The sequence below is a fragment of the Anatilimnocola aggregata genome (genome assembly GCF_007747655.1).
GTDB lineage: Bacteria > Planctomycetota > Planctomycetia > Pirellulales > Pirellulaceae > Anatilimnocola > Anatilimnocola aggregata.
Genome location: NZ_CP036274.1, coordinates 4,842,833 through 4,900,503 on the forward strand (window position 1 = coordinate 4,842,833; position 57,671 = coordinate 4,900,503).

General features: G+C 57.1%; 52 protein-coding genes and 1 tRNA gene (2 of these 53 running past the window's edge). 18 read left to right on the plus strand and 35 right to left on the minus strand.

The genetic code is table 11. The features are described 5' to 3' along the window. On the plus strand, positions 1–868 hold the 3' portion of the coding sequence (locus ETAA8_RS17970; protein WP_145091269.1) for a replication-associated recombination protein A. It extends 446 nt beyond the left edge of the window; only the last 868 of its 1,314 coding nucleotides appear in the window; the start codon falls outside the window, past its left edge; the stop codon is at positions 866–868. Positions 869–967: 99 nt separating this feature from the next. Here the strand turns inward: ETAA8_RS17970 and eno are convergent, their stop codons facing one another. Both eno and ETAA8_RS17980 read right to left on the minus strand, forming a co-directional pair. Continuing rightward, a complete protein-coding gene (gene eno, locus ETAA8_RS17975) occupies positions 968–2,245 on the minus strand; it encodes a phosphopyruvate hydratase (RefSeq protein ID WP_145091272.1) in 1,278 nt (425 codons plus the stop codon). A 195-nt stretch (positions 2,246–2,440) separates the two neighbouring features. After that, on the minus strand, positions 2,441–3,388 hold the full coding sequence (locus ETAA8_RS17980) for a TIGR01212 family radical SAM protein (RefSeq protein WP_238397412.1): 948 nt from the start codon (positions 3,386–3,388) through the stop codon (positions 2,441–2,443). 152 nt (positions 3,389–3,540) lie between these two features. Between ETAA8_RS17980 and ETAA8_RS17985 the strand changes: the two genes are divergently transcribed. The 3 genes from ETAA8_RS17985 to ETAA8_RS17995 all read left to right on the plus strand — a co-directional run bounded on the left by ETAA8_RS17985 (position 3,541) and on the right by ETAA8_RS17995 (position 4,930). Continuing rightward, positions 3,541–3,999: an FHA domain-containing protein gene (locus tag ETAA8_RS17985; RefSeq protein WP_145091278.1), complete on the plus strand. Its 459-nt coding sequence runs from the start codon at positions 3,541–3,543 to the stop codon at positions 3,997–3,999. 120 nt (positions 4,000–4,119) lie between these two features. Further along, complete coding sequence (locus tag ETAA8_RS17990) at positions 4,120–4,428, plus strand: Dabb family protein (protein WP_145091281.1); 309 nt, start codon at positions 4,120–4,122, stop codon at positions 4,426–4,428. A 169-nt stretch (positions 4,429–4,597) separates the two neighbouring features. Next, positions 4,598–4,930, plus strand: a complete 333-nt coding sequence (locus tag ETAA8_RS17995; RefSeq protein WP_145091283.1) for a HesB/IscA family protein — start codon at positions 4,598–4,600, stop codon at positions 4,928–4,930. A gap of 68 nt (positions 4,931–4,998) precedes the next feature. On the opposite strand, the gene ETAA8_RS18000 is transcribed toward ETAA8_RS17995, so the two are convergent. Then, positions 4,999–6,060: a vWA domain-containing protein gene (locus ETAA8_RS18000; RefSeq protein ID WP_145091286.1), complete on the minus strand. Its 1,062-nt coding sequence runs from the start codon at positions 6,058–6,060 to the stop codon at positions 4,999–5,001. A gap of 218 nt (positions 6,061–6,278) precedes the next feature. Between ETAA8_RS18000 and ETAA8_RS18005 the strand changes: the two genes are divergently transcribed. The 3 genes from ETAA8_RS18005 to ETAA8_RS18015 are packed head-to-tail and all read left to right on the plus strand — an operon-like array spanning position 6,279 to position 9,374. Continuing rightward, on the plus strand, positions 6,279–7,424 hold the full coding sequence (locus ETAA8_RS18005) for a serine/threonine-protein kinase (RefSeq protein ID WP_145091288.1): 1,146 nt from the start codon (positions 6,279–6,281) through the stop codon (positions 7,422–7,424). A 21-nt stretch (positions 7,425–7,445) separates the two neighbouring features. Next, the gene (locus ETAA8_RS18010; protein ID WP_145091290.1) at positions 7,446–8,687 is read left to right on the plus strand and encodes a protein-L-isoaspartate(D-aspartate) O-methyltransferase; all 1,242 of its coding nucleotides are present in this window, start codon (positions 7,446–7,448) and stop codon (positions 8,685–8,687) included. A 6-nt stretch (positions 8,688–8,693) separates the two neighbouring features. Continuing rightward, positions 8,694–9,374: an HAD family hydrolase gene (locus ETAA8_RS18015; protein WP_145091292.1), complete on the plus strand. Its 681-nt coding sequence runs from the start codon at positions 8,694–8,696 to the stop codon at positions 9,372–9,374. On the opposite strand, the gene mtnC is transcribed toward ETAA8_RS18015, so the two are convergent. The 6 genes from mtnC to ETAA8_RS18045 all read right to left on the minus strand — a co-directional run bounded on the left by mtnC (position 9,329) and on the right by ETAA8_RS18045 (position 16,255). Continuing rightward, entirely contained in the window at positions 9,329–10,093 is a 765-nt protein-coding gene (gene mtnC / locus ETAA8_RS18020; RefSeq protein WP_145100680.1) for an acireductone synthase, read from the minus strand. The genes ETAA8_RS18015 and mtnC overlap by 46 nt on opposite strands. Further along, positions 10,093–10,671 carry a 1,2-dihydroxy-3-keto-5-methylthiopentene dioxygenase gene (locus ETAA8_RS18025; RefSeq protein ID WP_145091294.1) on the minus strand — a complete coding sequence of 193 codons (579 nt, stop codon included), beginning with the start codon at positions 10,669–10,671 and terminating at the stop codon, positions 10,093–10,095. The genes mtnC and ETAA8_RS18025 overlap by 1 nt, the downstream gene beginning before the upstream one ends. A 50-nt stretch (positions 10,672–10,721) precedes the next feature. Further along, a complete protein-coding gene (mtnB, locus tag ETAA8_RS18030; RefSeq protein WP_145091296.1) occupies positions 10,722–11,405 on the minus strand; it encodes a methylthioribulose 1-phosphate dehydratase in 684 nt (227 codons plus the stop codon). A 124-nt stretch (positions 11,406–11,529) separates the two neighbouring features. Further along, positions 11,530–12,843, minus strand: coding sequence for an SLC13 family permease (locus ETAA8_RS18035; RefSeq protein WP_202921061.1), 1,314 nt, complete (start codon positions 12,841–12,843; stop codon positions 11,530–11,532). A gap of 40 nt (positions 12,844–12,883) precedes the next feature. Beyond that, positions 12,884–14,368 (minus strand): class I adenylate-forming enzyme family protein, encoded by a 1,485-nt coding sequence (locus ETAA8_RS18040; RefSeq protein ID WP_145091303.1) that lies wholly within the window; start codon positions 14,366–14,368, stop codon positions 12,884–12,886. A gap of 42 nt (positions 14,369–14,410) precedes the next feature. Further along, a complete protein-coding gene (locus ETAA8_RS18045) occupies positions 14,411–16,255 on the minus strand; it encodes a prenyltransferase/squalene oxidase repeat-containing protein (RefSeq protein WP_145091306.1) in 1,845 nt (614 codons plus the stop codon). Positions 16,256–16,345: 90 nt separating this feature from the next. On the opposite strand from ETAA8_RS18045, the gene rlmN reads away from it, so the two are divergent. Then, positions 16,346–17,377 (plus strand): 23S rRNA (adenine(2503)-C(2))-methyltransferase RlmN, encoded by a 1,032-nt coding sequence (gene rlmN / locus ETAA8_RS18050; RefSeq protein ID WP_145091309.1) that lies wholly within the window; start codon positions 16,346–16,348, stop codon positions 17,375–17,377. 3 nt (positions 17,378–17,380) lie between these two features. Here rlmN and ETAA8_RS18055 read toward each other — a convergent pair whose 3' ends face one another. The 8 genes from ETAA8_RS18055 to ETAA8_RS18090 form a co-directional block, all read right to left on the minus strand. Then, on the minus strand, positions 17,381–18,181 hold the full coding sequence (locus ETAA8_RS18055; protein WP_145091312.1) for a hypothetical protein: 801 nt from the start codon (positions 18,179–18,181) through the stop codon (positions 17,381–17,383). Positions 18,182–18,375: 194 nt separating this feature from the next. After that, on the minus strand, positions 18,376–19,371 hold the full coding sequence (locus tag ETAA8_RS18060) for a CAP domain-containing protein (protein WP_145091315.1): 996 nt from the start codon (positions 19,369–19,371) through the stop codon (positions 18,376–18,378). Positions 19,372–19,439: 68 nt separating this feature from the next. Beyond that, on the minus strand, positions 19,440–19,652 hold the full coding sequence (locus ETAA8_RS18065; RefSeq protein ID WP_145091318.1) for a hypothetical protein: 213 nt from the start codon (positions 19,650–19,652) through the stop codon (positions 19,440–19,442). A 59-nt stretch (positions 19,653–19,711) separates the two neighbouring features. Next, entirely contained in the window at positions 19,712–20,170 is a 459-nt protein-coding gene (locus tag ETAA8_RS18070; RefSeq protein ID WP_145091320.1) for a hypothetical protein, read from the minus strand. A gap of 238 nt (positions 20,171–20,408) precedes the next feature. Continuing rightward, positions 20,409–21,866 (minus strand): sulfatase, encoded by a 1,458-nt coding sequence (locus tag ETAA8_RS18075; RefSeq protein WP_145091323.1) that lies wholly within the window; start codon positions 21,864–21,866, stop codon positions 20,409–20,411. Between the two features lie 31 nt (positions 21,867–21,897). After that, complete coding sequence (locus ETAA8_RS18080) at positions 21,898–23,127, minus strand: sialidase family protein (RefSeq protein WP_145091326.1); 1,230 nt, start codon at positions 23,125–23,127, stop codon at positions 21,898–21,900. A gap of 50 nt (positions 23,128–23,177) precedes the next feature. Further along, positions 23,178–25,253, minus strand: a complete 2,076-nt coding sequence (locus tag ETAA8_RS18085) for a DUF4838 domain-containing protein (RefSeq protein WP_145091329.1) — start codon at positions 25,251–25,253, stop codon at positions 23,178–23,180. A gap of 25 nt (positions 25,254–25,278) precedes the next feature. Then, positions 25,279–27,747 (minus strand): DUF4838 domain-containing protein, encoded by a 2,469-nt coding sequence (locus ETAA8_RS18090; RefSeq protein WP_202921062.1) that lies wholly within the window; start codon positions 27,745–27,747, stop codon positions 25,279–25,281. Between the two features lie 679 nt (positions 27,748–28,426). Here ETAA8_RS18090 and ETAA8_RS18095 point away from each other — a divergent pair. The 5 genes from ETAA8_RS18095 to ETAA8_RS18115 all read left to right on the plus strand — a co-directional run bounded on the left by ETAA8_RS18095 (position 28,427) and on the right by ETAA8_RS18115 (position 33,884). After that, complete coding sequence (locus tag ETAA8_RS18095) at positions 28,427–29,392, plus strand: EF-hand domain-containing protein (protein ID WP_202921063.1); 966 nt, start codon at positions 28,427–28,429, stop codon at positions 29,390–29,392. A gap of 97 nt (positions 29,393–29,489) precedes the next feature. Next, positions 29,490–30,236: a hypothetical protein gene (locus ETAA8_RS18100; RefSeq protein WP_145091339.1), complete on the plus strand. Its 747-nt coding sequence runs from the start codon at positions 29,490–29,492 to the stop codon at positions 30,234–30,236. 2 nt (positions 30,237–30,238) lie between these two features. Beyond that, the gene (locus tag ETAA8_RS18105; protein WP_145091342.1) at positions 30,239–30,898 is read left to right on the plus strand and encodes a hypothetical protein; all 660 of its coding nucleotides are present in this window, start codon (positions 30,239–30,241) and stop codon (positions 30,896–30,898) included. Between the two features lie 107 nt (positions 30,899–31,005). Then, positions 31,006–32,556: a mechanosensitive ion channel family protein gene (locus tag ETAA8_RS18110; RefSeq protein ID WP_238397413.1), complete on the plus strand. Its 1,551-nt coding sequence runs from the start codon at positions 31,006–31,008 to the stop codon at positions 32,554–32,556. Then, the gene (locus ETAA8_RS18115) at positions 32,553–33,884 is read left to right on the plus strand and encodes a DUF2254 domain-containing protein (protein WP_202921064.1); all 1,332 of its coding nucleotides are present in this window, start codon (positions 32,553–32,555) and stop codon (positions 33,882–33,884) included. Before ETAA8_RS18110 ends, ETAA8_RS18115 begins: the two co-directional genes overlap by 4 nt. A gap of 114 nt (positions 33,885–33,998) precedes the next feature. Here ETAA8_RS18115 and ETAA8_RS18120 read toward each other — a convergent pair whose 3' ends face one another. Then, positions 33,999–36,782 (minus strand): MGH1-like glycoside hydrolase domain-containing protein, encoded by a 2,784-nt coding sequence (locus ETAA8_RS18120; RefSeq protein ID WP_145091345.1) that lies wholly within the window; start codon positions 36,780–36,782, stop codon positions 33,999–34,001. 90 nt (positions 36,783–36,872) lie between these two features. Continuing rightward, positions 36,873–37,109, minus strand: a complete 237-nt coding sequence (locus tag ETAA8_RS18125; RefSeq protein ID WP_145091348.1) for a hypothetical protein — start codon at positions 37,107–37,109, stop codon at positions 36,873–36,875. A 100-nt stretch (positions 37,110–37,209) separates the two neighbouring features. On the opposite strand from ETAA8_RS18125, the gene bshB1 reads away from it, so the two are divergent. Beyond that, entirely contained in the window at positions 37,210–37,902 is a 693-nt protein-coding gene (bshB1, locus tag ETAA8_RS18130; RefSeq protein WP_145091351.1) for a bacillithiol biosynthesis deacetylase BshB1, read from the plus strand. Positions 37,903–38,029: 127 nt separating this feature from the next. Then, the gene (locus ETAA8_RS18135) at positions 38,030–38,893 is read left to right on the plus strand and encodes an SHOCT domain-containing protein (protein ID WP_145091354.1); all 864 of its coding nucleotides are present in this window, start codon (positions 38,030–38,032) and stop codon (positions 38,891–38,893) included. Between the two features lie 410 nt (positions 38,894–39,303). Here ETAA8_RS18135 and ETAA8_RS18140 read toward each other — a convergent pair whose 3' ends face one another. Together ETAA8_RS18140 and ETAA8_RS18145 are read right to left on the minus strand one after the other, a co-directional pair. Continuing rightward, positions 39,304–40,722: a neutral/alkaline non-lysosomal ceramidase N-terminal domain-containing protein gene (locus tag ETAA8_RS18140; RefSeq protein ID WP_202921065.1), complete on the minus strand. Its 1,419-nt coding sequence runs from the start codon at positions 40,720–40,722 to the stop codon at positions 39,304–39,306. Positions 40,723–40,770: 48 nt separating this feature from the next. After that, a complete protein-coding gene (locus ETAA8_RS18145; RefSeq protein ID WP_202921066.1) occupies positions 40,771–41,775 on the minus strand; it encodes a Kelch repeat-containing protein in 1,005 nt (334 codons plus the stop codon). A gap of 313 nt (positions 41,776–42,088) precedes the next feature. Here ETAA8_RS18145 and ETAA8_RS18150 point away from each other — a divergent pair, with 313 nt between their 5' ends. Beyond that, a complete protein-coding gene (locus tag ETAA8_RS18150) occupies positions 42,089–43,339 on the plus strand; it encodes a hypothetical protein (protein WP_145091361.1) in 1,251 nt (416 codons plus the stop codon). Positions 43,340–43,602: 263 nt separating this feature from the next. Here the strand turns inward: ETAA8_RS18150 and ETAA8_RS18155 are convergent, their stop codons facing one another. The 11 genes from ETAA8_RS18155 to ETAA8_RS18205 all read right to left on the minus strand — a co-directional run bounded on the left by ETAA8_RS18155 (position 43,603) and on the right by ETAA8_RS18205 (position 51,276). Beyond that, a complete protein-coding gene (locus tag ETAA8_RS18155; protein WP_145091364.1) occupies positions 43,603–44,025 on the minus strand; it encodes a response regulator in 423 nt (140 codons plus the stop codon). A gap of 10 nt (positions 44,026–44,035) precedes the next feature. Continuing rightward, positions 44,036–44,344, minus strand: coding sequence for a P-loop NTPase family protein (locus tag ETAA8_RS18160; RefSeq protein ID WP_145091367.1), 309 nt, complete (start codon positions 44,342–44,344; stop codon positions 44,036–44,038). 188 nt (positions 44,345–44,532) lie between these two features. Beyond that, entirely contained in the window at positions 44,533–45,354 is an 822-nt protein-coding gene (gene istB / locus ETAA8_RS18165) for an IS21-like element helper ATPase IstB (protein ID WP_145086466.1), read from the minus strand. After that, positions 45,351–46,865 carry an IS21 family transposase gene (gene istA / locus ETAA8_RS18170; RefSeq protein WP_145086469.1) on the minus strand — a complete coding sequence of 505 codons (1,515 nt, stop codon included), beginning with the start codon at positions 46,863–46,865 and terminating at the stop codon, positions 45,351–45,353. Before istA ends, istB begins: the two co-directional genes overlap by 4 nt. Before the next feature lie 193 nt (positions 46,866–47,058). After that, positions 47,059–47,274, minus strand: coding sequence for a hypothetical protein (locus ETAA8_RS18175; protein WP_145091370.1), 216 nt, complete (start codon positions 47,272–47,274; stop codon positions 47,059–47,061). Then, a complete protein-coding gene (locus ETAA8_RS18180; protein ID WP_145091373.1) occupies positions 47,271–47,468 on the minus strand; it encodes a DUF2997 domain-containing protein in 198 nt (65 codons plus the stop codon). The genes ETAA8_RS18175 and ETAA8_RS18180 overlap by 4 nt, the downstream gene beginning before the upstream one ends. Further along, complete coding sequence (locus ETAA8_RS18185; RefSeq protein ID WP_315851572.1) at positions 47,465–47,914, minus strand: DUF1257 domain-containing protein; 450 nt, start codon at positions 47,912–47,914, stop codon at positions 47,465–47,467. The genes ETAA8_RS18180 and ETAA8_RS18185 overlap by 4 nt, the downstream gene beginning before the upstream one ends. 88 nt (positions 47,915–48,002) lie before the next feature. Then, complete coding sequence (locus ETAA8_RS18190; RefSeq protein WP_145091376.1) at positions 48,003–48,380, minus strand: response regulator; 378 nt, start codon at positions 48,378–48,380, stop codon at positions 48,003–48,005. Positions 48,381–48,447: 67 nt separating this feature from the next. After that, a complete protein-coding gene (locus tag ETAA8_RS18195) occupies positions 48,448–48,696 on the minus strand; it encodes a BON domain-containing protein (protein ID WP_145091379.1) in 249 nt (82 codons plus the stop codon). 797 nt (positions 48,697–49,493) lie between these two features. Next, entirely contained in the window at positions 49,494–50,309 is an 816-nt protein-coding gene (locus ETAA8_RS18200) for an alpha/beta hydrolase family protein (RefSeq protein WP_145091382.1), read from the minus strand. A gap of 223 nt (positions 50,310–50,532) precedes the next feature. Continuing rightward, the gene (locus ETAA8_RS18205) at positions 50,533–51,276 is read right to left on the minus strand and encodes a hypothetical protein (RefSeq protein WP_145091385.1); all 744 of its coding nucleotides are present in this window, start codon (positions 51,274–51,276) and stop codon (positions 50,533–50,535) included. Between the two features lie 795 nt (positions 51,277–52,071). On the opposite strand from ETAA8_RS18205, the gene ETAA8_RS18210 reads away from it, so the two are divergent. After that, positions 52,072–52,154, plus strand: a tRNA-Leu gene (locus ETAA8_RS18210). A gap of 357 nt (positions 52,155–52,511) precedes the next feature. Here the strand turns inward: ETAA8_RS18210 and ETAA8_RS18215 are convergent. From ETAA8_RS18215 to ETAA8_RS18225, 3 genes are read right to left on the minus strand one after another with little or no spacing between them, the layout of a single operon-like run. Beyond that, complete coding sequence (locus ETAA8_RS18215; protein WP_145091387.1) at positions 52,512–54,182, minus strand: TolC family protein; 1,671 nt, start codon at positions 54,180–54,182, stop codon at positions 52,512–52,514. Then, complete coding sequence (locus ETAA8_RS18220) at positions 54,179–55,531, minus strand: HlyD family secretion protein (RefSeq protein WP_145091390.1); 1,353 nt, start codon at positions 55,529–55,531, stop codon at positions 54,179–54,181. Before ETAA8_RS18220 ends, ETAA8_RS18215 begins: the two co-directional genes overlap by 4 nt. A gap of 10 nt (positions 55,532–55,541) precedes the next feature. Beyond that, entirely contained in the window at positions 55,542–57,245 is a 1,704-nt protein-coding gene (locus ETAA8_RS18225; RefSeq protein WP_238397414.1) for a peptidase domain-containing ABC transporter, read from the minus strand. 234 nt (positions 57,246–57,479) lie between these two features. Between ETAA8_RS18225 and nhaR the strand changes: the two genes are divergently transcribed. Beyond that, positions 57,480–57,671: the 5' portion of a transcriptional activator NhaR gene (gene nhaR / locus ETAA8_RS18230; RefSeq protein ID WP_145091396.1), read on the plus strand. 744 nt of this gene lie beyond the right edge of the window; only the first 192 of its 936 coding nucleotides appear in the window; the start codon lies at positions 57,480–57,482; the stop codon falls past the right edge of the window.

A 57,671-nucleotide genomic window follows, 5' to 3' on the forward strand; every position in this document is an offset into this window, starting at 1 on the left:
TTTCGCAGTGAATAGTGCGCTCGTCAGCCGGAGCCAGGTTTTCGAGTTTCAGTCCCTCTCGATCGACGACATTACGTCCCTGGTGAAGCGAGCACTGGCCGATAAGAGCCGCGGGCTCGGCAACATTCCCGTCGAGATCGACGACGATGCACTCTTGTTCCTGGCAGAGACCAGCGATGGCGATGCCCGCCGCGCGCTCAATGCGCTCGAAGTGGGTGTGCTCTCCAGCAGCGAGCGGCCGGTGAAGTTCACTCGCGAACTCGCGGCCGAATCGGTGCAGCGTAAGGCCATTCAGTACGACGCGACCGGGGACGAGCATTACGATTCGATCAGCGCGCTCATCAAAAGCATTCGTGGCAGCGATCCCGATGCCGGTCTGTATTGGCTGGCCCGCATGCTCGAAGCGGGAGAGGATATTCGCTTCCTTTGTCGACGGCTGGTGATCCTGGCCAGCGAAGATGTCGGCAATGCCGACCCCGCTGCGCTGCCGCTAGCTGTCGCAGCAATGCAGGCCTGCGAATTCATTGGGCTCCCCGAGTGTCAGTTGCCGCTCGCCCAGTGCGTGGCCTATTTGGCCTGCGCGCCGAAGTCGAATGCCGCGACCATTGCCATTGGCGAAGCTCGCCGCGATGTGCGCGAGCAACGCATCCTGCCGGTGCCCGTACACTTACGAGACAAGCACTACAAAGGTGCCGAACGCCTTGGTCATGGCGAAGGTTATGTTTATTCGCACGATGCCGCCGGGGGCGTGGTATCGCAGGACTATCTAGGAGTCGAGCGCGAGTACTACCGTCCGGTCGACCGCGGCTTCGAAGCCGAACTCGCCCAGCGACTGACTGAGATTCGCGCGCGGTTGCGAGATCGCTAAATTCGCTTGGCAATCCGATAAGAGACTTCGGTCAACAAAAATGGCCCGGTCAGATTGACCGGGCCACCGTTTGTTATCTCGATTCATCAGCTAGATGAACTACAGCTTCGGGAAGAGTGGGCCGCCGTACATAGCGCCGTCGCCGAGTTCTTCTTCGATGCGGAGCAGCTGGTTGTACTTGGCCATGCGATCGGTGCGCGAGGCCGAGCCGGTCTTGATCTGACCGGTGCCGAGGGCGACGGCCAGATCGGCAATAGTCGAGTCCTCGGTTTCGCCGCTGCGATGGCTCGAAATCGACGAGTAGCCGTTGCGATGGGCCAGTTGAATGGCCGAGATTGTTTCGGTCAGTGTGCCGATCTGGTTGACCTTGATCAGAATGCTGTTGGCAATTCCTTCGTTAATGCCCCGCTGCAGTCGGTCGGTGTTGGTGACGAACAGATCGTCCCCCACAAGTTGAACCTTCTTGCCGAGCTTATCGGTCAGCAGTTTCCAGCCGGCCCAGTCGTCTTCGCTGCAACCGTCTTCGATGGAGCAGATCGGGTACTTCGCGCACCAATCGGTGAGGAAGTCGACCATCTTCTCGCTCGACAGTTCCTTACCGTCGACGCTGTAGGTCTTCTTCTTCTCGTCGTAGTATTCGGTGGCAGCACAGTCGAGGGCGATCTTCACTTGCTCGCCCGGCTTGTAGCCAGCTTTCTCGATGGCCGACAGGATCAGCTCCAGGGCTTCTTCGTTGCTCTTCAGAGCAGGAGCGAAACCACCTTCGTCGCCGACGCTGGTGGCCAGCTTCTTATCGTGCAACACCTTCTTCAGAGTGTGGAACACTTCGCAGCCGCAGCGCAGGGCGTCGCTGAACTTGGTGAAGCCGAGCGGGAAGATCATGAATTCTTGCATGTCGACCGCATTGTCGGCATGCGCGCCGCCGTTGATGACGTTCATCATCGGCGCGGGCAGCAGACGCGCCCCCGTGCCACCGAGGTAACGATACAACGGCTGCTGGGTGTAAATGGCAGCGGCCTTGGCGACGGCCAGCGAAGCACCAAGGATGGCGTTGGCACCGAGATTCTTCTTGGTGGACGTGCCATCGAGCGCGATCAAGTGGCTATCGACGGCAATTTGATCGAGGGCATCTTCGCCGATCAAATTGTCGTTGATCGTGGTGTTGACGGCCTCAACAGCCTTGAGCACACCCTTGCCAAAGAACTTGCTCTTATCGCCGTCGCGTAGTTCCCAGGCTTCGTGGGCACCGGTGCTGGCCCCGCTGGGGACAGCAGCCCGGCCGAACGAGCCATCGGTGAGGGTAACTTCGACTTCGACCGTGGGGTTGCCACGGCTGTCCATGATTTGGCGTCCGTGAACGCTGGCAATTAGGCTCATTCCATGTCTCGCAGGCAAAAAGGACGGGCAATTTAAGGGCAAACAGGGCAAAAATGCCGGGAATTTCAGCTTGGCATTGTGACGAATCGGCTCCAGATTGACTAGGGCCGGTCGCTGGCGGCAGAGGTCGCGAAATGCAGATTGAAGTCACTTATTGAGCCAAGTAGCCCGACGCGTCAGCGTTTAGCCAAACCATTAGGTTGGCTGCCAGAGTTTTCCTTGCCAGGTATCGCGGGTTTTGAATTCTTGCTCCAGGGCGTTCAGCAGGCCGGGCTTATCGAGGCACCAATTGGGGCCAATGAGATAATCGGGCGGGGCATCGCCACTGACCCGTTCGACAATCATGGTCGGCGGCAGTAGTTCGAGAAAATCGACGAGGGTGCGAACGTATTCGGCTCGCTCCATCAGTTGCACCTCGCCCCGCGCCACCTGGTCGGCGAGTTCCGTTTTTTTGACGGCATACAGATTGTGGATTTTGACCGAATCGGGCTGTTGCCGGGCAATCTCCCGGGCCGTGGCAAGCATATCGTCGTGCGATTCGCCAGGCAGACCGAGCATGATGTGGGCACAAATTTCGAAGCCGCGGCCTCGGCTGCGGGCCATTGCATCCGGAAAGCAAGCGTAGCCGTGCCCCCGGTTCATCCATTCGAGCGAGCGGTCGTGAATGGTTTGGACGCCATATTCCACGGCCAGATAGGTTTTCCCGGCGACTTCTTCTAGCAAGTCGAGCACCTCGTTGGGCACACAGTCGGGCCGCGTGCCGATGGCCATGCCGACTACCTGGGGATGTTCGAGTGCCCGGTAATAGACTTCGCGCAGGCGCTCAAGCTTGCCGTAAGTATTGGTGGCTGGCTGAAAATAGGCGATGAACGTATCGCAGTCGTAGCGGATTTTGAGGCGGCGAATGCCGTCGCTCACCTGGTCGAGAATGTCCAGACGCTTGATTCGCCGGCTGGGGCTGAAGCTGCGATTATCGCAAAATGTGCAGCCGCCGGTGGTAATGCTGCCATCGACATTCGGGCAGGTAAAGCCCGCGTCGAGACTGACCTTTTGCACGCGGCAGCCGAATTTGTGCTTCAAAAAGCGGTTGTAGCTGAAGTATCGCAGCCCCGCTCCCCGCCAATCGAACGAGCTGGCGGGCATGCCTAGAAGAGCATCCGACCGGCTATTGATTGACGTCATATTGGACCTGCATTACATTACTTTCAGGCGGTGAACCAAGTGTTAGGGCTCTCTTCTTTAACCCTAAACTAAACCTCTAGGCAATGGGGTTCACTACTCAAGGGACCAGAGAAATGTACGGCGAACTCGTGCCGCTTGGTGGTGGCGATCCTATTCCCCTGCTCAAGCTCAAGCTAACTATTGGCCGGCGAGAGAACAACGACATCGTGCTCCGCTTTGGCAACGTCAGCGGCACACATTGTCAGTTGACGCTCGAAAGCGGCTATTGGTATGTGCAGGACCTCAATAGCTCGAATGGTGTGAAGGTCAACGGCACCAAGGTCTCGCGCAAACGCGTCGACCCAAACGACGAGCTGACAGTTGCCAAGCACAAGTACAAACTGACCTATAATCCTACCGATCTCGGTGCCTCTGGCGCTCCCCCCAGCGACGAGGCGGATTACGCCGCGATCATGGGGCGCTCTCTGCTCGATGCAGCCGGATTGTCGAAGCGGCAATTGCCTGAGAGCAAAAGGTACGACGCCAGCGACGAATCGCCCGGCCAATTGAAGCGGAAAAAAGGGCTCGACTAAGCCGCTGCTTGTCCGACTGGGGCTCGGTTCTGTTATGCTGGGCCCTCGCTAGTTTGTCTGTGTACCGGCGGCGAAGTTTCGCCAGCCCGGTCGCGCCACATCTGTGATTTGAGGACTGTCATGCTCGCGCACATGGTTTATTTCAACTTGAAGGATCGAGCTGAAGCGTCTGTCGAAGGAATGCTCGCCGCTTGCAAAAAATACCTGAGCGGTCACCCTGGCACCGTCTTTTTTGCCGTCGGCAAAGTTGTCCCGGATCTCACTCGCCCCGTAAATATCACCGATTTCGACATTGCCCTGCATGTGGTTTTTGATGGTCGGCCAGCCCACGACGCCTACCAGACTCACCCCCGGCATATTCAGTTTATTGAAGAAAATAAGGCCAATTGGGATAAAGTGCGGGTCTTCGATTCGTACGTCAGCCAGTAGCGGCTGCAGAAATCGCCGGCTGAAATGCCCTTTTCTCTGTCCGGCAGAGAGGTATACTTCTATCAGGCAGGCGTTCTCGCGAACGGCCGGCCAAACGGACGATAAGATGATGTCGATTCGCTAACGAACAGTGACTGCCAGTTTTCTGGTTTATGGTTGGAGCAGATAAATGAGCATTACGTTGACCGAACGGGCTGCCAAAGAAGTTCAAAACTACAAGAACTCCGTGCAAGCCCCAGTTGAAGATTTCCTCCGCGTCCGCCTGATGGCCGGTGGCTGCAGCGGCCACTCGCCCAAACTCGATCTCGACAGCAAGTTCGACGAGAAGGCCGACAGCCGTTACACGTTCCACGGCGTTGATCTGGTCGTCGACAAGAAGAGCGAACTCTACCTGGAAGATGCCACCATCGACTTCGTCGAAGGCTTCGACCAGAGCGGTTTCAAAGTCGACATCCCGATGGCCAAGAAGAGCTGCGGCTGCGGCAGCTCGTACCAGTTCTAAGCAACTGGTTCGACCGAATTAAATCAACGAAGCTCGCCTCTTAGCGGAGGCGAGCTTTTTTTTCGAGCCTACGGCAGCTTGTCCACATCGACGTAGACATAATTCCCGCCCGTGTCGTTAGCCAGGCGGCGCATGAAGTGATCGCTGTCGGCCGCCTGACTGCCGCGACCGAATTGAATGGTGTGGATCGTGGTGCGACCGCGGGCCAATTCGCGCACAATCCGTAGTTGTGCGCCGTCCATGCCAGGATCGTCGCCGTCGGTGAGTAGAAAAATCACCTCAGGTCGCAGCTTGAGTGCGGCAACCAGCGCGGCCGTGTGATTGGTCGCACCGAACGCCGGTAGGCCGCGCAGGTAATCAACAAGCTTCTGCTTGTTCTGGTCGGTGGCAGGCAGCCAATGAGCGTTCATTTGTGACGGGGCAGCGTGATAGGCAATCAGCTGCACACGCTGCTGCTCATCCAGTGATTTCATTTGCCGGGCGAATTCATCGGCCGCAGCGCGGATGGCTCCCAGTCCTTGGTCGCCCATGCTGGCCGAGCGGTCGATCAGCATCGCGAACGTTCGTCCCCGCGCCGGCGCACCAAAGAGTGTTAATCCCCCGACGGTTCCGGTTGTGTCTTGCCCTGTGCCGCGCCCTTTGGCATCTTCGGCCAGAATCGCTCCCTCGTTAATGCCAGACGGCAACCGGCGATTCGCGCTGGCGACTCCATCGACGCCCGGCAAAAATCCGGCGTCGGGCAATCCGATGCCGGCAGTCGTTGGCAATTGTGCCGATGCGGGAAGTTCCAAGTTGGATTCCGCCGGCAATGCGTCCGCTGTGGTCACACCAACTGCCGCGGGCGACGAGTCAGTTGCTTCGCGTTTGGTTTCGGAGTCTTCGGTCAGATACTCCGTCGGCTGATTCGCACTGACTTTGGCCAGCACGATGCCCGCGTGCCGCAGCGGTTCGGCAATGGGAGCCAATTCTCGCCCCGGTCGCATCCACCACGCTAAGGCCAGCATCGTCGAAAGATGAATGCAGACCGAGAGCAACAGCGGCAAGGCCGCGGCTAGCGACGCCCAACGATCGAGCCAACCGCTAGGCCGGTCGTACTCTTCGCTGGCTGGTGGATTCACCGCTGCTTGCATACTTCCCGCCACACCGTGTTTGCTGCCCCACAGCTCATTATCAACTGCTGCTGTCCGAGAGCAAGGGAAAACTCCTTCCCTTTACTGCCCGCGAAGCCCCCAGAAGGCATGACCTGCCTACTACTTCCCCTTTGCCAATTTTTCATGCTCAACCTAGACTATAGGAACTTAAGCCGCTCGGAAGGCGGCTCGTCGACCCAGAGCGAAGCGGAGCGCCCATGCTGACGACCACCCGACAGGAAGTCCCCCCCACCATTACTCAAGGGGGCGATATTCATCTTTCGCCACCTCTCGAATTGATTTCTCGCTATCAGGAGATCGTCAACGAGAAGCGGCTGCACTGGACCTCGCACTTGCACCTCAATCGCCGGCTGGGTGCTGGTGGCCAGGGTGTGGTCTATCTGACCGAATTGCGTGGCACGGACGAATTCACCTTGCCCGCAGCCCTCAAGATCTTCTCGCCCGAACGTTTCGAAGACGAAGCGGCCTACGATGACGCCATGAAGCGAGTCGCCTTTGCTTCGGCCCGCATCGCCCAGATTCAGCACGATAACCTGCTGTACGTTTATAACTTCGTCGATCGTCGCCGGATTCGCATGCTGGTGATGGAGTGGATCGACGGCTACGATCTGGCCAAGCTGATGACGTCGCAAATGCTCGACCGCGTGCGACAACGAGTGAGCCAGCGGCGCTGGGACTATATCAACCGCGTCATTATCACGGCCGGACCAGTTCAGCCGCGCATGAAAGCGGGCATGGCTGTCGCCATCATTCGCGATTGCCTCTCGGGGCTCGCGGCCCTTCACCGCCACGGCATTGTGCACGGCGATATCAAGCCGTCGAACATCATGGTCAAGCGAACCGGCTGCACCAAGATTATCGACATCGGTTCGGCCTTCGATTTCACCATGCCGCAGCGCTCGCGCCCTTGCACGCCAGCCTACGCAGCCCCAGAAGTGCTCGAGAATCGAGAATGCACGCCGCGGAGCGACCTCTGTTCGCTCGGTTATGTGCTGATCGAAATGCTGGCTGGTGTTTCGCCGGTAGCCGGAGTGAACGACTTGCGCGAGCTGCTCGAAGTCCGTCGTTCGCTTCCCTCGCGTCTGCACGAAATATTGCCAGAGGAAGTTGTCCGCTGCGAATTGCTGGTCAGTTTCATCCGGGGCATGATTGCCCCCGATCCCGCCCGGCGATTTCCGAGTGCCGAAGCTGCGGACCTGCTGAAGGAAGGGGCCGCAGCCTTTCAGCGACAATTGGTAGTGAGCGATTTGTCGAGCGAGTATCCCAACGAGATTCGCTTGTGGCTCGAAGAACTTAAAGAGATGGAAACCGAAGACGTTGCCCACAATCAATCGAGTTGGTAATTGTCTGAAATGAGACCTGCCATGAGATCGGTGCTGCTGAGTCGGTTATCAATTGCGCTGCTAGCGCTTGGTTGCTTATTGGCACTCGTGCCTGGTCTGGCCCAAGCGCAGACGCGGCTGCAATTCGAAAAAATGCGCAAGTCGATGGTCGACGAAGTGATCATCGGCGCGGGAATCAAAGATCAGCGCGTGATCGACGCGATGCTCGCCACCCCGCGGCACGAATTTGTGGCCGTTGAGCATCGCAAGAGCGCCTATCTCGATATGGCCATTCCCATCGGCGATCAGCAAACGATTTCATCGCCGTTTATCGTCGCCTACATGACCCAATCGCTCGATCCTAAGCCCACCGATAAGGTGCTGGAGATCGGCACCGGCAGCGGTTTTCAAGCTGCCGTCTTAAGCCCGCTGGTGAAAGAGGTTTATTCGATTGAGATTGTCGAACAATTAGGCAAATCGGCCGAACGAACTTTGAAGCGGCTGGGATATAAAAACGTTTTCACCAAAGTGGGCGATGGCTACCTCGGTTGGGAAGAGCATGCTCCGTTCGACAAGATCATCGTCACTTGCTCACCCGAGAAAGTTCCCCAGCCGCTCGTCGATCAGTTGCGCGAGGGTGGCTTGTTGGTGATTCCTGTCGGCGAGCGCTACAACCAGACGCTCTACCTGATGCGCAAAAAGGATGGCAAGCTGGAAAGCGAAGTCCTTCTGCCCACCCTCTTCGTGCCAATGACCGGCAAAGCTGAAGATGCTCGGCTCGTAAAGCCCGATCCGGCCAATCCGAGTGTTGTGAACGGCAGCTTTGAAGAGAAGGCATTCGAAGGTGGCGGCCAGCCCGGTTGGTATTACGAAAAACAGCTCACCTGGGATGCCTTGCCGGATGCCCCGGATGGCAAGCACGCGATTACGTTTACCAATAGCCGGGCGGGACTCTCGGCTCACTTGCTGCAAGGCTTTGGCATCGATGGCCGCCAAGTGAAGCAGTTGGAAATATCGGGCATGATTACCACGAAGAACGTGGTGGCGGATTTGAAAAAAGACGAAGCTCCGCTGATTGCAGTGACGTTTTACGACGGCAATCGTCGGCCACTCGGGCACCACTTTGTGGGCCCAGTGCTGGGAGACACAGCCTGGCACGAGATCAAACGCACTATTCGCGTGCCGGAGAATGTGCGCGAAGGAATTCTGCGCATCGGGCTCTTCGGCGCGACGGGAACCGCTTCGTTCGACAAGATTCAGTTTCGCAAGATTGATGAGAAATAGCCGCTGATGGCAAGCACGATACAAGCGGTCACGTTCGATCTCGACGGCCTAATGTTCAATACCGAGATGCTCTACGGGCGCGTGCTGCGGATTCTGCTCGAAAAGCGCAAAAAGCCTTTCGAGCAACGACTGCTCGACAGCATGATGGGGCGGCCCGGTTACGTCGCGCTGCAGATCCTGGTCGATTGGCACGGTCTGAGCGAAACGGTCGAAGACATCTATGCCGACTCGGACGCGATCTTTCTCGATATGCTCGACCGCGAACTGGCTCCCATGCCGGGACTGGTTGAATTGCTCAGCGCACTCGAGCATGGGGGGATCCCCAAGGGGATTGCGACCAGCAGCCGAGCGCCGGTCGTCTATCGCATGCTCGATCAATTTGGCTGGCGGCCGCGATTCGACTTCATCCTGACCTCAGCCGATGTCGAACACGGCAAGCCGAATCCCGAAATCTATCTGAAAGCTGCCAAGCAACATGGCATCGAACCCGCGGCGATGCTCGTGCTCGAAGACAGTCACAATGGTTGCTTAGCAGCCATCAATGCCGGCGCGCATGCGGTGGCGGTTCCCGGTGAACATAGCCACGCGCACGACTTCACCGGAGCGCAGTTCGTTGCCGATACACTGAGAGACCGGCGAATCTATGAATTGCTCGGCTTGCCAATCGCTAGTTCCGCGAACGACTGAAGCGACGGATGTTGCTGCGGGTTCTCTTGCTGGGCATTGCCGGGGCGAAGGACGAGGACGGTTTGCAGCCCTGCTTGTTTCGCTGCGTCGAGTTCGGCCACGATATCGCTGAGGAAGATCACCTCATTTGCGCGGCAACCTAGATCCTCAACGATCTTCGTGTAACTGCCGGCTTCTCGCTTGGAGCCGATCGTTGTGTCGTAATGCCCGCTGAGCAGCGGCAGCAGGTTGCCGGCGACGGTGTGGCCGAAGAACAGCTTTTGCGCCTGAATGCTGCCGGACGAATAGATCCGCAGTTCTTTCCCGGCTTCCTTCCACTGCCGCATACAGCCGGGAACTTCGTCGTACACATGCGCGCGCAGATCGCCAGATCTAAAGCCAGCTTCCCAGACTTGTCCCTGCAGATCCTTCAGGCCGGTGGCCTTTAAGTCGGCGTCCATCTGCCGGATGACTTCCGTCGTCAGTTTCTGCTGCGCTGCTTCGGTGCTCAAGTCGTCGCTGCCGACAAGTTCTTTCAGCGAACTCTTGCCACCATCCAGGGCAATTTGCTTGGCCGCGGCGACGACGGCTTCCTTGCCCGCGTTATGGTCGAGGAACTCTGCCAACTCCCGTCGCACGAAGGGGAACATCTCGTCGTACACAAACCGGACCGACGAGGTGGTTCCTTCGATATCAAGCAGGATGATCCGCGCGCTGGTCTCGATGGGATGCGGCTCCATCACAGCTTGACCGCCGATCCCATGGCAACCTGATTGATGTAGGCCGGTCCGAGGCAGAGGGCGTCGTACTTTTCATGCACGCCGCCATCGATGTATTCAGGCGACCAGCCCGAGCTGTCTTGGAACAGGCGGATGCAGCGGATATTGCGGTCGTTGCAAAGGTCGAACCAATGCTGCGTACCGCGCGGCACGTTGATCAGATCGCCCGCTTCGACTTGCACGGCGAAGACCGGGCCATTGTGCGGATGAATGTGGAACACGCCGCCACCCTTCACCGTAAAGCGAACTTCGTCTTCGCTGTGAGTGTGCTCTTTTTTGAACTTGGCCAGCATGACGTCGAGGTTTGGCGTTTCGGGCTTCACGTTAATAACGTCAGCGGTGACGAAGCCGCCGCGGGCCTTGAGCCGCTCAACTTCCGGTGCATAGGCCGTGAGGATTTCGGCGTCGGTCGCATCGGGACCAATCCGGCCTTCGACCTCCCACTTCTCGTACCAGATGCCAAACGGAGCAAGGAACTCGCTGATCTGCTGCGGGTCGGAGATTTCGCGTCCTTCGTCTTGAATGCGAATGCGGGCCATGATTGGTTCCTTGCGGAAAAAGCTGAGTGATTCTGAATGGAAAAAGTTGGTTAGCTGGCTGGGTGCAGGCCGCCGGTGAGCATCAGGCGGCGAGCGGTGCATTCGAGCAGGAACTCGATGATCTCGACGTGCCGCCGAGCTTCGTCCAGATCCTTGCCCCAAGTGTACATGCCATGCTTACGAATCAGGTAGCCGTGCTTGAGCGGACGGATCGAGTTGGTCAAGCGTTCGCGGACCTGCTCTGCCAGTTGCGGGATGTCTTGCGTGTTCTCGAAAATCTCGATCTGCGACGTGTGTTCGTGCGTGGTGATGCCGTCGAGCCCCTTCAGCATTTCGTAGCCGGCAATTTCGACGGCCCCTTGCTTGAAGAACAAGTCGGAAAGCACGGTCGCCCAGACGGAGTGCGTATGCAGGACGGCTCCGACGCCCGGCAACTCGGCGACGACCGTGTGCAGCAGTGTCTCGGCCGACGACTTGGGTTGGCCTGGAGAAGTTGCCTTGCCATCACGATCGACGATCACAAAATCGGCCCGGGTTAGCCTGCCTTTGTCTTTGCCGCTCGCCGTGATGAGCAGTTCGAGCGGATCGCGGGAAACCACCACGCTGTAGTTGCTGCTGGTACCGAGCGAGAAGCCTCGCTGCCAGAGCCAATGGCCCGTCTCGCGCAAGGCGTCAATTTTTGCTTCGTGGCCCGCCAATGGGGAAGTCGCGGGAGGGGCAGCGGTTGCAGTCATGCGGAGAAAAACCGACAGCGTGAGAGGAGGTTCAGCTTGGTTGCACGGTAGTCCCCCATCGTAACAAATCGTCCTCGGGTGGCAAATTGGTGGTTACAAGCCCGCCAATCAGGAAGGCCTGGGGTTACCCTCTCCACAGCAGGCTGAAGCAGACCCAGGAAATGAGGGCCCCGAAAAAGGCCATCACAAATCCCCACGCCAGCAACTGGTTAAAGAGCCGTCGACGATTGACTGTGGCAGGCGCTCCGGCAAGGCAGAGGGCGCCGATGGTCGAGAGCGGGGACATATCGACCAGGTTTCCGCCCACGAGCACGGACGAAGCCAAGGCCAGCGGATCGCTGCCGGTTTGGACCGCTGCCAGTTCTTTCACCATCGGTAAGAAGGCCGGCAACACCACGCCGGTGGTGCTGCTGTAAACGGAGACCAGTCCGGTTGTAAATGCCAGGATGGCCGTCGCGGTGCCGGGAGTAGAAACATGGTTGATGATCCCTGCGAACCGCTGTGTGCCGCCGGTTTTGTCCAAGAGCGCCGTGAGCATACTCACGCCACAGACCATCACGATCACGCTCCAGGGAACTTTTTGAAATGCTTCCTTCTCGTCGGCCAATTGGAAGACCGAAAGTATTACCGCTCCCGCAAAAGCTCCCAGGCCGATGTGTACTTGAAAGCCGATGACGCCAACCACGAGCCCGGTAATCACCGTCAGAGTAATCCAATGAGCAAGCTGCAAGTGACGATCGGCAGCCGCATTGTCGTTTACGAGTTTTGCTGTCACATCGTATCCGGCTGCTTTCTCGTACATTGGCGCTGTTCGTGAGAATAGCAACTGCCAGCCGCCACACAGCGAAAAACCGAGCAACGCGGCCAGCGCATTCGCGCCTGCGTTGTAGGCAAATACCTCCCACTGATGGCCACTTAGCCCCATTTCCTGCAAAATGCCGCTCGCCACGATACCGGCCGCAGTCAGCGGCGAAACGGTGCTCGCGATCGCGCCGTGACCAACCATCATGGCCATGAGCAGCGGGGAAATGTTCATCCGCACAGCAGCCGCCATGGCGACCGGAGCAATCAGCCCCGCAACGGCGATATTCCCCGGACCAACGGTTCCGAGCGCCGCAGCGAACAAGAAGAACATCACCGGAATGAGTCCGCGATTGCCGCGACACAATTGCTGCGCGCCAGCAGCCACGCGCGCGAGGGTGCCATTCACTTCGGCCTGGGTGAACAGGAGAGTCACGCCCAGCAGAGTTAAAAACAACTCGGCGGGAAAGCCGCCGATCAACGTCTTGATATCGAGCTTGTTTCCAGTTTGCGTGCCGGCATACAAGACAATTCCCCACGCCAGCGCAATGGCCACCAAACCCGGATTGACCCGCGAAGTGCAGCTGATAATGACGACCGCAATTAGCGCCAGCAGCGAAAGCCAGGCAAGATCCATGGAGTTAGTTTCCAAGGGAGAGGGTTTTGGCTGGCGATGCTCAGGTGTTGGGAAACCGCTCTCGCAGTTCGCGTCGCAGCACTTTTCCCAACGCATTCTTGGGAAGTGCGTCGATGAAGATCAAACTCTTAGGCTGCTGATAGTGGACAAGTCGATCGTTACACCAGTTGCGCAAGACTTGTTCGTTGACTTCTTGACTGGTTCGCACGATAGCTGCAGCGACACGTTCGCCACGTTCAGAGTCGGGCAAGCCGAGCACCGCGCACTCGCCAACACCGGGGCATTCGCCCAGCACACGTTCGACCACCTGCGGATAGACGTTGTAACCGCTGGTAATGATCAGATCGTGCTTTCGTCCTACGAGCGTTAAGAAGCCACGCTCATCGAGTTGACCAAGATCGCCGGTATCGAACCAGCCATCGACTAGCGCCGCGCGAGTTGCCTCGGGCTTCTGCCAATACTGGTTAAAGATATTTGGACCACGAATCACAACGGCTCCGACTTCACCAACCTCGGCCAGGCTGCCATCCGTTCGCTTGATAAGGACTTCTACCCCAGCGAGTGGTAAACCGACGGAACCATCGGGCCAGGGGCCATCGAGTGGCAAACTGCTGATGACATAGGACTCGGTCATGCCATAGCGATTGATGATTGGCTTGCCGAGAATGGCTTGCAGTTCGGGGAGAACCTCGGTGCGAATTGGTGCCGAGCCACAAGTGAACAGCCGCACATTGGACCAGTTCTTCGCCGCTTCGCGAAAGCCGGGCTCCTCGAGCAGTTTGTAGTAGATTGGCGGAACCGCCATGAAGATGGTCCCCTGGCCAATAGTCTGCAAGATACGCTGCGCGTCAAACGTGTCTTCAATGAGCACGCAGCCCCCAACGAGCAACGTCGTATGGGTCGCGAAGGCCAGCCCGTGAATATGAAACAGTGGCAGCGAGTTGATGACGATATCGTCGTTCGTCATTCGCCAGCATTCGGCCAGCCCGTGCAAACTGCTGCTGACGTTGGCGTGCGTATGCACCACTCCTTTCGGCCAGCCTGTGGTGCCTGAGCTATAAAGAATGAGACATGCTTCTTCCGCTTGAACGTTTGATTCCTTGAACTCGGCAGTTGGCGGTGCGAGCGCCAGTTCATCGCTGAAGGTTTCCGGGCGCGTCGTCAGTTCCGGGACAAGGGCTTCGATCATCGCCCGCTGCTCCGCACCTGCAATGACGACACGCGCTCCGCTATCGTTCAAGTAGTACCGCATTTCTTCGCGCGTAAAGCGAGGATTCAGCGGGAGCGGAACTGCGCCGGCAAACATGGCCCCTAGCTGCGCGATCAAGAATGGCAGCTTGTTGGGCGTGAACAACACCACGCGATCTCCAGGTTGAACACCCTTTGCTTGCAGCCAACCGGCGCAGCGCAGCGTTAGTTCCTCGAGCCGAGCATACGTGATTGCTTCGCCGCAATAGTGAATTGCCGTCCGCTGCGAATGCGCTTGGAAAGTGTGGCGCAGTTCTTTTCCAAAATGCCGAGTCATAAGGGGAGAGAGCCTTCTTCGAAATGAATCAAATCGGGGCGATTATTCGCCGTCTTGCCACCATCGCCAGTCGTTCACTCGCTCACGCACGTAGTCGACTGCAGCGGCGGGACCGTAGCAACTAAAGCCCGCAGCAACTCCGCTGGGCTGAGCGATTACACAGACGACCCGCTGCTGGGTTGCAGCTTCCAGAAAGTCAGCGTAAGTGGGCCCGCGGGCAATGAACAGGTTGCGGGTGTGATCGAGTTGTGGCGACCACTTCGCCAGATCGCCGTGCGAGTCAGCATCGGCAATGAGAGCAAGCTTATCGAGATACCTCTCGCGCCACGGAAAAACGCGGACGAAATCGCGCGGTGCCCAATTAAAGCCCGCCAGCATTGCGTTGTAACCGTTTCGGTCATACACCTCGTAAGCATGCTCCAGTTCGAAGTCTTGCTCCGGGTAGCTCAGGCTATTCAAGCCAGCCAGAGGCTGAAGAACCTGCTGCTGATACTCGGACCAAGGTCTGGATTCTTTGCCCGCTTGGTCTGCCTGCCGCCACACGCGTCTTTGTTCGGCATTCCAGCGCGGATCGAGCGTAAAGTTGCCGACATGATTCAGCACGAGTCCGCCACGTGTTTGCAACCGATGCGGATAGGCTTCTGGACAGAGGACCACATCCATCGCGAGTTTCTGCTCACGAATCGCCGTCAATAGTTGTTCTGCATCTTCGAACTTGTCAGACTTTAATCCCAACAAGTGAAAGCCCCGTTTTGACAGCCCAGCTAAATCGTCCGGCTGCACGACGGGGACTTTGAACAAAGCTTGATAGATGCGGAACTCTTTACCGACAATCGGCTTGGAGTGGGCGTGAGCGACTTCCTTCGATTCAATTGCCTTCCGCGCATCGCCAGTCAGCAACTGCAGCGACTCCACCGCATACATAGTGCTGTACAGTCGCGAGCGCCAGCCAGGTTGATCGCCAAAGCCGCCATCCGAGTTTTGCAACTCGCGAATCGCCTGCGTGCAGGTGTCGACTCGTTGCGGCCGTTCACCAAGCAAAGCCAGCGTGTTTAAGGCGCACCAGGTGTAGTAAACATCCGGCGATTGCTTGGCAGAAGTTGCCGAATACGCTCCCGACATTACCTGACAACTGTGGACGAACTCAGCAACCTTTCGAGCGTGTGGCACAGGCGAGCCAAGAAAATTCAAAGCAGCCACTGCATGATAAGTATGGGCTAAATGCGTTTCACTATCGAGCGGTTCCGCAGTCGCGGAACGAACATCGACAAAGCCCCCATTGGGAGCTTGTCTCGCCGTGATGAACTGCACCAACTCGGCCGAATTGGAAGGCGCGCGATTGGACGCCTTCATCCCCGCCAGCAAATAGTACAGCGACGACAAATTGTAATAGCCAAGCTCTCGGGCACCTTTATCGCGCGCTGCATACTTGTCATCGGGAGCCGCTTTGAATTGACCAGCACCACCAGCGCCAAATGGCGATCCATAATAACTGGGTTCGTAGCCATCAAAGACGACGTTGATTTGTCGATGTGCGGGCTCAATTGGCTGCTTCAAGAGTGCGCGAATCTGGTGTTCATGAAAAAACTGCCAGTGGCCATAGCCACCGTGCCCTGGCGGAAAGCCCAAACCGCTGGCCAGTACTTTTTCGGGCTGTTGAACTGTTTCGCCGAGAACTAACAGCGTTCGCACCGCAGGGTAGTTCCACGCCGCGTCGGTATACTCCTGCTGGAGCGGGCCGAAGGCTCCGTTGGGCTTGCGGCACGACTGCACGTAGGCCACCACCGAGTTAGCATTCACCACGGCCTTCTCGGACGCTGGCTCAGCAAATGCCAGATAGGGGGCAAATAGTAGTAACAGGCAGGCAGGGACAACTCGGCTTGGCATCAAGGCACGCTGGCGTAAGATGGGGAGGTCGCGGCAAGTGCTCGGAATTCTCGCAGACCGGCCGAGTACTTTCAAATCGTCTAACGAAACATGCTCAATCTTTACGACCTGACTCGCCCTGAGCTTTCCCTGCTGCTGCAAAGTTGGGGCTTCCGTGACGTGCACACGACCAAACTCTGGAGCTACTTATATCGTGAACTGGTTGACTCCGTTGCCTCGATGCACGAACTGCCCCCCAAGTTGCGAGTGAAGTTGGCTGAAGAGGCGTTCGTGCCCGGGATTGGCCTCGGCCGCGAAACCCTGGCCGACGACGGACAGACGCGCAAGTACTTGCTCGAACTACACGACGGCCTGCGTGTCGAGACGGTTCAGATGCATTGCCGCGACCGCGCGACCGCTTGCCTTAGTTCGCAAGTCGGTTGTGCACTTGGTTGTGTCTTTTGTGCCACCGGGCAAATGGGCTTCACTCGCGATTTAATGGCGAGTGAAATCGTCGCCCAGGCGATCTTTGTCGAGCGTGCCTTACGGCGCAGTGGCGAGCGCCTGCGGAACTTGGTGCTGATGGGAATGGGTGAGCCCCTCATGAATTACGAAGCGGTAACAACCGCGCTCGATATTTTGCGTGAGCCCAGCAGTCTGGCGATCGGTGCAAAGCAGATGACGATTAGCACGGTGGGCGTAATCCCCAGCATCATTCGGCTGGCAGATGAAGGCCGTCCGTATTCACTCGCCGTCTCACTCCACGCAGCCACGCAAGCGGAACGACTAAAACTACTCCCCGCAGCGCGTCCCTGGCCACTGGCAGACTTGATCGATGCGTGCCGTTACTACACTTCTCGCTTGCAGCAGAAGATCTTCTTCGAGTGGACGCTAATCGCCGGAGTGAACGACTCAGCTGATTTGGCCCGAGAATTGGCCGAACTGCTGCACGACTTGCCGGCGCAAGTGAACCTCATTCCACTCAATCCGACGGCAGGCTTTGCCGCGCTGCCTGGGCGAAGTGAGGCTATGCGTGATTTTCAAGCCATCCTCAAGCAGCACGGTCTGCCCAGCACCGTGCGCCAGCGCCGGGGCATCGAGATTGCCGCTGGCTGTGGCCAGTTGGCGATTAGTGCAACGTAAGTTCTAGCCCGGAGTGCCATAAGCGAATTGAGTTTTCGTTCGACCGCCAGGCACGCACCAGTCCATTCGCTGCACCTCTTCAAAGAACTCCATCGCCAGGCGGGCCGCTTGCGGTTCATAGGCCTCGGCCTGGTTTTCATAGCGAAACGAAAACTCTGCAACCAGCGGGCGTCCCTCTGCACGATCAGACCAGAGGATAAGAGCCACTTCGGCTGGTGTCTTCTCGAACTGGATCATTGGCCCCGAAAGCACGCGCTCGAAGGCACGCATGGAGTTGACCGGCTGCAACTCCAGTTTTTTCGAACAGCGACGATCGTCTCGTTTCAGCTTGCCTAGTACGGGAAAGAGTTCGGCGGCATCTGCAAGCGTTTCCGGAGCTTTATGCGGGCCCACAACCGTATGAGATTTGGAAAAGCGAACCAGAAATGGCGCTCCAATGTCCTCTTCCAGCTTCTTCTCGGCAGGGAAATCTTTGGCTGACTTAAGATTCGCGCCAGCTGCCACATAACGATCGGGAGAACGGCACTTGAGCGTGTACTCGGTTTCGCGTTTTTCTCCTTGCTCGGTTCGCATCCGAAATACCAGTCGGTTGAGTTTAATCGTCTGGTCTCGCGTATCGAGAAACACGATCTCGCGCCGCCGTACCTTCTTAAACTCGCCATCGACTTCGATCTTTTTCAGCCGTTTGGCACACGCGTGTAAATCCAAACATAGCTCTAGGGCAGCTTCCTTCCGGTCCACGAACAATCGCTGATCCAACATGACCTTGTATTCGCGACGAGAAATTCGCAGTGTCTTCTTCATGGCTCAACTCGATCGGCAGTAAAGATTGGCGATTCACCGAGGCTGATCGTAATCTCCCCACGGATTGCGTGAAACCAATTTAATGAAGTCGCCTGCTTAGTAAGAGGTTCCGAAGGGGAGCCATAACCTGCGTTGGTGTGTCGGCCAATGCAGTTTTCCAGCCATCGCCCATGAGTTCTTGGGATTGCGATCGCTCAAGGCGATGATTTGTTGGTAACTGCCACCATCGCGGCAACGAAATGCACGGGGAAGGTCAAAGTTGCGGGCTGGCCGTCGCGCGTCTGCAGGCCGCGGATTTCGAGTGAATAGCTTTTGCCCGCGGCTACCTTAATCTCCTTCGGCTGGAAGATGAGGCAGTTGCTGACGCCAAACCCTTGCGTGTCAACCGCCAGGTTCTCAATCTCGAGGGCATTCGCTCGATCGGCCGCGCCTCGTTCGAGTGGAAACAACTGAACCTCCACGTCCTCTAACTCCGGCGCAAGATACTTAGCTGGGTTCAAGGTGATGCTCCACGCGTACTTCTCGCCAAAGAAATCGAGCGGCACAAAGCCCGGTGGCGGAAAGCTGATCACGTCGTAATCAGCTACCGGTGTGCCGCTGCTATCGAGGGCCCACATTGCGCAGTAGTCACCCACACGACCGAGGCCCAGTTTTTGCATACTCGGGTTCAAGCACCAGCGTCGATGTCCCAACTGCGCGACGTTATGCTCGTCGCTGTCGTCCATCCATATATCGATCGCTTTGGTGAGACTATTCGGGCCGTTCGCAAGATTGCACTTACCGGCGGCGGTGCGAGCCCGTTGATACTCTTCTTCAGGTAGGTCTGGATTCTCTGGCTCATGGGTCAGTTTGCCCAGACGACTGCAGATATCGGCTACGGCAACAGCATCTTCATCGAGTGAAGCATCCAATGTCAGCTTCGCTTGGGGCACGGAGCAAAGAAAGCGATAACTTCGCAAGCGCAACAGCGCCGCTTTTCTTTCACGCTCGTCGTCCGTGGCAGAAACCTTGCGACCCTCGTCCGCGATTGATCGCAAGCCAGCTTGCAGTTGCTGCAGTGAACGCTGCTTGATAGGCACAACGATCGGAGGCAGCTCAGGCCCAAGTAGTCCATCTGGCGGCTCAATGGCCTGGCAGAACTGGCCGGAGAACAGCAACAGACTCGTTAGCATCACCCGAGTTGGACCCATGTGAACTTCCTTGCAGGTCGTGCGCTACGTTCCGCCGATCTGGTGACGTTGTGCACGGAGGCCGTAGATCAATAACCGTTAACTGCATCTTTGAGGTCCCGGCCGGTCTGTTTGACTGCGTCACCAGCGTCCTCGGCAGCATCACGCATTTCTTCGTAGGGGCGGGCACCGAGAGCGTCCCTGACTCCATTTTGCCGGTTGGCGTTCGGCTTCTGCTCGCAGGCCGGCAGGACGAGAAGAGTGATTGCGACGAGCAGGTAACGAGACAATTTCAGTTTCATGATCGGGTTCTTTCGTGGATTGATTGGTGCAAGTGAAATTCGATTTGCTTCTACCGTCGCTAGCCCACTTCAAACTCAGAGCGGGTTGTCCAAAACTGATCCAATCGGTCGAGGGCCTTGGTCCGATAAGTTCCGGGAACGAGACGAATGTCGCGACCGGTATGCTGGGCGAGGGTTTGCTCGATCGCCTCAGGGGTCAGCTGCTGGGACGATGTCGCGATGGGAGTGAGTGGATTTTTCTGAGTAAGATCGGCCGACGCCAGGGGCGATCCCCCTGCTTCTTCTGGTGGCAAGTAGATCGTGCCGTTATTGAAATCGACGGCAAACGCAATGACGCCGGGCACGAAGAAGAACAACAAGCCCACCGCATCCAGCGCGACGACGCCCCAATCTAGTTGACCTGCCGGTTGCCCTTTGCGTGCCGGATACAGCAGGGTGCCGCAGCCAACAGTCGCGATTTGGACCACCCCCAAGAGGCCTAGCGACATAAATCGGGCCCGCGAAATTCGACAGGACATACGGAATCCTAGGCACGACGACGGGGCAGAGACCGAAGTCTTCAGGTAGTGTGTGACGTGCGGATCGGTGGGCGAACGGGGGCAGGCAGGATTCCGGTCGGTCTCAACGAACAGGCTGCGAGGTATAGTCGAAAACGAGCATTCGCTCGATACCAATTTCAGGCGACAGGCGAAGTGTTTGGAGATGGAATCGACAAGACCGCAGCAGTCGTCTCCATCTGGGCCGTGCCGAAGATACCTATTTCTTTTTCTTTCCAGGTTTGTTTGACTTGCCATTCGGGTCCCAACGCGGGTTGGGATCGCTGGGCAGCGGAGCCGGTACACGTTTGATCCAGGCCAAGAGATCGTCCACCAACTCGTCGCGCCGTTGCGTTTCGCTTGCTGCCAAGTTGTGGTGTTCGCCGGGGTCTGCGGTGAGTTGATAAAGTTCGACCGCGTTGTTGTCAGCAAGCTTTGCGCGGCCACCGTCGAGTTGCCATTCCTCGTGGTAGAGATGCAATTTCCAATCCCCCTTGCGAATGACGCTGACGGGCCGCGTGCGAAACAACGGATCGCGACCGCGGGGCACGGGGCCATCCAGATAGCCGGGGAAGTGCCAGAAGATCGCCGGGCGGTCAAGTCGCTTCTCTCCGGCAAACAGCGGCGCGAGATTCGCGCCGTCGAGTGGTCGGTCGGTCGGCAGTTTTGCGCCGGTGACTGCGGCGAAGGTGGCGTAAAAATCGACGTTGATGACCGGTACATCGCACTTCGTCCCGGCCGACGTAACACCAGGCCAACGGACGATCATCGGCTCACGAATTCCTCCCTCGTAGTAGCACCCCTTCTTGCCGCGGAGCGGTTCTTGCGAGACGTGCGTGCCGCCGTTGTCGGACGTGAACACGACGAGCGTGCTTTCCGAAAGACCCAAGTCGTCCAACTTCTTCAGCACAATGCCGATGCTTTCATCCATGTCGGCCAGGCAAGCGGCCACGGCGGGATCAGACGGCAATTTGCCGGGAGTTTTTTGTTTGAACTTTTCGAGCGTGGCCGGCCGCGATTGCAGCCCGCTATGAATCGCATAGTGCGGCAGGTAGGCGAAGAATGGCCGGCCCCGATTAGCCTCGATGAATTCGCACGCCGCGGCGGCAATGGAAAAGGCCCCTTTCGGATCCTGCTCGTCACGTCCCTTCCAGCTGTGACCGTCGACCTGGACGACATCGAAGTGATCCTGCGGCTTGCTGCCACCCGGGCCGTCGAGATGCCATTTGCCGAACATGCCCGTGGTGTAGCCTGCCGACTTGAGCGCCTTGGGCAACGTGAACTCGTTGGCCGCCAGTCCGCCCCGATTTTTAATTGGCACCAACCGCATGCGTTCCGCCGGGCCGCGATCGGTCGAACCGACGGCGTAAACGCCATGTCGCGGCGTGTATTGTCCGGAGATCAAACAGGCCCGACTCGGGGCGCAATTGCCCGCCGCCGCATACGCTTGCGTGAAGACCATTCCTTGCTTCGCCAAGCGATCCAGGTGTGGCGTCTCGTTAAAGTCGGAGCCCGTAAAGCCGCACTCTTGCCAGCCCAGATCGTCCGCGAAGATGAGAACGATGTTCGGCTTTTCTACATTCGGCTTCACTGCATTCGGCTTCTCAGCGGCCGACGATTCCGGCAACATCGCAGCGGAACAACATACGACCAGCAGGGAAACGACAATTCGCAACATCGGTGGCCTCATCACAAACAGGAGTGAAACGCTACTTTTCAATCAGCCGGCTGACAACCATTTTTAACTTCGTGTCTGGATCAACGGCTCGGCCCGCGCGGACGTCGGACTCGGTGAACTTGGCGAGGAGTACCGAGCCCGTGCCCGATTTTCCGTCGCGATTGAGCGTGTACCGAGTCTGATCGTAGATGACATACAGCGCGCCGTCGGGGTCTTCGGTGCCATCGGGATAAGACGATTCACGCTCGTCGAGCAGCAGTCCGCCTTTCCAAGTCGCGCCGTCATCGTCAGAGACGAAGGCCGTGAGATGCGATCGAGTTGCACCAGTTGGCGCATTGTTCCGCACCAGCAGTAAAGCGCCACTCCGTAGACAACGCAGGTAAAACCGCTTGCTCGCCGTCGTGCCACCGGTCAAGAACATCGTTCCGGCACTCCAAGTACGTCCGCCGTCCTTCGATGTGCTCTGAGCGATACCGGCTGTGTTGCGAATCAACATCCAAAGGCTGCCGTCCTTGCGCTCGACGATCATGTGTTCATCGACGCGGGTGCCGGGCATGCGAACTTGACCGATCCGTTCGAACGTGCGGCCGCCGTCGGTCGTGCGGACGACGTTCGAGCCGCGCTCCTCGCCAAGATCGTGCGACAGTCCCGCGTTTGTGTACGGTGCGATGTTCTCTTCGTCGAAGGTGATGTTCGGCACGCTCGTACTATCACGCCAGTAGCCGACCGGCAGCAGCCACGATCCGTCTCGGAGCACCGTTGGCTTATTCAGCATCACTCCGTTGCTGATCCGGCGCGGCTCGCTCCAGCGCGGAGTCTCGGCATCGGGTTCATCGGTCACGGAGGCCCACACGCCCATGCGGCCATCCTGCAACCCAGCGCTTTGCGCCCAGAAGAACCAGAGTCGCTTGGTCGGATCGAGCCACAGGCAGGGATCGTACGTGTGGCAAAGTCGCGGCGCTTGCAGGACGAGTTTCTCCGTCCACGTGGCCCCGTCGTCGCGACTGGTCGCCAGCACCACATAGCTCGACGGACTCTCGACGCCGCGCGGGCTTTTGCCGGCGTACCATGCCGACCACAGCCGACCGCTTGGAGCCCGTTCGAGGGCTGCGACACCTTGCGCTCCGCGCGAATTCTTGGCATGCTCGGCATCGATGTCTAAAACTACCCTCGCTGGTTGCAGGGCCAGGTCGGGAAGCGGCGCCGGCGGTTGGGCGCTGAGTGTGGCAGCAATTGTGAAACTTATGGCCCACAAAGTCATGAGAGATATCCAAATGTCGCGGCAAATTAGAGAACCGACAATTTGCTAAATTACTTCGGATTGAGTTCACGTGTGCGGGCGTTCTTCCGGTCTCGGAGTGCCGCTTTCGTTTGCAACTTTCGCTCGAGTTCTTTGTGGTCGGCAGCAGGATGGATGTATCCTAGTTCCGATAGCCTGTTGATGCTTAAGGCCTCGGGATGCTTCTGGTTAATCTCTTCAATCAGCTTCCAGTTAGCCCGCATCTTCTCGATTGCGTCACGTTCCGGAGTTTTCGCTTCAATGATTTGCTTAACGAGGGACTGGTTCTCCGTATTCAGTCGCAGGTAGTCCAACCCCGCCCGAACGAAGGCGACCCGCGCGGAATATTCACTTCCTGCCTGCGCAGCCTTGACTGCTGAACTGTCCAATAAGGCATAGGCGTTCAGGAAGAATTCCGGGTCGAAGGCCTCAGCCCAAGACTTAACGCCTGCGGTCGACTTATCCGGTTGGATCGCGATCCGATTGCTTTCGAGGAGCTTCCAATAGGCCTCGATGTCCTTCGCCGCCGGTCCGAATCCTGCCTGATAATAGTCATTCATGATCTCATCGACGGATCGATCTGGATTCCAGGCCAGTTGGGCCATGAGATAATACATCGGTCCCTGGGTGGCCCACCAGGACCAGAGCATGTCGAGGGAAACGCCCGTTGCGCCACAGGCAGCCGCCTTCTGGAAGAGCGCTCCTGCGCCTGTAATGTCCGGGGGGCCACCTGTCTTGAAGTGCGCCGGATCAGCGAAGTTAGGGCGCCAGATCAAGCCTCCCGTCGTGACTCTTGACCAGCCTTCCAGATTGGAAAAGGGAGCGGCAACACTGGAGACGATCACATTGGCGTCGGGAATGGCTTCGATCGGCGGCGATGCCGCGCCTCCATAAGCCTGGATGAGCACCTTATAGTCTTTGTCCGGATAACGCTCTTTGAGTTTTCGCGCGAGCAGATTGGCGAAGGTAACCTCCCGGTCCGAAGTGGCGTTTCCGACCAATTCCTTGCCCCCGGGATAGTTCCAAATCATCTTCGCCGCTTCGGGATGATCCCAAGCCTTGCAGCGGTCGCAACAACAGATGCCGCTGCCGGTGCTGTCGTTGGCGGCTACGTTGAAGACAGTCCTGTGGGGATTTTTGGCGTTCATCTCCGCCATGATTTTCAACCACTGCTCGGAGACTGCTGGATTCGTCTGGCAAATTTTGGCATGCCTTGGTTCGCCTTTGTATTCTCTGGTGCCATCGGATTGCAGGGCGAAGTATTCCGGATGGGTTTTGTGGTAGGCCGCATACCATTCAGTGAACCCATGACCTCCGCTGGGGGCGTACAGCGAGTCGAGTTGAACGCGCTGTCTGCGAACCCAGTCTCCGCCACTCTGGCCGGGCTCGCCTCCTTTCTTATAAATGGCCAGCTGAGCATAAACAGTTTGCCGCATCCGAATCTGCGGGTGGTATCTCAACTCAAACGAGCCGAGCGTCACCTGCGTCTGTTTAGGAACGACTTCACCCTCCGCTCCTGGCCAGAGCCAGCGGATTCCCAGCTTATCTTGCAAAAACGTATAGACAGCATTCACGGTCCCATATTCATACTGAAAACCGTTGACGTCGCCGTTGGCTTCTGCGAACCCCGCCAGATAGTTTTTTCTTTCCGCCTCTGTCTTGCCACCCAAGATCTTCATCTTGTTGGTGAGCGGATCCCATATATCCCGTCCGACAATGATGAGATGTTTCCCATCGCATTTGAGCAGAATCTCCTCCGGATGCTTCAAATCGAAGTCCGTGCCGGGGAAAAGCTCTTTGAGAACCGGTTGGCCCCCAACCCAGATCGCATGTTCTGGGATGGGGTTAGGCACCCCTTCGAGAATCTTGGGCTTTTCGCCGCCGACCTTGCCGAGGTACTCGGCCAAATCGGTTGCAGCGATTTTGGTATACCTTGTCGGCTTCGCCGGCAAGATGATCGGTACCAGGCTCTTGCCTTGGGCCACCAAGACTATCGCTGATTGACCGCGAATGGCGGCTGGTTCCTCTGCCAGAAGCCCTGCGGTGCCTGCGCAACTCAGTAAAAATAGCGCACCTACCGAGGAGAGCAACAATTCAAATCGATACATCGAATTTTCCTTGATTGGTGGCGATTCACTCCGCCAACAACTTGCCGAATCGCGCTGGCTGGTGCCAGCCTCGTTTCGTCGGCGAGAAAGCTTGCAACTCCGGCTTGTCCAGATCGACAACGCGATAGCGTCCGACGTTGAAGTACCATGGCGCCTCGGCGGTCGGCTTCGCGCCGCCAATGCGATGCCGAGGATCGGAACTTGCTTCGTCGGCGGTGACGACCGGAATGCGGACCCGCACGCGCCAAAAATCGTCGCCGCGCTCGGTTTTCACTTCGGCCAACGATTGCCAGTCGGGGCCGGGGTTGCCGTCGGCCACGATGCCATCCGGATTGATTTCCAGATGGTAGTACGAGTGGAGCGGCGTTTCGAGCGAGATGGCAATATTGTCGCCGTCGAAGACGTTTTGTGCGACCTGAAGCTGCTTCATCCGCGGCTCGCTGCAAACGACTTCGAACACGATGGCTTCACCAGCCCAGCCGACACGGAACTGGGTGGTCACGTCCGACTTTTCACCAGTAGTGTTATCTTTCAAGATGTACTTGGTCGCGGTCGAGAGGTCGTCACCCGCATGGGCCCGCGCGACCGGGGCCTTGGCTCGGGCGTCGGCCAACGCTTGCCGCTGCTGCTGGTCGTCGGCGATAAGTTGCTCTTTCGACTTCAGATCCGCCTGGATCGCCGCGATGCGACGGCCGTAGATCGTGTCACCTGCCAGTTGCTGAGCCTGCTCTAATTTTTCACGCAATCGCAAACTGACCGTGAGCGGGACATTCATTGGATTCGCGCGACCTCCGTTGCGGCTCTGATCTTTCACTGCCAGATTGTGTTCGGCGAAGTGAATGGCATCGTACATCGCCTTTGCGGCAGGGCCGTAGAACAACCGGCAGTATTCGTCGAGCAGCGTGTCGACGTCTTGATCGGCGTTCCAAAGAAACTGCGATTCGACATACAGCGTGATATGCTCGATCGCAGGGGTTCGCCACTTGCTTTGCGCTTGGCTTTGTTCGCCGGTATCGCCGAGCGAAATGCCTTTCATGGCCTTCAGATCGCGGGCCGCACTGCGAGGATGGATGACCGGATATCCGATCGGGCCGTCGCCAAAAATGTGATAGCGATTGTTCTCCAATCGCAGAATATTGCCGGGCGCGACTCTCGCTCGCCAGCCGTTCATGAGTTCTTGATATCCCTTCCAATGCACATCGTCGAGCATTAGTGGTCGGCCGCAGTTGGAGATCCACACAGCCAGATTCGGACTGAGTTTGTCGATCGACGGAGGTGGTGCTCGATACGACGTGTAAGCGCCGCAGGTCACGCGCTTCGTCGGGTGGCTGCTGTGAATCTGCCGAGCGACGCGATCGGCGAAGCCCCACACCAGATCGGAGGCGTTCTTGCCCTGGCACTTTTCGCACTGACAGAGTTGCAAACCGTCACATGGCCAAACATCCACGCTCGGCACATCGTAGGTGTCGAACAGATAGCGAAGGAACTGGACCGTTTCTTTCTCCAAACCCGGGGCGGTGAAGCACGGCGTACCTCCACGACGATGATCGATATCGCGTTTGCCGCCGATCAACGCGTAGTAATCGGTATGTTTCTCTTTCATCGCCGGGGCAGACATCACATGCACCATCCCGTGGGGGCCTTTGAGCGGCCCGACGAGATCGTGTCCTGTATTCATGCCCAGTCGGCGGGCCCAAATCACGTCGTCATAGGCGAAGCCCGAAAAGTTGTACCAGTTCCAATCACGCATCGCGTAGTCGGGCCGAATCGTTTTGTTGATCGGCTGGACAACCAACGTCTTTTTCGTCGGCACTACCTCGCCGACTTCGCCTGGCATGTACCAGCGAACTCCCCAACTGCGCAACAATGCGTAAACCGCGTTCGACGAACCGCCGAGGTCGTGTTCCCAAAAACCTTCAGGAGAGCCGGGACGCTTAGACCACAGCGCTGAAAAGTCATCGCCGTAGCGAGCCGTCATCTGCTCCTTAAAGTCGCCCGGACTCCAGAGCGACTTGAAGCCGCTGTTGAAGGGATACCCCCAAGCGGCATCGGTCTGGCCTGCTGTCGCTTGCAACCATTTCGCTTCTTCCTCGGGCACGGCATTGCGTTTCAACGGCCAAGGCATCTTGGTGTGGTCGAAATCCTCATCGTGGCCGAGAAGTACCAGCCAATTTGGACCAGAGGCGATCCGGTATGCTCCGTATTTCAAGCCCTCGTCCGCGATGCCGAGACGATCCGTAGCGGGACTGCGGCCGATATAAATCTTGATGGCATCGGTTTTCGACGGTGTGGTGACGATCGGCAACTTCGCACCGCTGAGTTTTTGCACAAAGTGACGCATTTCCAGCGCCGCTAAGGTCGTCATCCGGGGCCGCTCGGCTGCAACGACGATTTCGGCTCGCGCGTGGCCGTCTTCGACCAGCAGTAAATCACTGGCCGATAGCCGGGCAATGCAGGAAAAGGCGATCACTACAAATGGAATGAGTTTCAACATGATCGACGTGAGCCTACAGGGAACGAGGCAGGGGCGTCTCATTGCGGCGAATCGCCGCTAGCGTTTTGCCCAGTATTGCTTATCAATTGGCAAAATGCACCACGAGGCACTTGGTGTTTCACAGCGACTCGGTGAGCCGGTCCTGGACTTCGCCAATGCGGCCCAGAGGGCGAGATGTAAGCCGTAATACAGTCGCTGCGATTCCAGGACAGCTGCTTGCGCCATGCGAGGTTCGATGTAGAGCAGCATGGTTCAGCAGCGAACAACTTTCTTGAGTTCGATCGCCCGTTCAAAACGTAAAAAGGTTGAGGCGTCGCGTTTCGCAGGTGGGTTTTAAGCGATTGATGTGCCACACCGACAAACTGACGGCGTTTGCAGTGAAAGCGGATTGGTTAGCGATGGCGCAGAAGTAGCGTCTCCACCTTACTTAAGTGACGCTACTGCCTGTGACATTATCCGCTTCAGCGAACTCGGCTAGCGCGGCTTACACGAGCACCAGAGGCGCAGGGATCACCCGCGCCGCCAATCTGTCATGCAGAAAGCAGCCCGTTTTGAAAATTTAATGGTGTTTCCGCGGGCTGCTTGGCGCACGGTTCGCCTCTCAACTTCAAATACGAGCGCAGTTCACGGAGAGACCGCGTCAGTTGCATTTCGAACGCACATCGAACAGGAACGACCCATGAAACGCTTATGGACAGCTATTACTGTGCTGGGCCTCATGTCAGCGACTGCCGCAAGTTATGGCCAGAATGGGCAAGTCAAAGACCAGGAGAGAGAGCGAGGCTCGGGAAATCGGACTAAAGAAAACACCGAGAAATCCTCCGATGGCGAGAAGCAGCGATCCTCGTCTGAGCAAAGCGACGAGATCCGTCTGAGGTATGACGATCGCAAGGGCAGCTTGAAGATTGAGGTCGATGAGGAGATTCGCCTGCGCGATGCACAGAATCGCAGGAATAAGCAGCCGATCACTCGCGATGGAGAGTTGGAATTGCGGTACGACACCGACCGTCACGACTTGAAAGCAGCAGGCAAAGGAACGATCGACGTTGAACGGGCGGCAAACGCTATGAGCCGGTGGTGGCAATCGTGGTGGGAAGAAGAGAAAACAGCTCGGCGCAGCAGGCAAGAGGGTGCCGAAAGTGGCGCGCGACACTTTGTCCGTGAACATGATGAAGACAACGATGGCGAACTCTCACGGCGCGAACTGCCTGCCAAGCACCGTAAAGATTTTAAACAAATCGATCGTAACAGAGACGGTTACTTGAGTCGCGACGAAGTTCGCCTTGTTGGCGATGAACTCTACAGTGGATCAACGCCTGCCGGTTCTAGCACTGCCAGAAACCAACCGAAGTCGGATAACCAAGATCAAACATGGTCTCAGTGGTGGGCCGCCTGGTGGTCGAGTGACGAGAGTACGAAGAACGACCCAGAGGGCATGACGATGAAAGGCGCACGTGAGTTTATTCGTAAGCATGACCGCAACGATGACGTAGAGATTATGCGGAGCGAAATGCCAGACCGGATGTACGACGATTTCGATCGCATCGACGCCAATGACGATCGCCGCTTGACGGCAAGCGAATTGGCGAAGCATGCACCAAGGGCGGAGCAAGCACGCTCTGGCGACGCGCGGCGTTCGCGGTAAGCACGCCGGCTGAGTAAGAAGCATGCGGTGCCAAGACGAGTTGCACTTGGCACCGCAACCAGTGAATTAACTCTGCAAGTCAACTAGGAAACCGGCCATGAATGACGAATACCGAGAAAAGCCAGCAACGAGCGCGCTGCTTGTCACGAATGTCATTCTGGGCAGTTTCATACTCCTGATCATCGGGGTAAGCGTCTATTTCGAGTCCTTCTACCAGTCTGAAATCAATCCGCAGGCCGCTCAGCCTTACGTTTCGGTGGCCAGGGAACGTCTGCAGCGGCACTCAGAAACCATTTCCACCGAAGCGGCCGGGATTGCAGAAGAAATAGGTCCCCCAATCGTTGACGCAGTTTATGCGCAAGTAGCGGAGGACTATCCCCGCTACATCCGCACGTTCAAATCAGAAGGCCAGGAGTATCTCGGTAACGTGGAGCAGGAATTCATGAAGCAGGTTAAGGCGCGGTACGCTGGCTATCTTCGCCGCCATCGCAACATTGTCAAAGAAGAATTTCCGGAACACGCCAGCGATGAGAATGTCGAAGCGGTCTTGGCTGACTTTGAGCAGACATTCGATCGACTTGTCAAACGGTACTACCTGGATAAGTTTCGCCAGCAAGCCGATCGGACCGTCAGCCTGTGGAAAGAGGTAAAGCCTGTCCCCATGCCTGGTCCTGATCAGCCGTCACTCAATGAACAACTTGCCGACTACGCCTCCGATTGGGCCGTCTTGGCCTTTGCCGATCAGGTTGACGAGCAATTGACGTCTGCTGGCCCGTTGAATGCTCGAACAACGCAAGTCGAGCGTTTACCGGTCGAAACTCGCCCGACACGCAAGGAAGAATGATTATGAACAACATCCCACACAATAATCCAAGAATACCCGAAGCGGTCGGTGCAGGTTCGTATCTGTCAGCGATCCTGGCAGGCGTGCTAGTCGCAGAAATCGTGATCGTCAGTTTGATTGCATACAACCGCGTCACTGCTGCTCTCGATCCAGAGAAAATGGCGAATCGCGTAGAAGCGGCGATTCGCGAGAACTATCCACAGTTCCGCGAGGAGCTCGTTCAGAAAGTACATAACCAATCTCCCGCGATTGCCGCCAGAGTCAGCCGCAGCGTGACAGCCTCGGCACCGGAGGCACGTCAATGGCTGGAGGACTTTACGGCTCAGCAACTAACAGTAGGGTTGAACGAAGCGGGCGACCTGAGCGCCGAGCAGTTCCGCACGGTGCTTCGCGACAACCGCGAAACGGTCATCCAAGCATTTGAGCAGATCGAAGCTGCGCCAGACGAGACGCGTCGTCTGGTCTTGGAAATGGAGACGGAAATCGAGAACCAACTTGGTGTTGACATTCGGAAACAAGCGGAGAGTGCGCTGGCAGTACACATCCGGCTGAACGACAAGTTGGCTCGTCTGAACGATGCGGATGCAACGCTGGAGCCGCAAGAGCTGCTCGAAAGGCGCATGGTGCGAATTCTGAAGACCATGCAGGACGCGCCAGAATGAGGTTTCGGCGGATCTCTTGTGTTTGAGCAAACAAAATGAACGCCATACGAGAAGGAATCAATACTTAGCTCTCAAGCGCTCGCTGACAAGCAAGTGAAATACCAAACATGGGAACTGTAGCAAGCACGAAGCGGCGAACGCCGGACTGGCGCGTTGACCCGCGTAAGTCAATGCTGCGTGAAGTGGTCGGCCAGCGCTATCACTTCCTAACTGCTTTGATCATCGGCGCAATAACTTCGTCTTTATTAGCACAGCCACCAAGCGACGCGGTTGGCAGTTCAAAGAAGAATATTCCGAAGCAAGTTGAGGCTCCTGAAAAGGAAGACCTCACACCTGCGACCGCAAAGGTGGATATCAATCCCGTAGCCCGCGATGAAGAGATCCGCACGCGACTCCAGAGCGTGCTTGACGCCACCGGTTGGTTTATCGACCCGCAGGTCGAGGTTCGGGAAGGAGTGGTATTCCTCAGCGGCTACGCCGAGACCGACGAGCTCAAGAAATGGGCTGGCGATCTGGCACGGAATACTCAGGATGTCGTGGCCGTGGCGAACCGCATGGACGTACTCGAGCCGTCGGTGTGGGATTTTGAACCGGCTTGGACCGGAATGCTCGCCCTGTGGCGCGACTTCATCCGCTCACTCCCCTTTTTTCTGTTCGGGCTGCTCATCTTGGCTTTGTCGGCCGGTGCCGGAGTGCTGGCGACCCGTGGTGCCCAGGCGTTCTTTCGTGAACGCATCCAAGCTCGACTGCTGTTGAATGTGATGGCTCGCGGTATTGGCGTACTGGTGTTTCTCTTAGGCGTCTACATCATTCTGCGGGTTTCCGGCCTGACACAATTGGCGTTGACGGTGGTCGGAGGAACTGGCCTGGTGGGTCTCGCAGTCGGAATAGCGTTCCGCGATATCACCGAGAATTTTCTGGCGAGCATTTTTCTCAGCATGCACCGACCCTTTGAGACCGGAGACCTTGTCGAAATCTCCGCCATCACGGGATACGTGCAACAGCTCAATATCCGTACGACGATTTTGATGACGCTCGACGGCAACCTTGTCCAGATCCCCAATGCCACAGTCTACAAAAACAATATCCGGAATTTCACGACCAACGCGAATCGACGCGAAGACTTTGTCGTGGGCATTGGCTACGACAGTTCCATCAGTGAGGCACAGGAGATTGCCAGACAGGTGTTGTCGGACCATCCAGCGGTTCTATCGGATCCCGAGCCGATGGTACTCGCCGACAGTATGGGAACTGCCACCATCAATTTACGGATTTACTTCTGGTTGAATGGTCGCGAACACAGCTTGCTAAAAGTGCGTTCTTCGTTGATTCGGTTGGTGAAAATGGCATTCCAGAAGAATGGAGTTTCGATGCCGGATGAAGCGCGAGAAATTGTCTTTCCCAATGGTGTGCCGGTCACCATGGCTGGCCGCAAATCGAGCGAAGCCCCGCCATTCACTGAACCAGCACCACTCGATTCAGTGGAGAATGAAGTTGATGAGGTTTCGACTAAGGCGGAGTGCGATTTATCGAGTGACGCCGGAGCAATCGAAGAGCAGGCCCGTCAGGTCCGGCCCTTGAATGATGGTGACAATCTACTGCGAAGTTCACCGAATCCCTCGGCCCCCAAAATTCAGCAGTCTGTCGATAAATCATGACTGAAACACCAAATATGCGTTGGATAATGAGGCTGCGACATTGGTCGCAGGAGCTGCGCGCCAGTTTCTGGTTTGTGCCCGCTGCCATTGTGGTAGGGGCGGTGCTAGTCGCCACGGCGATCATCGGCGTCGACGCGAACATCAAGTTACGTTTTGTCGAAGATTGGCCGCTGCTATTCGGTGCAGGCGCTGCAGGTTCTCGCGGCCTGCTTACGGCAGTCGCGAGTTCCATGATCACCGTCGCTGGTGTGGTGTTCTCGATTACGATCGTCGCACTGTCCCTCACTTCAAGTCAGTACACGTCGCGCGTTCTCAGGAATTTCATGCGCGACCGCATCAACCAAATGGTGCTTGGTGTATTTGTCGGCATCTTCGCCTACTGTCTAGTAGTACTACGAACAATACGAGGCGGCGATGAACAGGCCTTCGTCCCTTCACTCGCGGTGCTCGGTGGATTGCTGCTCGCGTTTGTCGGAATTGCTTTCTTGATTTACTACATCCATCACATCGCATTGTCCATTCAGGCGTCGAGTATTATTGCCGCCGTTGCGTCGGAAACCATCGCTGCCGTGGATCACCTTTTTCCCAAAGGCCTCGGTGAAGCTGCCGACAAGGAATCCGACGACAACGAAGAACACTCCGGCGAAGTGCGCGCTTGGACTGCCGTCCCTGCGCGAGTGACCGGTTATATCGAGAGCATTGATGGGGATGCGCTGCTGGCGCTGGCTCAGGAGCGGGAAACGATCTTTCGCATGGAGCGTGGTATCGGTGAATTCGTCATTGAGGGAACTCCGTTGATCTCGATCGGCGTTGCGACTGAGCTTGCGGAAGATGAGATCGGCGCATTGAACGCCGTGTACGTGGTTGGTCGGCAGCGCACCGTGCAGCAGGACGCGGGGTTTGGGATACGGCAGATTGTCGATATCGCCTTGAAAGCCCTGTCTCCGGGAATCAACGATACAACGACGGCCGTAATGTGTGTGGACTATCTGGCAGCGGTCCTCGTCAGGCTCGCTACTCGCGATATTCCCGCGCTCCGACGCAAAGAGGGCGGGAAAACACGCCTCCTCGCCCGGGGGCCTACGTTTCAGAGTTTGTTGGCCGAAGCCTTTGATCAAATCCGGCAAAATGCTGAAGGCAATGTGGCAATTCTTACTCGACAGGTCGACGCGCTCGAAATAATCGGCGGGGCAACCGACTCGGGGCCGCGAAGAGAATCTCTCCGCACACAGGCTGATTTGATCATCGAGGTAGCTGACCGCACCATTGCTCCACACGATTGCGCCGGCATCAAGGCAGCAAAAGACCGCTTGCGCAAATTGCTTTGAGAGCACACGAAAGAGCCTTTGTGCCTGAGAAGCTTAGAACGTTGTACAGACTTCGGCGATTGTGACTGAGGCAGCAGGGAAGGAACGCGAACTCAAAGTCCCTGCTGGTTCCCGTTAAGTGCGAACTTGCTCGACTGCATTTTCGTTTGGAAAACCACCTTCGCCTTTCGGCGTGGGAAACATCTCGGCAACTTCTCCCTTTCGCCCGGAGCGAAGATCGCGAAGAATTGTTGCCACAAGCGCCGTCCAGCCCGTTTGATGGCTGGCACCAACTCCGCGACCCGTGTCACCATGAAAATACTCGTAGAAGAGCGTTAAATCGCGCCAGTGTGGGTCGCTGGCGTATTGTTGATCATCGCCATGACACGGGCGACGGCCGGAATCGTCGGGCAAAAAGAGAGTTGCCAGGCGGCGGCTCAGCTCTTGCGATACTTGCAGCAGATTCATCTGCTGTCCCGACCCCGTGGGGCATTCCACCCGCACCTCGTCGCCATAGAAATGGTGGTACTGCTCCAGGGCCTCAATGACGAGGTAATTCACGGGAAACCAGATCGGGCCGCGCCAATTGGAGTTGCCGCCAAACATGCCGGAGCTTGATTCAGCCGGCGTGTAGTCAACACGGTGATCCTGACCGTCAGCGTGCAACACAAAGGGTTGGTCGCGATGGATTCTCGACAACGAACGAATGCCATGGGGCGAGAGGAATTCGCTCTCATCCAAGAGATAGCGCAGCGTTCGTTCGAGACGCTCCCGCGATGGAATTGCCAGCAGACGGTGACCAGCGGCCTGACCGGGACGCTTTTCGTTTTCAGTCTTAAGATGCGAGCGATCGCAGTAAGCGATGTGTCGCCCCAATTCGGGTTGGTACTTAAGAAACCACTCCATCCGCTTCCGAAAGCCTGGTAGAAGATCGATGTCGGCCTGCTCCAGCACCTCCACGGCGAACAGCGGAATAATCCCGACAATTGAGCGAATTCGCAGTGGCACGACACTGTCGTCAACCTTCAACTGGTCGTAGTAAAAGCCATCGCCTTCGTGCCACAGTCCCATGCCACCGAAGGTGTTCATCGCATCCGCGATATGCACAAAGTGCTCGAAGAACTTCGAGGCGATGTCTTCATAGGTGTCGTCGTGCTTGGCAAGTTCCAGCGCCATCGCGAGCATCGTGGCCGCGTAAAACGCCATCCACGCGGTGCCGTCTGCTTGTTCGAGCGATCCGCCGCCAGGAAGCGGCTTGGAGCGGTCGAAGACGCCGATGTTATCGAGCCCCAAGAAGCCGCCTGAGAATAGGTGATTGCCCGCGACATCCTTGCGATTGACCCACCAGGTGAAGTTCAACAGCAACTTGGTGAAGACCCGTTTGAGAAAGGCCACATCCCGCTTGCCGCGTGGCGCGGTCATTTTATAGACCCGCCAACAAGCCCAGGCGTGAACCGGCGGATTGACGTCGGACAGCGCCCACTCGTAGGCCGGCATTTGCCCGTTGGGGTGGAGATACCACTCGCGCAAAAAGAGCTCGAGCTGAGCCTTGGCAAACTCGGGATCGATAGTTGCCATCGGAATCATGTGGAACGCAAGATCCCAGGCCGCATACCAAGGATACTCCCACTTGTCTGGCATCGAGATAACGTCTCGATTGAACAGGTGGGGCCAATCGTGATTGCGACCGCCGTGACGACTCGCCGGCGGCGGTGGTTGATCCGGATCGCCAACGAGCCAATCCTTTACCACGTAGTGGTAAAACTGCTTGCTCCACAACAGCCCCGCATATGCCTGACGAGAGACGTTCGCCGCTGCCTCGCCACCAGTAGCGGGAGCAAGGTCAGCGTAGAACGAATCGGCCTCGGCGATGCGCGCCGCGAAGATCTCATCGAAGTTAGCAAAGGGTGTGCTTGTCGTCTCGTCAACAGAAGTAAGTCGAAGTTGTAAGACGGTCTGCGAACCCGCTGGTATGTTCAGTTTGAAAATCGCCGCGGCCTTGGTACCAACCTGATGCGGATTCACTGCTCCGGCTTTACCGTGAACGACCGCGTCATGAACAGCGTCCTTCACGTAACGATTATCATCGTCAAAGCCGAAGACCCGCTCGGAATTGGTCTCGTTGTCTGTGAACATCACTTCAGGTGAACTGCCATCAGCTGCACGGTCGATGTCCAAACGAAAATCGCCGAGCGTAACGTGCCGAGCGAGGATTGCGTCGCCGGCAGTTTCCATCCGCGGCTTGACTTCACAGCCCTCATGAGTACAGCCCCAAGTCCAGGTGTTGCGGAACCACAAAGTCGGGATCAAGTGAATAGTCGCTGGTTCCGGCCCGCGATTGGCAACCGTGAGGCGAATCAAGATGTCGTCGGGCGAGGCTTTGGCGTACTCGGCAAAGACGTCGAAATAGCGATTCTCGTCAAACACTCCGGTATCGACGAGTTCGAACTCTAGATCAGTTTTGCCGCGTCGCTGATTTTCTGCTACGAGATGATCGTAGGGAAACTCACTCTTAGGATACTTGTAGAGCGCCTTCATGTAAGAGTGAGTGGGCGTCGAGTCGAGATAGTAATAGCACTCCTTCACGTCTTCGCCATGATTACCTTCAGGGCCAGTCAGGCCGAAGAGCCGTTCCTTAAGAATGGGATCGTGGCCGTTCCACAGTGCGACCGCAAAGCAGAGTCGACACTGGCGATCGCAAATGCCCATTAAGCCGTCTTCGCCCCAGCGGTAGGCGCGACTGCGAGCCTGCTCGTGTGGGAAGAACGTCCAGGCGTCGCCATTGGGTGAGTAGTCCTCGCGGACCGTTCCCCACTGGCGCTCAGCGAGATAGGGCCCCCAGCGCTGCCAGTTCCTATCGCGATTGGCAGTTTCTCTCAGACGGTGGGATTCTGAATTGTCGGTTTGCTGGTTGGCCATGATCTAACGATTGCTTCCTTTTACGGCTGTTCGTAGTTCCATGTTAGTTTGCCGTCGATGAAGTACGTTGCCCTGGTGAAGTATTTCGAGTCAGCGGATGCCAGACACGCTGGCAGGCCAGCGACGTCCTCCGGCTTGGCGAGCCGGCCCAAATGATATCTGTCCGGTCAAGGCATCAAGCGGTGCTAGATGGTGGAGCAGGTCATGATTGATTTTAGTAATGATTGCGCCGGGCGCGATCGCGTTGACTTCAATTCCCAGCGAACCCAGTCCCACGTTCAGGTCGCGTGTGAGCATGCGCACGCCCTCCAATAACTTGCGTTTCACCGCGGTTCATTGGTGTCCTGCCCAAAGGGAGTTCGTTTTCGCTATCTTAGTCATATCGCACAACTGAGTATCACCACACTTCCCCAGCCAGCACGCACAAATGAATCTCGATTACCTCGTCATCGCGCCCCATCCTGATGATGCCGAGTTGGGCATGGCTGGCGCGATCCTCAAGTTTAAAGCCGAAGGCAAGAAGGTCGGGATTCTTGACCTGACCAGCGGCGAACCGACTCCCCACGGCAGTCTGGAAATTCGAGCCCGCGAAACCCAAGCAGCGACGGAGATCCTCGGTATCGATTGGCGCGGAAATCTCGGGCTGCCCAACCGCAGCCTCGAACCCACACTCGAAGCGCGTGCGAAATTGGCTGGCGTCATTCGAGAACTGCGACCGAAGTGGTTGTTTGCTCCTTACTGGGTCGATGCTCATCCAGATCATGTGGCCGCGACAGAACTGATCGAAGCCGCCCGTTTTTGGGCGAAGCTATCGAAGACCGACATGCCCGGCCAACCGTGGCACCCGCAGCGAATTTACAATTACTACTGCGTACATCTGAAGCAAGCTCCCCAGCCCGCCTTCATTCTCGATATCAGCGAGTTCTGGGAAAAGAAACTAGCTGCGATTCGCTGCTACGAAAGTCAGTTCGTCACGGGGCGAGCTACCGAACCGCCAACGTTCATCGACAATCTGCGCGACGAGGCAGCCTACTGGGGCAAAGCCATCGGAACCAAGTTCGGCGAGCCCTTTGCTTGTCGCGAACCTCTCGGCATTCGCAGTCTGGAAAATCTGGTTTAGACAAGCCTCGCGGTTGCCCAGCCTGGGTTCCTTGTGGCAATTGTCACTTCGCTCTATCGTAAAAGGGTCGGAAGAAACTCTTGTTGAGAGCCGACAGTCAGAACGCAATCTCAGAGGAGTTTTCATCGTGCAACGTCTCACCGATCAAGGATGGCAGAAAATCAACGAGCTTTCGCAGCGCTACGGGGTCAGCACAGACGCCGTCATGAGCATGCTGCAGTCGGTCGTGAACGGCGGCGGCACGATGGCCCAGTTCTATATTCAAGAACTGGGGGGCGGCGGACAGTGGATGCAGGGTGGCATGACCATGGTCGGGGACATGTTCAACTACGGCCTGAAGTCGAAAGTTGACAATCTGTGCACGGAACTGTCTCAACTGTTGGCTCAGCAACCTTTTGTGCCAACTCCTCCAGTGAGCAATCAGTCGCAGTGGCAGGGTGGCGGGCAACAGCAGAGTGGTTCGGGCAGCGGCTTCAGTCTGTTTGTTCCCGGCCAAGGAGGTTACTCAGGCAATTGGTGGCCTGCTGAGTTGGGTAGTCCCAACGGGAGCGGCGGCCAGAACAATGTGCGGTATGCCTATTTCTCAAACTCGCGCCGGCTCGCGGTCGACATCAACGGGCAAGTCACCGTTTATGACACGCTCGATAACAACATTGGCGGCGTCTCTCAGCAACAAAGCGGCGATGGTTCACTCACGTTCACCAGTCAGTACGGCACGATCAACGTCTCGAGCTTGCCCGTGATCTCGGTGAATGGTGTGCCCCCCACTTCGCAGTCCTCCAACTCGTCGTATTCCCCTCCGCCGGCACCGCAGTACACGCCGCCAACTTCCATCTCGAATCAATCGGCCTCAAATCAATCAACCGGATCGAGTTACCAGGAAGCGGATATCTTCGGCAAGATCGAGCGCCTGGCCGACCTGAATGCCAAGGGAATCCTTTCGAACGAAGAATTCGCAGCCAAGAAATCGGAACTCTTGTCGCGGCTTTGATCGTTCGTTGCCGGGAGCCATTGCCGGGAACTCGTGACTTCGCACTCAGTGCCGGCTATTGCCGGGGGGTTTATCAACACCCCCCTTTTGCGTGCAGCACATTCAAGTCATTCAGCGGCAACGAATTGCGCTCTTTTTCTAATTCCAAAAACATCCTCTTTGTTGATAAACCCCGTTGCTGAATCTCGTTGTTGAACTTCTGGGGCTCGTCTCGCTGCGATTGGTGCTTGCCAACAAAACCAAAAAAATGGGCCCTCCAAGCGGCGCGAACCGCTCCCGCCCCGCAAGTACGCATCTTCCACCAGGTTGCCAATCAGCCGCTTTTATCTCTAAGTAGTGACCACTTGTCAAGCAGGTGCTGCCGATATTTTTCGGTCGGCTCCAACGGGAGAATCGGCAATCACTCGTCCTTACGGCCGAACTTGCTTCACCAGCTTGCGTACCGAGGCCACGATCCGGTCTTCGACATCTCCGGCCCAGCGAAAAGCGGGGCGTCCGTATTCATACAGATTCGCGCCGCCTTCGTAGCCCCCTTCTTCCCAAACGCGGCGAGACGGAATGTAGGAAATCATGTCGTCGGTATAACCGCAGACCCAAGTCCCGGGGCCAAACTCCCGCTTAAAACGGAGGGCATAGTCGACAACGGTTTCTGCTCCCTGCCCAATCACGAGCATTTCGCTACCGAGTTGCCAGGCATGAATTGGGTAAGGATAGGTCGTCGCAAACTTCTCGCCACCATCTAGCTTCTGCAGCATTCTGGCCGCCCAACGGGCGCGGATGGCATTGCCATCTTGGAGCAGCGGATGCAAATCCTCGCGTGAGACGGCCTTTAGATACGGCAAGTCAATCAGCTCGAAGGCCGTGCGCAGCTTGGGCGAAACGGACTTAAGCGGCAACTTCAATGCCTCTTCGACTCCCACTGCTAACAGGTGACCATACTTCTGGCACAGTTCGACGCTGCGGCGGGGCAGAGGATTCTGATCGCCTCCACAAGTATTCACGAACATCGCCGTCGCACCCGGATGATTCGCTTCGATTTCGAGCTGAGCAAAGCCTGGATAGTCTCCGCACCATTTCAGAAAGTTCAAAGTCGTCGGATGGCAAGCATAGCCAAAGAGGATTGCCTCGATGTGGCCGCTGGCGCCCGTCACGGTCATCACGGGCACGCTGTGATCGACCGGACCTACGAGCGGTGTGCCTTGGGCAATGAGGGCCGGCACTTCTGCTTCGCGGTTGTTCCGCCTGTTCACGGCAAAAGTGGCCCGCCCCTCTCCAGTCTGCAGCTTGGCGGGTTTCAGCTTGCCCAGCGCCTCGCCCACCAGGGCGACGACATTTTTCACCATCAGCGAGGTGTATTCATTGACTAGTTCGACTTGCTCAGGTTCGACCGGGTAATAGTCCACCAAATCGTCGCCGAGTCGCGGGCCGCAGTGATTGTGCGAGAACGTGAACATCACCTGTTCGCGATCCAAGCCGAACTCCTTCTTGATTTGCTCAAAAGCCCGATCACTCATTCCTTTGGGCACGCCCTGAAAATCGCTGGTGATGAGTACCGCGCGATGACCACGAGCATCTTCAAGCGCGAGGGCTTTCATCCACAGGTCGTGCAACTTGCCAGCGGGCACTCGCTTCGTTCCATAGCCGGCAAGCCAGACGGCCTTTTCCGGCGTGATGACAGATTTTGCGACTCCAGCCTTCCAAGTTGTTTCCTCGACTCCTTCGGCTAGGGCCATCGCCGGCAGCCCGCCGGAGGTTGAGATTGCTGATGCCACAGCCGTGGCGCTGAGTACTTGATTGAGAAAGCCGCGGCGCGAGTTGGGCGAAATCATTTTGAACTCCTGGTAGGTCGCAGCAGCGGCGATGGGCAGCGATCAGCGCTACTCTCCCGACCAATTGCGGGGCAATTCGAGTGACCAGACCTCACTACTCAGCGGCTGGGCATGACCACCAGCAACCCACAGCTTGTCTTGAAACACATAGGCGCTATGTTCGTGCCGTTCCTTCCACTTGGCCTCGGTCTTCAGTTCTTTCCAGACTTGGCCATCGCGCGAATACCAGGCGTCGCCCCAGTTCTTACTGGGATTGTTCGACCAACCACCCAGCACCCACATGTGATCGCGATAGACGGCGGTCGAAAACCAAAGCCGCGGCGACCACTCGGCTGCCTCGGTAACTTTTGTCCATTTGATTCCATCCTCGGAAGACCACACGTCGTTCGTAGCGTGATACTTGGGAACGTAATTGCCACCGCCGAAGACATACATCTTGTTCCCCAGTACCACAGCCTGGTGATAGGCCCGCGGTGACCAGCCCGCATCGGCTGTCGCCTGCTTCCAGTCCTTGCCATTCGTCGAATACCAGACGTCGTTCTTCAAGCTCTTGTCATCGCCAAAGTAGTAATTCTCCGTGCCGCCGAGAATCCACATCTTCCCTTGAAACACGACGGAAGCAGCCGCAATTCGCGGAGTCCACCCCGCAGCTTCTGTCGCTTGTTCCCACTGGATGCCGTCGGCCGAAGACCAGACTTGACTGCTGGCCGAATGGCCAGGCAAGCGTCCATTGTGCCAGCCACCCATGAACCACATGCGATCGCCGAACACCAGCGTCATCGGCAGGTCGCTATGTTTCCATGGTGCATCTTTCGCGACGAGCTTCCAGTTTTTGCCGTCGGTCGAACTCCACACATCCCGCGGCGGCTCGGCGAACGAATTGAACCAGCCACCGAGCAGCCACAACTGATCTTTGAAAACAACTTCGCCCTGAGAATCACGAGGTTGCCAGCCCGCGCGATCGGTGACCTTGACCCAAGACAGTGGTTCAGCGCCGCTGACTGACGACGTATAGGCCAGCAAACAAACAATCGGCAGAAACGTTCGCGCCATCTCAGCAGCCCTCGGTACCATGAGTATTGCCACGCGTGAACATATCCGCCGGCAATTCACGTCGCTAGCTCGTGGTCTCGAATCATTGTGTGCCAGGGGAATGGTAGACGCAGGCGAGAACGCGTTGGTAACATAGCGAGTTACTCGCACCGGCTTCCTGCGCCAATCGTCTCGCCCGGGCCGCCCTCTCCCGACGTTGTTAACTCCCTGCTGGCTCGAGCTGAACGTCTGTTGCAGTTGCGGAGGGGATACGTTCGCGGCGACAAGCAGCATTTACTCTACGGCGATCATCACCCTCATTAAGGTCTCTGCCATGCGGCTCTGGTTGTTAGCAGTTGTTGGCCTGAGTCTCTCCTGGCTCGCAGAGTTGCGGGCTGCAGAGAAGGGGCATCAGAAGCAAGTTGCGGTCCAAGCCGCGACGCGCATCGACTGGGTCTTCGCGGTGGCCAATCAAAGTCCCGCGACTCCGCCCGCCGACTGGTTGCCAAAGTATGACTCTACGCAGCAGAAGTACGAGCTGTTCGTTCCGCAGAAGTTCGACTCGGCGAAGCCCGCGCCGCTGATTCTGTTCATCTCGCCAAGCAAGCAACCAACCGGACTCGCGCAGTGGCGAGCCGTTTGCGAAGCGCATGGTGCAATTTTCGCCAGCCCCTACAACGCGGGCAACGAGTGTGATACCCGCGAGCGCGTGCGGATTGTCCTCGATGTGCTCGACGATGTCCGCCGTCGCTACAAGATCGATCCCGACCGCACTTACCTGGGTGGCTTCTCCGGGGGCGGCCGCATTGCCTGTGCCATTGCTTTCTCGCTGCCCGAGTATTTCGGTGGCGTGATTCCCGTGTGTGCGGCCGGCGAACTGCGCGATGAATCGTGGCTGCGGCAACGCGTGCAAGCGCGACTGAGCGTGGCACATCTCACTGGCGAGACCGACTTCAATCGAGGTGAGATCGAGCGGTTTCGGGCCCCCCTGCTGGCCGATGTCGGCGTGCGGAGCAAAACTTGGATGGTCGATGGCCTCGGGCACAGCATCCCCGGTGCGAAACATCTGGACGCAGCCTATCGCTGGCTCGACGAAGGGTTGCCAGCCCGCCAGAAGTTCGCCCAAGACTTTCCCGCCAGTCGCGCCAACAGCGAGTCGGCATTCGGTCGCGCAGAGCTTGCCCAAGCGCTCGCCAAGGAAGCTAAGCAACGAATGACAGACCCGCGCACGACTTACTCAGGTCTAATGCAGTACAAGGGCATCCTCGATCGTTGGCCCGATTTGCCGACAGCCCAAGCTGCCAAGACGATCCTGCTCGACGCGGAGCAAGCAAACCCCAAGACTTGGGAAGCCGACGATATCGCTGAACAGCGATTGTTCCTGATATCGCGGGCGCGACGACTATCCGCTTACGCGCTTGGTCCACTCTCGCCGCAATACGTTGGGCAAAGAAAGCAGATGGCCGAGTCTGCTCTGCAACTTTGGAACCTGATCGTGGCGGACGGTCAGGACGCCCAGGCAATTGCCGAGGCCAAGGCCACAATTCCCAAGCTGCAGGAGCTTCCGGCAACCACCAAGCCGTAACAAGCTCGCGACTTTATTCATTCCGTGTCGGTTCTAAACCAACATCAATAAAAACGTCCGACCATTCGAAGGTGTGGTCACCCCTCTGAGAGAAACGCATGTCCCGCTTCTCTGATACCCCCAACAAATACGATCAAACCGGAAGAGCCCGAACTTGGTGGCAACCTGACACGCGATTGAAAATAGCCGTCGGCACGGTACCCTCGATTACGATTCGAGGCGATGCCCGTTCACTGAATCAGTCGCTAGCAACTACGCAATACTCAATTCCTGAGTGCCGCAAAGCGAGACTGAAACGCCTGTGCTCGAGTGAGCACGTTGCGCACGCTTTGGCTGAGTATTCGACTATCCAAGGCTTGCTTTGCGAGATAGTCGTCCGCTCCGGCCGTAATCAGCAGGGCAGCAATTTCGTTCGTCGCCGTGCCAGAGACCGCGATAATGGGCACGAGTGAATCATACTGACGGATGCGGCTGAGGCAGTTCACTCCATTCCCTTGCGTGAGATTAAAGTCCAGGATCACCAATTCAAAGCTCCCTGCGATAAAGAGCCGTATCGCCTCGTCTTCGGAAGCAGCTCGGGCGGTCTCGAATCGATAATCGTGCATCGTCGCCAATTGACGAGCAATCCAGGCTTGTTGGATGCGATCGTCTTCTACGTGCAACAAGCGAATAACATTCAGAGTCATGTTTCGTCCTTTAGGTAAATGACAAGGCGCGGCCTAACCGATCCAAGAGTGATGTGTTCTTACTGGCTGGCTGAATGGTCGGCTCTAGTTTCACAATGAGGGCATCGATGTCGGCCAAAACCGCACTATCGCGAGATGACAACGACAAAGCCTTGCCGCAGTTCATCGAGTTGCTCACGGTTGGGTCGTTGGCCAACGTATGAAGCTCGCACCCTGGCAGCAACTCGCGAATTCGATCGACGTGAATGCCGCCATTGTTGTGCTTGTAACGATTGATGACGACGATCGGACGACGCTGTCCTAATGTTGCACACACCATTTGTGCGCCACGCAGAGACGCAACCGTTTGGTCTGTGTAAACGACGGTCGAATAGTGCAGCGCGCGGCGGTTGAAAAGTGTGGCGCTGAGGTGGGGAAGGGTCTCAGTCTAAATCAGGGTGTTGGGGCATTCCAGTAAGAATCCTTCCTCCTCCGGAGGAGGAAGGATTGCGACGGTTGTAACGACGGCTAGGATTCTGCCGTTTCATCGGCGGGTGACAAGGATGAGGTCGCCGGTTTCGGGCGCGATCCTTTGCGGCGGCGCCGCGCGTCTTGCAAGCGATAACTTTCGCCGGTCGATTCGAGGATGTGGCAGCGGTGTGTCAGCCGATCGAGCACGGCGCCGGTCAGGCGCTCGCTGCCCAGGACTTCGGTCCATTGCTCGAACGGCAGATTGGTGGTCACGATCAACGATTGGCGTTCGTAAGCGCTACTGATGACCTCGAAGAGCAACTCCGCGCCCAGCTTACTGGCGGGGACGTAACCCAGCTCATCGAGGATCAGCAGATCGAACTTGGCTAGTGACGACTTCATCCGCAGCAGCGTCCGTTCTTCTCGGGCTTCCATAAGTTGCGTGATCAGTTCCGTCACGCGGCAGAAGCGGACCCGTTTGCCCCGCTGACAGGCGGCAATGCCAAGCGCGATGGCCAGGTGCGTCTTCCCCGTGCCCGGATGCCCGAGAAAGATCACCGACTCGCGGCGTTCCACGAACTCGCACCGCAGTAGTTCTGCCACCAGCACGCGATTGAGCGAGGGCTGGGCGGCGAAGTCGAAATCACCAGGCGATTTCAGGTTGGGAAAGCGCGCTGACTTGAGCCGCCGCTCGCTGGCACGCTTCTCACGGTTGAGTAACTCCAGCTCACACAGTTGCAGCAGAAAGCCCAGATGATCGACGTTCTCCGTCGCACACCGCTGGGCCGTTTTCTCGCAGCCCTCCAGGAACGACGGCAACCGTAGGGCCTTCAAGTGATGCTTGAGCAGCACCGTGCTTTTGGTTTCGAGAGATTTCATAACACACCTCCCGTCGTCAGCGCGCAGGTCAGTTCACGGTAAGACAGGAGATTGGGAGGAGGGATCGAGTGCGACTGCAGATGCGGATGATTGTCCAGCCGAAACCACCGCGTCGGCTCTTCCAGTCCCTGCTGCACGAGCAGCCGAATCGCATCGACGGCCAGAACGTCGATCTCCAGTGCCCGCTCAATCGCCGCAGTTAATGCAGCCAGCGAGATAGTCTCCAGCAGCCGCAAGGTTTTGATGAACTCCCGGCGGCCGTGTGCGCCGCCATCTGCTTCCAGACGCCGCCGGAGGAGATCGAAACAGTCCGGCAAGCCCCAGTTTTCCAGGGGTTTCGCGAAGTCCAAGCCCCCTGGCTTCCGCTCCAAGAGTGCCAGGTAATGCAGCGGGTTGTAATGGACCTGCTCCTTCGACCAGTCGCGTGGATGCTGGGCAACCAACTTGTCGTTAACGACCAGCCGAACTTCCTCCAGGCCGCCAATTGCGGTCACTTTCTGATGAGCATACTGCGTCGGCACCGAGTAATCGTTGCCGTCGAAGCGAACCAAGGAAAGAGAGTTGGCCTGGGCCGGTTCGACTCGCCGCGCTTCAAAGCCCGACTTCGGCAGCGGCAACAACGCAGCCTGCTCCTCTGCCAACAACGTGGCTTTGTTCGCCGGTTGTCCGCGTAACTGGCGTTCCAGATCTTCACAGCACTGCCGCTCGAGTTCGGCATTCAGCACTTCCAGGCTGCCGGTCCGTGGTACCGGCACCAGGAAGTTCCGCCGCGCGAAACCGATGAGGTTCTCCGTATGCCCCTTCTCCATCGGCCGTCGCACCAGGCAGAAGTGATGCTCAAACAGATAATGACTCTGCAGCCGTAGGAACTCACGCGTCGGCGTGTCACCCCGTTTCCCCACGAACCGGGCCACAGCAATCCGGCTGTTGTCGTAGCTGATCCGGCGGGGCACGCCGCCGAAGAACTCAAAGGCCCGCTGATGGCCCGCTTGAAACGTCTCGGTGCATTCGCGAGGAAAGACCTGCACGAAGAACGCGTCGCTGTACGGCAACGACATGACGCAGTACGCGACTTTCGTCGGCATGCCTTGCAGCACCACCTCCGCTTCGCCGAAGTCGAACTGGGCTTCGCCCGGTTGATGCGACAAGGGTAAGAACACCTCCGCCGTGGTCGTTCGCCACTCCCGCACGACCTCGCCGACCACCGTGATCCCGCCGGTGTAGCCATGCTCGGCACGCAGGCGGTCGAAGATCCGTTTAGTGGTGTGGCGCTGCTTGCGGGGCGCCGTTTTGTCCTGCTCCAGGATCTCGTGGATGATCGGCAGGAACGGATCGAGTTTGGGCCGCTCCCGGGGCAGACGTTGTCGATAACCGGGCGGCTCAGGGTGCTGCAGGATCTTTTCGAGGGTCTGCCAGTGAAGGGAAAATTCCCTGCAAACCGCTCGTTTGGATTTCTTCTCGGTCAGGACAAGACGACGGATTTCGGTCCAGTTATGCATATCTCGCAGCATGGGCTACGCTCGCGGATCGTAAGGCTTGAGACGCTGGGAAGCCTCAAATCTGCCTTACGGATTCTCACGAGCAGGGCTAGCGCTGCACTTTTCGACCGACCATCGGCTCCGCCGCGCGCTGCACTATTCGACCGTCGTTTACATTCTTCGGCTGCCCTAACTTTCCCCGGTGCCGTGAAACTATTGCGATGAGTTAGCTGCTACACAGGGCCGCTTCGAGTCGCGTGATCGACTGGTGCAGAGCAGTGACGGTGTTGGTCGCCCGCTTAAGCCGCGTCATCCAGCGTTTGAGCGACGTCTTCGCTTTGGCGAGCTTCTCACGTTGCCGGGCCAGACGAGTAGCAATGGCCGGATCAACAACATGTTCAGGGGCAATGGGACGTAGCACGCGTCGTCGAACAGAACTCATGCTCGGCCCTCCGTGGCTTGCTGATGCGTGATTGGCTGCGAGAAGAACTCGGCAGTCAGCTGCTCAGATTGTTTCAGACCAAGAGCCTTCTCCAACGCTTCAGACGCAGCTTTACATCCGGTGCCGGCGAAACCTTTGGTTTGCACAGTCACTTTACCGTCAGGGGCGACGATAACTTCAATTGTCTTGCTCAAGCGGCACCTCCGCTGACGTGGATTGTGAGCTTGATTTCGCCGCTGGCCAGAAATTGCTCGGAAACCGTGTAGCCCTTCTTTCTGGCTTCGATCTTTGCCTTTTCTACGGCATACATCTGAAGCAGGGCGTCCAACTTGCTTTGTTCACCCCAGCGGCCGACGTAATTATCGAAGGCAACCTGCCCAGTAGAGAGGTCGCACACGACCGGGTAAGTCCAGCCCGGCAACTTGATGCCGAGGCCAGCAGCAGAGCTCGTGAACAGCTTATGTTGGCCGTTCACTGGTGGGGCGAGGCCGAGACGCTTACACGCGGCGTTGACCGCAGCAGCGTCCCGAACTTCTGACTTGATTTGAACGATGTGGCTAATTGCGAGATCTCCTTGATGCGGAAGAAGTGGCCAGAGATAGACGCGGCCATCAGGAGATTGTGACGCAGAAACGGCCACTATTCAGAATTAGTGCGAACTGTCCGACACCCACAGCAATAGTCTGATTGGATTCGCTTGGCGAATTGCGTTAGTAAGCTAGTCTGCCTCACGACATTGAGACCACCACCTTACGCTCTAAGGCCCTCGTCACCGTAGCCTTCAGCAACGCTAGGCTGCAAGGCTTCGTGAGAACTGCAAATGCACCGTCCGCCTTGGCATTCGAGGACGGATAGTCGTAACCAGACAAAATGATGACTTGCAGACTATCCTGGGTCCGTTGCAGTCGCTGCATCAGTTCCATGCCATCCATGTCCGGAAGGCTTAGGTCTAGCAGTGCGACTTGGAACTGCTGGCTACTGGCAGCCTCCAGTGCTCTACGCGGATGGTTTACGGCAACTACGTGATAGTCACTTCGCGGAAAGATCCGCGACAATATATCGAGTTGGTCAGGATCGTCGTCCACGATGAGTAACGAGTCGCACATGAGACCTCCCTGAATGCAGGCGGTGTGAAATGTAGAAACAGCTTTCTGCACTCACGAATGAAAAGGCCTACTCTGGATCAACCTCTAAGTCATCGAGAACACGCCGAACACCAGCCACATGTTTCGTGGTCTCAACTGCCAGCTGACGCAGATAAAATGAACCAACTAACCCGGATAGCTTGACAGTTCCGCCAGTAGCGGAGACGCCGATGCGTTGAAAACCACCGCGAATCCCACGCAGGTAGAGCCCGATATTTTTTGCTACGTCAGCGTCTACCGAGGCAAACGGAAGAGGAAGGTCTAGAACGGGGTTCATGGCTTTGTCCTATTAACGTGAGAGGGGCGTTGATTGTTCCCCAAAGTCCGAGTCAGTCCGCGAAGTACAGCAGCTCTCGAACCGAAGGATAGAAAGGACTGCCTGCACGGGCTGCCGGGGAAAACCCTATCGCGGGAAATTTTGAAGATGTTTTTTGGTTGCTTCGAATCGAGGTACAACGAGTAAGTCCCGGGCCCCCAAGCAACAGAGAAATCAAGTAATTGAAGGCAATCTTTGGTACGATAGTCGTATCTATCAATCCTTTGTCGGAACTGCCTAACCGCTGGATACTGCCATGTCACGTCTTGCCTTCGCCTCGTTGCTCATCGGATTGGTGCTGCCGGCATTCAGCTCAGCCCAAACAGTTGGCAATAAAGAACGGCTAATTGGTAGCCCCCCGAAACCGGGTTCGAGCTCTTCATTTCGCGACGGGAGTGGCCGAAGTGCTGGTTCAGCTACGACCTCCAAGAACGGAACAACAACATTTCGAGATAGCAGCGGCAGGAGTGCCGGCTCAGCTACGACCTCCAAGTCGGGCACAATGACTTTTCGAGACAGTAGCGGGAGGAGTGTCGGAACAGCGTCCGCGTCGAAGAGCGGGACGACAACCCTTCGCGATAGCAGCGGACGGAGTGCGGGGTCAGCAGCTACATCCCCGAGTGGAAAGACAACTTTCCGGGACAGCAGTGGGCGAACGACCGGCTCTGCAGCTACTTCCAAGAGTGGAACCACCACATTCCGCGATAGCAGCGGCCGTGTTACCGGAACTGCTAACAAGAGGTGAGCAACGCTCCCAGTCACTTCGCTTTCACCACCTCCGCGACCACGAACTCGAACGCTTCTGTCGCATCCGCGTAGTTCGTCGAGTGACCGCCCTCAGGTCGATGGATGAGCTTCACCGGACGCTCCTTTGCCTTCAGGGCTTCAGCCATGCGAAGCACGCTATCCGGAGGAACCGCACGATCTTTGCCGCCCGTAGTGCAGGCAACCGGCATGGTCAGGCGATCAAGGTGCAGTTCAGCGGATCGTTTCTTGTACTCGTCAGGCTTCTCCGCTTTGGTCCCGCCAAATGATGCGGCAATTGCACCTTGAAACTGGTCGTACTCCACGAGGTTAGCGGTGCCGTTCATCGAAACAACTCCATCAACCAGATCAGGATGTAGTGCGGCAAAGGTAAGTGCAGCTGTGCCACCCATCGAGCCGCCGCTGACGATCACCTTGTTCACGCGGCACTTCGCCTTCAGCTCTTCGATTATCTGAACGACATCGGCCTCTGCGGCTGGGCCCATCCACGAGGTCTTCGCCCGGTAGTCCGGTGAGACGAAGATCAACTTGTGCTTTGAGGCAGCGTCGCGAGCAGCTTTGCACTCACCCCGGCCGTCCTTCACGAACTGCCAGCGATCAGAGCCGTGGCCGTGAAGAGCGATCAGCACTGATTGCGGCTTCTCCACATCGAAGTCGTCCGGCAGGATCACGACGTACCGCTGAACTGTGCCGTCATGTTTCGCATTGAAGACGACATCGACTGGTTCCGCTGCGGATGCGGTAGAAACGCAGAGGGTTACAATCAGACAGGCAAACAACGCGGCGGAATGATGGCTTACGACGGGCATATTTGCCTCCCGAATGATCGGTGAGCCCAGGAACAGAGTCGCAGTCATCTTACCGATGCTCGGCTCGCCGCTAAATGCGGCTGAGCATCGATTTGACTGGCATCACGCAGCTTGGACTTCGACGCCGTGCTTCTCCAGCAACTTCTACATGGCCGATACAATCGCCGCGTGCTAGCTTGGACCCCAATCGCAGACGCTTCTGAGCCCGTCAGAGGATTGCAGCTCAATTGTCGGCCGACGTATCCTTGGTTTCACCTGACGACTCCTTCACTGCATGGAGACACTTTGCCTCTAGTGACTTCATTCCTCGCGTCACAGTCCGAATATCGGAGTCAAGATCAGACGGGATTGCGAAGCCCAGCTTCGACAATTGCCGTTCACCGCCAACTGATGGAGGTGACATTAAGCCGAACAGAAAGTTCAGTCTGGCCCGATACTTGGCCACTTGTGCGGCAAGTTCGAACTGACTTCGGGGTGCCTGCGGTGTTTTAGAAGTAGTTCCTTTTTTCTCGAACTCTTCATGTCGACGCAACTTGATCTCTTCCTTGCTGCATCTGTCGCCAATTACTTCGCTTGCGAATGTGGATCGCCGCTCTGCCGGCACCCGCATCAATTCGAGAAAGAGCTGACGACTTGGGAGAAGAGCGGCGTCCTCACACAACTGCAGTATCTCTTCGACGTCCATCTCGCTGAATGTATTGCCGCATTGTCGGGCATCGTAGACAGATGCTTTCTTCGAGCCTGTCTCGTTCATGACCTCGATAATGACTTTCGTCATGCTTGGGCGGCCACTTCGCGTTTTGCCGCGTCCTTTGAGTTTGCCAGGAGGGGTATTCTCCTCGATGAATCTGGCGACTCGATCTCTGATGTCCCACGCCTCACGGAAGTAAGCTCGGACTTCTGCACTGCTTTGCGCGAACTGCTCGTCGAAGGGCTTAGTTGGGAAATTGGTAAGTTGAATTGGCATATGACCATTCCGTTTGTCTGAAAGTTGTTGAAGAGCTGATGAATGTTCAGCCCACAATCTTCAGCGTAGCGCTAACGGCAGGGGCGGCGCAATAGCACTTCCAACTGGTTGGAGAAATGGCTCAGTGCCCGCCATGGAGCCAACGCGTGCCATATCACGTGGAAGTGCGAAAGAGCGGTTGCCGGTTTAAGAAACTGGGGTACTTCCGCTACTATTTTTGGCCCGCCGATACTTCGACGCATAAGGACTTACGGCGACTGGCGGCGAAAGTTGAAAACGTTGTTGCGTTCGGCATGGTCAGACGATCTAGTGCAGTTCTGCTGATTCCTGCCTTCGAGCTTCGATTTGAACACGGCATCCACTGGCTCGGCGGCGAATGCCGTTGGAAGACAACAACGTCACAAACACGCTGGTGAGCAACCGGCCAACTCTATACCGTCTTGCTGCGAACATTGCATCCTCCAGAATTGAAGAGGCGACGTAATCATCTTGGTGATTCGGACCCGTCCATGGGGCGTTTCCGTATCTGGCCGTTGCTGTTAGACTCGCCACGCAGTTAGCTCAGGCAGAAATGACGGTCTGGGTTTGCCCGTGATTTGCCCGTAAACCGCATTTGGGTGCCGGTTTGGAATCCCTGGGCACTCGATGGCATTTGGTCGTTTGCAAAGGCTGATGCGAAGCGGCCCCGAGTTAAGATTGCGGCCGTATGTTGTTTCGCAGCAACCACTTGAAATTTTAGAAAAGGTAGCAATAATCGTTCACTGGCCCGGAGTTAGGGCAGATAGCTTGGTTTAAGCCAGAGTGGCGGAATGGCAGACGCGCTGGATTCAAAATCCTGTATCCGCAAGGGTGTGTGGGTTCGACTCCCACCTCTGGTACTTGTTGAGAGTTAAGACTTTACGTCGACCGGCTCGGGTAACTCCGCAGCCGGTTTTTTCGTAACTGTACCTAGGTACGCTGCAATCCGTTGCCCTTGGTCCTGGGCACGGTCACGATGATAGTATTCCTCGGGCGAACTTCTCCCGGCTGATTTCCTGCAGCACCTTGGGCACCGCAGCAACCATGCGGTCGAACACTTCGCGGGTCACTGGTCTGCCCTTCGATTTGTCGGCCCCTCGGGTCGGCATCTCAATCTCGGGAGCGAACGCTGAGCCATTCGGAGTTCCGTTTAGCGCCTCGGCAAGGGTAGCGAAGAAGGGACCCCTGCAAACCGGTCGCACTGCAACTGCCAGATCCTAGGGGATTGCTACGGCCGCCTGATACTGAGCGCGGGCTTGGAAGTAGTCGAGAAGTGCCTCGATTTCGAGGTAGCGTGCGTCGAGCTCGGCGCTTTCCTGGATCGCGATTCGTAGGACATCGCTGTTGCCGAGTTCGAAGCTTCGGTACTCGGCTTTGACCAGTTTCCGAGCCAGCTCCACGCTTTGGCGGGTCCGGCCAATCCGCTCGTAGGCCGCAATCATGGCGGAGTGGGCGTCTTGAACTTCGGAGACAATCTTATTGACAGTGAATTCTCGCTTGAGCGACAGCTGCGACAGTTTTCCCTGGGCGGACTGAATCTTGCCGTAGGCTTTGTTCCTTTGCAGCGGCACATCGAAAAGAAGCCCGGCTTCTAGCTCAAAAGGGGTTTTGTCTCCTTTGGTGCTGGCCGGGCCACCGACATCCTTGGAGGCCTCCATAACGGCCGTCAAGTTGGGCAGCAGCTCATTTTCGGATTGTTGCAAGTCGACGGCGACAATCTCTCTGACCACTGTTAATTCCCGTAGTTCGGGACGTTGGTCAACGGCTCGGCTGATGTCGGATTCCAAATCAAAACCGCTCGGATCGGTTGGCTCCGGAAATCGAGTGGGAAGTTCGCGGGTCGAGGGAAGGATGGGATCGCCGGCATCATCTCGGAGGAACAGCGAAAGTTTAATCGCCGAGCTCTGCAGCTTACGGTTGGCTTCGATCAACTTGGCTTGCCGCGATGCGATCAAACGCTCGTTTTGTTGCAGTTCCGTTTGAGGAAGATTGCCGAGTTCCACCTGTCGGCGTATCGCCCGGTCACGCTCCTCGGCGACATCGAGCAATTCCTGAGTCACGAGATACGCTTGTCCGGCAGCTACCCAGGACCAATAGACATAGGCCGCAATCTGCACAGACTCGAGAATCTGCCGTTCAACTTGCGGAGTAACCACAGCGGCTTGGAGATCGGCGCGAGCTATCTCGGCTCGCCGTTCATCAATGGCTCGTCCGCGCAAGAGCGGAGCGGCCAGGCCCAATTTGAACTCACCTCCATCGTTTGTTTCGCGTTCGCCGTACCAGGGCTGAAAATCGCCATTGCCGATGCGGTACTGTCCATAGATCGCTCCGCCCATCCATGTCGCTTGTTCTGCCTTCACCGCGTGCCGATAGTTCTTGTAATAGCCCTGCGGCATGTTCAGCGATTCGGCAACCAACTTTACGTCGAAAACGCCCCGTGCCGACTGCTGTTTGCCAGCCGCGATCCGCGCCTCCTCCATGACACTCTGAATAAGAGGGAACTTCTCCACGACCGAAGTCTTCACCCGCTCCAGTTGCAGCAGCGGGGGTGCAAGTGTTTGATCTTGGCTAAAGCTGGGGACGATCGCGTCGAGCCGCTGGCGAGGTGTTGCCTCGGGGCTCAAGTTGGGGGCGACGAGTTGGTTCCGCTCCGGCGGGAGCGCCTCCCGGGGCAGGTCGTCTTTCACGGGAGGCGGAAGTTCCTGGGCGACAAAGTCGGACTTCGCCTCTTGAGCCACGGTCTCAACCGGCTTGTATTTCGGAGCAGCTTCATCAGCAGGGCTCCTACTTAGCGTTGGGATGTCATTTGCAGCGCCCTCTTTAAATGCCTGGCAACCGCTCGCGCAGAGTAGGCTCAATACCAGGAAAATATCCGACATCCGTGTCATTTCGGCAGCTTCACTTTCTGCTTGTCTTTATCCCCGCCCGCAGACTTGGGCTCATCGGTGGAAATGACGGGCGGAAAGCCGTTTAGTTGCCGCCACAGTTCGTACCCCAGCGAGACCTCGTTGAGCAAAATCCAGCCGTTGGCACGGGCCCCTTGTCGCAGAAATTGCTCGTCCGGCCAAGGGTGTTCGACCGTGGGCCGGACCAGCACCCGGAATTTTCCTTTGCCGTCATCGGTTGCATCAATGGCAATAACTTCACCTCCGAACGTCCCCACTGCGACGCTCGGCCACCCCGCAAATTGCACGGCCGGCCAGCCCTCGAATTGCAGGCGCACTTCGCGCTGGGCACGCACGAGCGGTACGTCGTTGCCATTGATCCATAGTTCGACTGCCTGTTCCGATGTTTCGGGGACAATGGTGAAGAGCGGGTCACCTTCTTTTAGCATTTGCGCGTTGTCAGAAACATGGATACGGTAGAGGATACCGTCGCGTGGTGCGGTGACTTGCCGACGACCAAATTGGGCTGTTTTTCCCTGGATTTCGGCGAGTTCTTTCCGCGAAAGTGCTTCTTCACCTCGGGCCTGCTGATGTTTCGCTTCGGCTTCTTGAATTTTGGTTGTGGCTTCGCGGGTCTTGGCCTCGCCCTCAGCTTGCTTGGCCTTTAGGTCACTTTTGCTAGCAGCCACGTAGTTTTCCGCAGCCTGCCGTTTCGCGACTGCCTGTTCGTATTTGGTCTGCGCCTCTTGTGCCTTGAGGGTTCCAACGATCCCCTCCTTGGCGAGTGTGCTCTGCCGCTGATGATCGAGTTCAAGCTGCCACTCGGCCGTCTTGGCCGCTGATAGATCCGCTTCGGCAGCTCGAATTTTCTGCTCCGCAACAGCGAGCAACTGCTGATACGACTCGTTAATCAGTGTGCGGGACTGGCGATACTCTTCAATCTGCGAGAAGTACGAGTTGACCTTCTCGACGGCAAACGAAAGTTTCTGCTCCGTCGCGGTGACTTGCTGATTCAGTCGAAATGCGTGTTCGGCATCGTTGTCATCAATCTCTAATATCAACTGGCCCTTCGTCACTAACGCCCCTTCGACGATGTTATCGCCCCAACGAGCGACACGCCCATAGACGGGTGCTTCGACCGTTTGTGGGCGCTCGGTCGGATGGTAGGCAATGACTCGGCCGGCTCCGCGTGACGTTTGCTGCCACGGCAGAAGGAGCATGGCAAAGATCGACGCGACCAAGGCGAGCAGTAGCAGTACCGCTAACGCCCTCGCGCCGATCGATGGCCGAACGAGTCGCATCGACCGCAGATGGGCGAATGAATTAACCGTGGAATGGATAGTCGCAGCCATGTCTGGATCGCTAAAGTGAAACAAGATTAAGTCGGGGCAACGACTGTGGAGCCGGCAACAGCCTGTTGTTGGCGAGAGAGTCAGGATCTAGTACCGGCTGAAGTGGAATCGTACGGTCGCATAGTTCAAACAGACTCTCACGGCTGGTGACAAGCACCACCGTGCACGACCGCTCCGCCTTCGCGACGGCGTCGAATACAAATCGCAAATGCATTTCGGAGAGTTGATCGAGGATTGAATCGATGAGGATCAACCTTGGTTGGCCCGCGATCGCCCTTGCAATCATCAACCGAATTGCCTGGCTGTTTGATAGTGTTCCACCACCTAACGGCACTCGAGTCTCGAGACCCCCTGTCAGAGCCATGATTTCGTTCCACAGTCCGACCGCTTCTAGCGCATTGCGAACCTGCTGGTGGGTAACGCTGTCGCGATGCAGGTGCACGTTGTCGGCAATCGTTCCCTCAATGAGTTCAATCGACTGGACAAGGGCGACTTGTTCTCGCAACCGCGGCGGCGCGACGGACCGTAGGTCGAGGGAGTCGAACTCGACGTATCCATGCGCTGGCTCTTTTAGGGCGTAAAGTATCTCAAGAATCGAACTTTTCCCGCTGCCGGGAGGCCCAGTGAGAGCCACACGTTCACCGGCTTCAATGATCATGGTCAGTGCTGGAGAGTGCTGAGCCGCGCCGAGTTCAAGTTCCACATGATGGAACTGCACTCTCGCTCCCAAGTTCTGTCGTGGCGGAGTTAGACCCTCCAGGCGTTCCGTGGGGAGATCGAACAAGTGACCTAGCTTGTCGCAAGCAGCAAGCAGGTCGTAGTAACTCTCCATGTGCTTACCCAACTTGGCAAACGAACCCACAACGACTGCTACGATCAGTTCGGAAGCCACGAGCTGTCCCAACGTCAATTGCCCGTTGATTACCAGGAAGCCGCCGATACCCAACAAACAGGCCGCAGCAATCGCCTGCAATCCGAGGGTGAAAGTAATCTGTCGGAACAAAACGTGAAAATGCGACTGGCGTGCTTCGAGATAAGCCACCGTCAACTCGTCAGCCTTCTCCATTGCCCGGGGCAGTCCCCCCGCTAGTTTGAACGTCGTCGGGTACAGGGCCAATTGCTGCAACCACGCCGCAACCGCATATTTTTTGTAGGACTCATCGATCGCAGAGTCGACCGCGCCGCGACCGAGGGCAAAGATGGCGAAGAGCACCGCCCCGACTAAAACCAAATTGAACCCCAGTAGGAACGGATGGTAGAACGCCAGCACAACCATACCGACTACGCCCGTAATCACGATGGTGATGCCGTCGAGCACCAGTAGGGCTGCCGACTTCTGTACCGTGATCACTTCAAAGAAGCGATTTAGCAGTTCCGGCCCATGTCCTTTGGTAAACGCTTCGTGGTTGACGCGGGGCAGCCGATCGGCCAAATACGCCACAACGCGGACAAAGATCCGCCGCTGAATAACTTCAGCGATGTAAGTCTGCAGTCCTTTGAGAATCGCCGCGAAGCCGAGGAACGTGAAAAGCATCAAGGCCAGGACAAACAAAGGCTGCAGGTACCGTCCAAAGGCGACGGTGTTGACCAGTGCTTCTACCGTAATCGGCGTGGCCAGCGACAAAATGCCAATCACGAGAGAAAAGAGAACCACAACGGCGATGTCCGTCGCCTCGGGACGAAGCAACGAGATCAGACGTTGAAGTGGGGTCAAATGGTGTGCTGCTGGTGACGCCGACGAGCCCATGAGCGGCCTATCCCTGGTGATGTTGTTCTGACTGCGTACTTTCCGCGAAACACGCGGATTAGCCAGAATAAACCGGCCAACCCGCCCGAAATTCAGCTATCGCTTGGGGAGAACCTGTTGAGCTGACTCGTGCAATCTTCGGATAAATCGTAAACTTAGACAAACAGATAAAAGTGACGGTGATTCATTGGAAATTTCTATATGTCCGCTCCGTGGCTGAATTACCATCACTTGCACTATTTCTGGGTGGTCGCGCGCGAGGGGAGCATCGTGCGCGCTTGCGAAGTGCTGCATCTTTCGCAGCCGACGATTTCTTTGCAGTTGCAGCAACTCGAACGTAGCCTCGGTGGCGAACTGTTCGAGCGCAAAGGGCGCGGGCTGCAATTGACCGAG

Coding starts and splice junctions, on each gene's coding strand:
- eno (WP_145091272.1), bottom strand. CDS start 2,245: ATGAGCCTAATTGCCAGCGTTCACGGACGCCAAATCATGGACAGCCGT.
- ETAA8_RS17980 (WP_238397412.1), bottom strand. CDS start 3,388: ATGCCCGCCAGCTCGTTCGATTGGCGGGGAGCGGGGCTGCGATACTTC.
- ETAA8_RS17985 (WP_145091278.1), top strand. CDS start 3,541: ATGTACGGCGAACTCGTGCCGCTTGGTGGTGGCGATCCTATTCCCCTG.
- ETAA8_RS17990 (WP_145091281.1), top strand. CDS start 4,120: ATGCTCGCGCACATGGTTTATTTCAACTTGAAGGATCGAGCTGAAGCG.
- ETAA8_RS17995 (WP_145091283.1), top strand. CDS start 4,598: ATGAGCATTACGTTGACCGAACGGGCTGCCAAAGAAGTTCAAAACTAC.
- ETAA8_RS18000 (WP_145091286.1), bottom strand. CDS start 6,060: ATGCAAGCAGCGGTGAATCCACCAGCCAGCGAAGAGTACGACCGGCCT.
- ETAA8_RS18005 (WP_145091288.1), top strand. CDS start 6,279: ATGCTGACGACCACCCGACAGGAAGTCCCCCCCACCATTACTCAAGGG.
- ETAA8_RS18010 (WP_145091290.1), top strand. CDS start 7,446: ATGAGATCGGTGCTGCTGAGTCGGTTATCAATTGCGCTGCTAGCGCTT.
- ETAA8_RS18015 (WP_145091292.1), top strand. CDS start 8,694: ATGGCAAGCACGATACAAGCGGTCACGTTCGATCTCGACGGCCTAATG.
- mtnC (WP_145100680.1), bottom strand. CDS start 10,093: ATGGAGCCGCATCCCATCGAGACCAGCGCGCGGATCATCCTGCTTGAT.
- ETAA8_RS18025 (WP_145091294.1), bottom strand. CDS start 10,671: ATGGCCCGCATTCGCATTCAAGACGAAGGACGCGAAATCTCCGACCCG.
- mtnB (WP_145091296.1), bottom strand. CDS start 11,405: ATGACTGCAACCGCTGCCCCTCCCGCGACTTCCCCATTGGCGGGCCAC.
- ETAA8_RS18035 (WP_202921061.1), bottom strand. CDS start 12,843: ATGGATCTTGCCTGGCTTTCGCTGCTGGCGCTAATTGCGGTCGTCATT.
- ETAA8_RS18040 (WP_145091303.1), bottom strand. CDS start 14,368: ATGACTCGGCATTTTGGAAAAGAACTGCGCCACACTTTCCAAGCGCAT.
- ETAA8_RS18045 (WP_145091306.1), bottom strand. CDS start 16,255: ATGCCAAGCCGAGTTGTCCCTGCCTGCCTGTTACTACTATTTGCCCCC.
- rlmN (WP_145091309.1), top strand. CDS start 16,346: ATGCTCAATCTTTACGACCTGACTCGCCCTGAGCTTTCCCTGCTGCTG.
- ETAA8_RS18055 (WP_145091312.1), bottom strand. CDS start 18,181: ATGAAGAAGACACTGCGAATTTCTCGTCGCGAATACAAGGTCATGTTG.
- ETAA8_RS18060 (WP_145091315.1), bottom strand. CDS start 19,371: ATGGGTCCAACTCGGGTGATGCTAACGAGTCTGTTGCTGTTCTCCGGC.
- ETAA8_RS18065 (WP_145091318.1), bottom strand. CDS start 19,652: ATGAAACTGAAATTGTCTCGTTACCTGCTCGTCGCAATCACTCTTCTC.
- ETAA8_RS18070 (WP_145091320.1), bottom strand. CDS start 20,170: ATGTCCTGTCGAATTTCGCGGGCCCGATTTATGTCGCTAGGCCTCTTG.
- ETAA8_RS18075 (WP_145091323.1), bottom strand. CDS start 21,866: ATGTTGCGAATTGTCGTTTCCCTGCTGGTCGTATGTTGTTCCGCTGCG.
- ETAA8_RS18080 (WP_145091326.1), bottom strand. CDS start 23,127: ATGACTTTGTGGGCCATAAGTTTCACAATTGCTGCCACACTCAGCGCC.
- ETAA8_RS18085 (WP_145091329.1), bottom strand. CDS start 25,253: ATGTATCGATTTGAATTGTTGCTCTCCTCGGTAGGTGCGCTATTTTTA.
- ETAA8_RS18090 (WP_202921062.1), bottom strand. CDS start 27,747: ATGTTGAAACTCATTCCATTTGTAGTGATCGCCTTTTCCTGCATTGCC.
- ETAA8_RS18095 (WP_202921063.1), top strand. CDS start 28,427: ATGAAACGCTTATGGACAGCTATTACTGTGCTGGGCCTCATGTCAGCG.
- ETAA8_RS18100 (WP_145091339.1), top strand. CDS start 29,490: ATGAATGACGAATACCGAGAAAAGCCAGCAACGAGCGCGCTGCTTGTC.
- ETAA8_RS18105 (WP_145091342.1), top strand. CDS start 30,239: ATGAACAACATCCCACACAATAATCCAAGAATACCCGAAGCGGTCGGT.
- ETAA8_RS18110 (WP_238397413.1), top strand. CDS start 31,006: ATGGGAACTGTAGCAAGCACGAAGCGGCGAACGCCGGACTGGCGCGTT.
- ETAA8_RS18115 (WP_202921064.1), top strand. CDS start 32,553: ATGACTGAAACACCAAATATGCGTTGGATAATGAGGCTGCGACATTGG.
- ETAA8_RS18120 (WP_145091345.1), bottom strand. CDS start 36,782: ATGGCCAACCAGCAAACCGACAATTCAGAATCCCACCGTCTGAGAGAA.
- bshB1 (WP_145091351.1), top strand. CDS start 37,210: ATGAATCTCGATTACCTCGTCATCGCGCCCCATCCTGATGATGCCGAG.
- ETAA8_RS18140 (WP_202921065.1), bottom strand. CDS start 40,722: ATGATTTCGCCCAACTCGCGCCGCGGCTTTCTCAATCAAGTACTCAGC.
- ETAA8_RS18145 (WP_202921066.1), bottom strand. CDS start 41,775: ATGGCGCGAACGTTTCTGCCGATTGTTTGTTTGCTGGCCTATACGTCG.
- ETAA8_RS18150 (WP_145091361.1), top strand. CDS start 42,089: ATGCGGCTCTGGTTGTTAGCAGTTGTTGGCCTGAGTCTCTCCTGGCTC.
- ETAA8_RS18155 (WP_145091364.1), bottom strand. CDS start 44,025: ATGACTCTGAATGTTATTCGCTTGTTGCACGTAGAAGACGATCGCATC.
- ETAA8_RS18160 (WP_145091367.1), bottom strand. CDS start 44,344: ATGGTGTGTGCAACATTAGGACAGCGTCGTCCGATCGTCGTCATCAAT.
- istB (WP_145086466.1), bottom strand. CDS start 45,354: ATGAAATCTCTCGAAACCAAAAGCACGGTGCTGCTCAAGCATCACTTG.
- istA (WP_145086469.1), bottom strand. CDS start 46,865: ATGCTGCGAGATATGCATAACTGGACCGAAATCCGTCGTCTTGTCCTG.
- ETAA8_RS18175 (WP_145091370.1), bottom strand. CDS start 47,274: ATGAGTTCTGTTCGACGACGCGTGCTACGTCCCATTGCCCCTGAACAT.
- ETAA8_RS18190 (WP_145091376.1), bottom strand. CDS start 48,380: ATGTGCGACTCGTTACTCATCGTGGACGACGATCCTGACCAACTCGAT.
- ETAA8_RS18195 (WP_145091379.1), bottom strand. CDS start 48,696: ATGAACCCCGTTCTAGACCTTCCTCTTCCGTTTGCCTCGGTAGACGCT.
- ETAA8_RS18200 (WP_145091382.1), bottom strand. CDS start 50,309: ATGCCCGTCGTAAGCCATCATTCCGCCGCGTTGTTTGCCTGTCTGATT.
- ETAA8_RS18205 (WP_145091385.1), bottom strand. CDS start 51,276: ATGCCAATTCAACTTACCAATTTCCCAACTAAGCCCTTCGACGAGCAG.
- ETAA8_RS18215 (WP_145091387.1), bottom strand. CDS start 54,182: ATGACACGGATGTCGGATATTTTCCTGGTATTGAGCCTACTCTGCGCG.
- ETAA8_RS18220 (WP_145091390.1), bottom strand. CDS start 55,531: ATGGCTGCGACTATCCATTCCACGGTTAATTCATTCGCCCATCTGCGG.